Annotated in this window: 52 protein-coding genes, 7 pseudogenes and 1 other annotated feature (1 of these 60 running past the window's edge); of the genes and pseudogenes, 15 read left to right on the forward strand and 44 right to left on the reverse strand. The window is 31.8% G+C overall.

Going from position 1 to position 57,671, the window contains the following annotated elements; all coding sequences use genetic code 11:
• Positions 1–234 precede the first annotated feature (234 nt).
• Positions 235–828, reverse strand: a complete 594-nt coding sequence (locus ACUXEY_RS22805; RefSeq protein ID WP_461301660.1) for a GNAT family N-acetyltransferase — start codon at positions 826–828, stop codon at positions 235–237.
• Between the two features lie 19 nt (positions 829–847).
• On the reverse strand, positions 848–2,476 hold the full coding sequence (gene abc-f, locus ACUXEY_RS22810; RefSeq protein ID WP_461301661.1) for a ribosomal protection-like ABC-F family protein: 1,629 nt from the start codon (positions 2,474–2,476) through the stop codon (positions 848–850).
• Positions 2,477–2,994: 518 nt separating this feature from the next.
• Between abc-f and ACUXEY_RS22815 the strand changes: the two genes are divergently transcribed.
• Positions 2,995–3,984: an aldo/keto reductase family protein gene (locus ACUXEY_RS22815; RefSeq protein ID WP_461301662.1), complete on the forward strand. Its 990-nt coding sequence runs from the start codon at positions 2,995–2,997 to the stop codon at positions 3,982–3,984.
• A 70-nt stretch (positions 3,985–4,054) separates the two neighbouring features.
• Here the strand turns inward: ACUXEY_RS22815 and ACUXEY_RS22820 are convergent, their stop codons facing one another.
• The gene (locus ACUXEY_RS22820) at positions 4,055–4,954 is read right to left on the reverse strand and encodes a LysR family transcriptional regulator (protein ID WP_461301663.1); all 900 of its coding nucleotides are present in this window, start codon (positions 4,952–4,954) and stop codon (positions 4,055–4,057) included.
• Positions 4,955–5,320: 366 nt separating this feature from the next.
• On the opposite strand from ACUXEY_RS22820, the pseudogene ACUXEY_RS22825 reads away from it, so the two are divergent.
• Positions 5,321–5,946, forward strand: a pseudogene (locus tag ACUXEY_RS22825) (DUF6518 family protein).
• 307 nt (positions 5,947–6,253) lie between these two features.
• Here the strand turns inward: ACUXEY_RS22825 and ACUXEY_RS22830 are convergent.
• The 3 genes from ACUXEY_RS22830 to ACUXEY_RS22840 all read right to left on the reverse strand — a co-directional run bounded on the left by ACUXEY_RS22830 (position 6,254) and on the right by ACUXEY_RS22840 (position 8,981).
• Positions 6,254–7,237 (reverse strand): sensor histidine kinase, encoded by a 984-nt coding sequence (locus ACUXEY_RS22830; protein ID WP_166704949.1) that lies wholly within the window; start codon positions 7,235–7,237, stop codon positions 6,254–6,256.
• Positions 7,234–7,941, reverse strand: a complete 708-nt coding sequence (locus ACUXEY_RS22835) for a response regulator transcription factor (RefSeq protein WP_166704948.1) — start codon at positions 7,939–7,941, stop codon at positions 7,234–7,236. Before ACUXEY_RS22835 ends, ACUXEY_RS22830 begins: the two co-directional genes overlap by 4 nt.
• 125 nt (positions 7,942–8,066) lie before the next feature.
• A complete protein-coding gene (locus ACUXEY_RS22840) occupies positions 8,067–8,981 on the reverse strand; it encodes an acetamidase/formamidase family protein (RefSeq protein ID WP_461301664.1) in 915 nt (304 codons plus the stop codon).
• Between the two features lie 156 nt (positions 8,982–9,137).
• Between ACUXEY_RS22840 and ACUXEY_RS22845 the strand changes: the two genes are divergently transcribed.
• The gene (locus ACUXEY_RS22845) at positions 9,138–9,566 is read left to right on the forward strand and encodes a cell wall hydrolase (RefSeq protein ID WP_429601272.1); all 429 of its coding nucleotides are present in this window, start codon (positions 9,138–9,140) and stop codon (positions 9,564–9,566) included.
• A 56-nt stretch (positions 9,567–9,622) separates the two neighbouring features.
• On the opposite strand, the gene lysS is transcribed toward ACUXEY_RS22845, so the two are convergent.
• Both lysS and ACUXEY_RS22855 read right to left on the reverse strand, forming a co-directional pair.
• Entirely contained in the window at positions 9,623–11,176 is a 1,554-nt protein-coding gene (gene lysS, locus ACUXEY_RS22850) for a lysine--tRNA ligase (RefSeq protein WP_461301665.1), read from the reverse strand.
• An 80-nt stretch (positions 11,177–11,256) separates the two neighbouring features.
• Positions 11,257–11,514: a binding site (T-box leader), on the reverse strand.
• A gap of 66 nt (positions 11,515–11,580) precedes the next feature.
• Positions 11,581–11,751, reverse strand: coding sequence for a DUF2197 domain-containing protein (locus tag ACUXEY_RS22855; protein WP_128974826.1), 171 nt, complete (start codon positions 11,749–11,751; stop codon positions 11,581–11,583).
• Between the two features lie 140 nt (positions 11,752–11,891).
• On the opposite strand from ACUXEY_RS22855, the gene ACUXEY_RS22860 reads away from it, so the two are divergent.
• Positions 11,892–12,794, forward strand: coding sequence for an SMP-30/gluconolactonase/LRE family protein (locus ACUXEY_RS22860; RefSeq protein ID WP_166704944.1), 903 nt, complete (start codon positions 11,892–11,894; stop codon positions 12,792–12,794).
• The gene (locus ACUXEY_RS22865; protein WP_461301666.1) at positions 12,791–13,492 is read left to right on the forward strand and encodes a class I SAM-dependent methyltransferase; all 702 of its coding nucleotides are present in this window, start codon (positions 12,791–12,793) and stop codon (positions 13,490–13,492) included. The genes ACUXEY_RS22860 and ACUXEY_RS22865 overlap by 4 nt, the downstream gene beginning before the upstream one ends.
• 146 nt (positions 13,493–13,638) lie before the next feature.
• Here ACUXEY_RS22865 and ACUXEY_RS22870 read toward each other — a convergent pair.
• The 5 genes and pseudogenes from ACUXEY_RS22870 to ACUXEY_RS22890 all read right to left on the reverse strand — a co-directional run bounded on the left by ACUXEY_RS22870 (position 13,639) and on the right by ACUXEY_RS22890 (position 18,030).
• A pseudogene (locus ACUXEY_RS22870) lies at positions 13,639–13,976 on the reverse strand (hypothetical protein).
• A 49-nt stretch (positions 13,977–14,025) separates the two neighbouring features.
• Complete coding sequence (locus ACUXEY_RS22875) at positions 14,026–15,507, reverse strand: UDP-N-acetylmuramoyl-L-alanyl-D-glutamate--2,6-diaminopimelate ligase (protein WP_461301667.1); 1,482 nt, start codon at positions 15,505–15,507, stop codon at positions 14,026–14,028.
• A 251-nt stretch (positions 15,508–15,758) separates the two neighbouring features.
• Positions 15,759–16,388, reverse strand: coding sequence for a class I SAM-dependent methyltransferase (locus tag ACUXEY_RS22880; RefSeq protein ID WP_461301668.1), 630 nt, complete (start codon positions 16,386–16,388; stop codon positions 15,759–15,761).
• Positions 16,389–16,694: 306 nt separating this feature from the next.
• Positions 16,695–16,862, reverse strand: a complete 168-nt coding sequence (locus ACUXEY_RS22885) for a hypothetical protein (RefSeq protein WP_166704940.1) — start codon at positions 16,860–16,862, stop codon at positions 16,695–16,697.
• A gap of 241 nt (positions 16,863–17,103) precedes the next feature.
• On the reverse strand, positions 17,104–18,030 hold the full coding sequence (locus ACUXEY_RS22890) for a zinc-binding dehydrogenase (protein WP_166704939.1): 927 nt from the start codon (positions 18,028–18,030) through the stop codon (positions 17,104–17,106).
• Between the two features lie 183 nt (positions 18,031–18,213).
• Between ACUXEY_RS22890 and ACUXEY_RS22895 the strand changes: the two genes are divergently transcribed.
• Positions 18,214–18,456, forward strand: a complete 243-nt coding sequence (locus ACUXEY_RS22895) for a hypothetical protein (RefSeq protein WP_166704938.1) — start codon at positions 18,214–18,216, stop codon at positions 18,454–18,456.
• 27 nt (positions 18,457–18,483) lie between these two features.
• Here ACUXEY_RS22895 and ACUXEY_RS22900 read toward each other — a convergent pair whose 3' ends face one another.
• Entirely contained in the window at positions 18,484–18,687 is a 204-nt protein-coding gene (locus ACUXEY_RS22900; RefSeq protein ID WP_166704937.1) for a hypothetical protein, read from the reverse strand.
• Positions 18,688–19,302: 615 nt separating this feature from the next.
• Here ACUXEY_RS22900 and ACUXEY_RS22905 point away from each other — a divergent pair.
• Positions 19,303–20,982 (forward strand): DUF6044 family protein, encoded by a 1,680-nt coding sequence (locus ACUXEY_RS22905; protein ID WP_461301669.1) that lies wholly within the window; start codon positions 19,303–19,305, stop codon positions 20,980–20,982.
• Between the two features lie 240 nt (positions 20,983–21,222).
• Here ACUXEY_RS22905 and ACUXEY_RS22910 read toward each other — a convergent pair.
• From ACUXEY_RS22910 to ACUXEY_RS22920, 3 genes and pseudogenes are all read right to left on the reverse strand, one after another.
• Positions 21,223–21,355 (reverse strand): annotated as a pseudogene (locus tag ACUXEY_RS22910) (short-chain dehydrogenase); the annotation flags it as partial.
• 22 nt (positions 21,356–21,377) lie between these two features.
• Positions 21,378–21,734, reverse strand: coding sequence for a carboxypeptidase regulatory-like domain-containing protein (locus ACUXEY_RS22915; RefSeq protein ID WP_166704935.1), 357 nt, complete (start codon positions 21,732–21,734; stop codon positions 21,378–21,380).
• 11 nt (positions 21,735–21,745) lie between these two features.
• Positions 21,746–23,125 (reverse strand): aminotransferase-like domain-containing protein, encoded by a 1,380-nt coding sequence (locus ACUXEY_RS22920; protein ID WP_461301670.1) that lies wholly within the window; start codon positions 23,123–23,125, stop codon positions 21,746–21,748.
• Between the two features lie 127 nt (positions 23,126–23,252).
• Here ACUXEY_RS22920 and ACUXEY_RS22925 point away from each other — a divergent pair, with 127 nt between their 5' ends.
• Positions 23,253–24,191 (forward strand): DMT family transporter, encoded by a 939-nt coding sequence (locus tag ACUXEY_RS22925; protein ID WP_270672592.1) that lies wholly within the window; start codon positions 23,253–23,255, stop codon positions 24,189–24,191.
• A gap of 17 nt (positions 24,192–24,208) precedes the next feature.
• Positions 24,209–25,900, forward strand: coding sequence for a M3 family oligoendopeptidase (locus tag ACUXEY_RS22930; RefSeq protein WP_461301671.1), 1,692 nt, complete (start codon positions 24,209–24,211; stop codon positions 25,898–25,900).
• A gap of 14 nt (positions 25,901–25,914) precedes the next feature.
• Here ACUXEY_RS22930 and ACUXEY_RS22935 read toward each other — a convergent pair whose 3' ends face one another.
• Positions 25,915–27,009, reverse strand: coding sequence for a helix-turn-helix domain-containing protein (locus ACUXEY_RS22935; protein WP_461301672.1), 1,095 nt, complete (start codon positions 27,007–27,009; stop codon positions 25,915–25,917).
• Between the two features lie 192 nt (positions 27,010–27,201).
• Between ACUXEY_RS22935 and ACUXEY_RS22940 the strand changes: the two are divergent.
• Positions 27,202–28,149, forward strand: a pseudogene (locus ACUXEY_RS22940) (phosphotransferase enzyme family protein).
• A gap of 84 nt (positions 28,150–28,233) precedes the next feature.
• On the opposite strand, the pseudogene ACUXEY_RS22945 reads toward ACUXEY_RS22940, so the two are convergent.
• From ACUXEY_RS22945 to mtnN, 3 genes and pseudogenes are all read right to left on the reverse strand, one after another.
• Positions 28,234–28,973, reverse strand: a pseudogene (locus ACUXEY_RS22945) (aminoglycoside phosphotransferase family protein).
• Positions 28,974–29,178: 205 nt separating this feature from the next.
• Positions 29,179–30,615, reverse strand: a pseudogene (locus ACUXEY_RS22950) (IS4 family transposase).
• Positions 30,616–30,861: 246 nt separating this feature from the next.
• Positions 30,862–31,554, reverse strand: a complete 693-nt coding sequence (mtnN, locus tag ACUXEY_RS22955; protein ID WP_461301673.1) for a 5'-methylthioadenosine/S-adenosylhomocysteine nucleosidase — start codon at positions 31,552–31,554, stop codon at positions 30,862–30,864.
• 118 nt (positions 31,555–31,672) lie between these two features.
• Here mtnN and ACUXEY_RS22960 point away from each other — a divergent pair, with 118 nt between their 5' ends.
• Entirely contained in the window at positions 31,673–32,137 is a 465-nt protein-coding gene (locus ACUXEY_RS22960) for a GNAT family N-acetyltransferase (RefSeq protein ID WP_461301674.1), read from the forward strand.
• 117 nt (positions 32,138–32,254) lie between these two features.
• Here ACUXEY_RS22960 and ACUXEY_RS22965 read toward each other — a convergent pair whose 3' ends face one another.
• From ACUXEY_RS22965 to ACUXEY_RS22985, 5 genes are all read right to left on the reverse strand, one after another.
• Positions 32,255–33,049, reverse strand: a complete 795-nt coding sequence (locus tag ACUXEY_RS22965) for a VOC family protein (RefSeq protein ID WP_461301675.1) — start codon at positions 33,047–33,049, stop codon at positions 32,255–32,257.
• Between the two features lie 206 nt (positions 33,050–33,255).
• On the reverse strand, positions 33,256–34,008 hold the full coding sequence (locus tag ACUXEY_RS22970; protein WP_461301676.1) for a class I SAM-dependent methyltransferase: 753 nt from the start codon (positions 34,006–34,008) through the stop codon (positions 33,256–33,258).
• A gap of 53 nt (positions 34,009–34,061) precedes the next feature.
• On the reverse strand, positions 34,062–34,925 hold the full coding sequence (locus ACUXEY_RS22975; protein WP_461301677.1) for a protein kinase family protein: 864 nt from the start codon (positions 34,923–34,925) through the stop codon (positions 34,062–34,064).
• 377 nt (positions 34,926–35,302) lie between these two features.
• Complete coding sequence (locus tag ACUXEY_RS22980; protein ID WP_461301678.1) at positions 35,303–35,878, reverse strand: NUDIX hydrolase; 576 nt, start codon at positions 35,876–35,878, stop codon at positions 35,303–35,305.
• 50 nt (positions 35,879–35,928) lie between these two features.
• Positions 35,929–36,072: a hypothetical protein gene (locus ACUXEY_RS22985; protein ID WP_461301679.1), complete on the reverse strand. Its 144-nt coding sequence runs from the start codon at positions 36,070–36,072 to the stop codon at positions 35,929–35,931.
• Between the two features lie 145 nt (positions 36,073–36,217).
• Between ACUXEY_RS22985 and ACUXEY_RS22990 the strand changes: the two genes are divergently transcribed.
• On the forward strand, positions 36,218–37,444 hold the full coding sequence (locus tag ACUXEY_RS22990; protein ID WP_461301680.1) for an MFS transporter: 1,227 nt from the start codon (positions 36,218–36,220) through the stop codon (positions 37,442–37,444).
• 153 nt (positions 37,445–37,597) lie between these two features.
• The gene (locus tag ACUXEY_RS22995) at positions 37,598–38,071 is read left to right on the forward strand and encodes a hypothetical protein (protein WP_461301681.1); all 474 of its coding nucleotides are present in this window, start codon (positions 37,598–37,600) and stop codon (positions 38,069–38,071) included.
• Between the two features lie 119 nt (positions 38,072–38,190).
• On the opposite strand, the gene ACUXEY_RS23000 is transcribed toward ACUXEY_RS22995, so the two are convergent.
• The 18 genes and pseudogenes from ACUXEY_RS23000 to yqeK form a co-directional block, all read right to left on the reverse strand.
• Entirely contained in the window at positions 38,191–38,823 is a 633-nt protein-coding gene (locus ACUXEY_RS23000; RefSeq protein WP_461301682.1) for a type 1 glutamine amidotransferase family protein, read from the reverse strand.
• Between the two features lie 74 nt (positions 38,824–38,897).
• A complete protein-coding gene (locus ACUXEY_RS23005) occupies positions 38,898–39,860 on the reverse strand; it encodes a helix-turn-helix transcriptional regulator (RefSeq protein ID WP_461301683.1) in 963 nt (320 codons plus the stop codon).
• A 63-nt stretch (positions 39,861–39,923) separates the two neighbouring features.
• Positions 39,924–40,175, reverse strand: a pseudogene (locus ACUXEY_RS23010) (helix-turn-helix domain-containing protein); the annotation flags it as partial.
• Between the two features lie 228 nt (positions 40,176–40,403).
• Positions 40,404–41,216 carry a MerR family transcriptional regulator gene (locus ACUXEY_RS23015; protein ID WP_461301684.1) on the reverse strand — a complete coding sequence of 271 codons (813 nt, stop codon included), beginning with the start codon at positions 41,214–41,216 and terminating at the stop codon, positions 40,404–40,406.
• A gap of 115 nt (positions 41,217–41,331) precedes the next feature.
• Complete coding sequence (locus tag ACUXEY_RS23020) at positions 41,332–42,783, reverse strand: serine hydrolase domain-containing protein (RefSeq protein ID WP_461301685.1); 1,452 nt, start codon at positions 42,781–42,783, stop codon at positions 41,332–41,334.
• A complete protein-coding gene (locus ACUXEY_RS23025) occupies positions 42,783–43,295 on the reverse strand; it encodes a DUF1129 domain-containing protein (protein WP_461301686.1) in 513 nt (170 codons plus the stop codon). The genes ACUXEY_RS23020 and ACUXEY_RS23025 overlap by 1 nt, the downstream gene beginning before the upstream one ends.
• Positions 43,292–43,597, reverse strand: a complete 306-nt coding sequence (locus ACUXEY_RS23030; protein ID WP_306638939.1) for a PadR family transcriptional regulator — start codon at positions 43,595–43,597, stop codon at positions 43,292–43,294. The genes ACUXEY_RS23025 and ACUXEY_RS23030 overlap by 4 nt, the downstream gene beginning before the upstream one ends.
• A 422-nt stretch (positions 43,598–44,019) precedes the next feature.
• Positions 44,020–47,190: an ATP-binding cassette domain-containing protein gene (locus tag ACUXEY_RS23035; RefSeq protein ID WP_461301687.1), complete on the reverse strand. Its 3,171-nt coding sequence runs from the start codon at positions 47,188–47,190 to the stop codon at positions 44,020–44,022.
• A gap of 79 nt (positions 47,191–47,269) precedes the next feature.
• Positions 47,270–47,749 carry an SRPBCC family protein gene (locus ACUXEY_RS23040; protein WP_166704919.1) on the reverse strand — a complete coding sequence of 160 codons (480 nt, stop codon included), beginning with the start codon at positions 47,747–47,749 and terminating at the stop codon, positions 47,270–47,272.
• Between the two features lie 102 nt (positions 47,750–47,851).
• Positions 47,852–48,583, reverse strand: a complete 732-nt coding sequence (locus ACUXEY_RS23045) for a hypothetical protein (RefSeq protein WP_166704918.1) — start codon at positions 48,581–48,583, stop codon at positions 47,852–47,854.
• Between the two features lie 221 nt (positions 48,584–48,804).
• Complete coding sequence (locus ACUXEY_RS23050; RefSeq protein WP_166704917.1) at positions 48,805–49,365, reverse strand: class I SAM-dependent methyltransferase; 561 nt, start codon at positions 49,363–49,365, stop codon at positions 48,805–48,807.
• Between the two features lie 193 nt (positions 49,366–49,558).
• Complete coding sequence (locus ACUXEY_RS23055; RefSeq protein ID WP_461301688.1) at positions 49,559–52,222, reverse strand: M4 family metallopeptidase; 2,664 nt, start codon at positions 52,220–52,222, stop codon at positions 49,559–49,561.
• Between the two features lie 206 nt (positions 52,223–52,428).
• Positions 52,429–52,803: a hypothetical protein gene (locus ACUXEY_RS23060; RefSeq protein WP_166704915.1), complete on the reverse strand. Its 375-nt coding sequence runs from the start codon at positions 52,801–52,803 to the stop codon at positions 52,429–52,431.
• Between the two features lie 108 nt (positions 52,804–52,911).
• Positions 52,912–53,760 (reverse strand): GNAT family N-acetyltransferase, encoded by an 849-nt coding sequence (locus ACUXEY_RS23065; RefSeq protein WP_166704914.1) that lies wholly within the window; start codon positions 53,758–53,760, stop codon positions 52,912–52,914.
• Positions 53,761–53,858: 98 nt separating this feature from the next.
• Complete coding sequence (locus tag ACUXEY_RS23070) at positions 53,859–54,494, reverse strand: SDR family oxidoreductase (RefSeq protein WP_166704913.1); 636 nt, start codon at positions 54,492–54,494, stop codon at positions 53,859–53,861.
• A gap of 15 nt (positions 54,495–54,509) precedes the next feature.
• Positions 54,510–55,247: a phosphorylase family protein gene (locus ACUXEY_RS23075; RefSeq protein WP_429601617.1), complete on the reverse strand. Its 738-nt coding sequence runs from the start codon at positions 55,245–55,247 to the stop codon at positions 54,510–54,512.
• Entirely contained in the window at positions 55,247–55,921 is a 675-nt protein-coding gene (locus tag ACUXEY_RS23080; RefSeq protein WP_461301689.1) for a DUF3885 domain-containing protein, read from the reverse strand. The genes ACUXEY_RS23075 and ACUXEY_RS23080 overlap by 1 nt, the downstream gene beginning before the upstream one ends.
• A 13-nt stretch (positions 55,922–55,934) precedes the next feature.
• On the reverse strand, positions 55,935–56,543 hold the full coding sequence (yqeK, locus tag ACUXEY_RS23085; protein WP_461301690.1) for a bis(5'-nucleosyl)-tetraphosphatase (symmetrical) YqeK: 609 nt from the start codon (positions 56,541–56,543) through the stop codon (positions 55,935–55,937).
• Positions 56,544–56,734: 191 nt separating this feature from the next.
• Between yqeK and ACUXEY_RS23090 the strand changes: the two genes are divergently transcribed.
• Together ACUXEY_RS23090 and ACUXEY_RS23095 are read left to right on the forward strand one after the other, a co-directional pair.
• Positions 56,735–57,430, forward strand: a complete 696-nt coding sequence (locus ACUXEY_RS23090; protein ID WP_429601304.1) for a response regulator transcription factor — start codon at positions 56,735–56,737, stop codon at positions 57,428–57,430.
• Positions 57,420–57,671: the 5' end (the start) of a sensor histidine kinase gene (locus ACUXEY_RS23095; protein ID WP_461301691.1), read on the forward strand. 906 nt of this gene lie beyond the right edge of the window; only the first 252 of its 1,158 coding nucleotides appear in the window; its start codon is at positions 57,420–57,422; its stop codon lies off the right edge, out of view. The genes ACUXEY_RS23090 and ACUXEY_RS23095 overlap by 11 nt, the downstream gene beginning before the upstream one ends.

The raw sequence follows: 57,671 nt of genomic DNA on the forward strand, positions 1-57,671 counted from the left end.
TTTTTGGCCATGAAAAATCCCCTCCAAGTAATAGTGTAACATCCATGTGTATACATGGTCTTTTTCACACTGTCTACCTAAAGGGGATAATATCATTACTTTATCGGTCTTTTCCTTACCAAAGTTATATTTCAACTAACGCCTTTAATTGAAATCTTTTTGCGTCACCATTTTAATTCTTTTTCACTTTATAATACCCTCTACAAAAAATTGAGTGCTTCGGTTTCGCTCCTTTTAAAGAGCACTATTTTTTATCCATTCTGATTTACTCAATACATAATGATTATAAATTTGATTTTCTATCGTCTGTTGACTCAAATAAGCAAACCCGCATTTTTCAATAACTTTATTTGACGGTACGTTAATAATTAATGCAATTACGTTAAGGACATCCACATTTGTATTTTCAAACAAATAGCCGATCAAGCCTTTTGTCGCTTTCGTTGCATATCCATTATTATGATATTCACTTGAAACAGCATACATAATTTCTCTATTCGGTGCAGGAAGCTCATCTTTCATACTTGTGCAGCACCATCCAACAAATTCACTAGTCGTTTTCTTAAATATTCCTAGTCTTAATATGTGATCATCTATGTTAGTCTTAGTTTTGACTGCATTAAGAAATGCTTTGTTTTCTGGTATTTCATAATTTGTAACCCAATTAACTCGTTGTTCTTTCGTTGATTTCCAGTCCGGTAAAAACTTTTCTATCTCCGGTTGATTTGCTATTTTATAAATACTTTCTGCATCTTTAACCGTAAACTCTTGTAGATATATATCACCACAATCTATTCTAAATAACTTAGTCAAACTTTCTGCTCCCATGTTAATCCCCTTCCTTACGTTATAGCTCCTTAATCTGCTTCGTAAGTTCCATAAACCGTTCATCTAGTTCTTTATATTCTTTGTCCTTAGAAGTTAAAAAGCTTAATTTCCCTAATACTTCTTGTCTTTCTGTTTCTAACGTTAAACGTAGCTCTTCAATTTCATCTCTAGTTTTCGTAGGTTCTTCGAGCTGCTTTTGTATCGTATTGTTTAAAAATACGAGTTTTGCGGTAGTTGTTTTCTCCAGAAAATATCGATCGTGAGAAACGATAACGAGTGTTCCGTTATACTCAGCTAATGTGTCTTCAAGCTGTTCACGTGACGGCAGATCAAGGTGATTCGTCGGTTCATCTAAAATAAGTACATCTTTTTCATCTAAAATATAAGCCATGAGCTTACATTTTACTCGTTCCCCCATACTCATATACTCAATTGGCTCTTTCCATTGAGAAGCTTGGAAACCTAAATGTTTCATTAAATTTTGGACTTTTCCTCTTTCTTCAAATGTCTCTTTATAAAATAAATCTTCTGGTGTTTTATCGAGTGGTAAATCAAATACTTCTTGCGTTAAATAACCGATGTTTGCTGCTGGTGAAATCCATACTTCTCCTTCAACAGTTTCTGTTCCCATAATCATCTTCAGTAAAGTTGTTTTCCCGCTACCATTTGGTCCAATAATCGCAACCTTTTCACCATGCTGAATTGTAAAATTAACGTTTTCAAATAACGTTCGTTTATTAAATTCTTTCCGCAATTGTTTTACTTCTAAGAAACGTTTTCCTACTTTTTTACTCGCTTGAATAGAAAATTCAACTGAATAATCTTCTTTCACACGTTCTACTTTCGTTTTCTCTAGCTCTTTTTCAAGACGTTTTCGTTTCGATTTAACTTGCGCGTCCATTCGCTTCGCCTTTACACGATAAAATTCTTTCACTCCTTCTTGTTTTGTAGACTGCGCATGTGCCTTTTTTGACCATGAACTTAATTCTTTTATATGAGTTTCTACTTGTTCTATCTTCTTTTGTTGTTTTTCATATTCACGTTGCTGCGTCATTCTTTTATGCTCACGTGCTTTCATATAACTCGTATAATTCCCGCTATGGTCAATTAATTTCTTATCCTCAATTGACCATATTCTAGTTGAAACAACATCTAAAAAGTATCGATCATGTGATACGACGATTACTGTACCTTTTATATTTTTAATTTGTTTAATGAGAAATTCCGTACTCATCTCATCTAGATGATTTGTCGGTTCGTCTAATATTAAGACATTAGGATTTTCAGCAACCCCTTTTGCCAATCGAACTTTCAGCTTTTCACCACCACTTAAAGTAAGAAAATCGTTCGTTGGTACGCCCCATTTCGCAAGAAGTTCTGCTTCCTTTGCAATCATATCCTTGCTAACGAAAGATTCTTTTTCTTGTTCAACATATGCAGTTGTCATATTCATTTGCATCCATTCAACAGTACCTTTTGACGGTTCAATCTTCCCATTTATTAATTGAAGTAACGTTGATTTACCAGCCCCGTTTTTACCAATTAATCCAATAACATCCCCTTGTTTTACTGTCACATTCATTTTCTCTAACAAAGTATTTTCCTTTATTTCAACATAAACATCATTTAATTTTAATAGTTCTTTCATAATACCGATCCCTTTCATTAAGGGAGAATAAAAAAATCCTCCCAAATAAATTTGGCAGGATTAGTCATTAAAATATTTATACCCAAATAAGCTATTGCGCAACATAAATAGCAATACCGTTGTATGGAATTTGGGCAGACTAATCCTATTTTTTAGAAATTGAAATTTATTGAATTTCAACATTTAAAAATAAGATTAGTTAATCATCGTCCACCCATCATTCCTTTCCGTCGTTAGTAACCATATTGTACCATGATAGTACTGTATGAGTAAATGCAAATATATGTGCTATTATAAAGATTGCTTTCTTCTAGGTCTATTTATCATTTCTTAACTTCAAATCGAACAAGCATACTTTACATTTATTGTACTACTCTTCCTTAAGATTTCCCTAATAATAACTTTCTAAGTACTCCCTCTTATATAATTTTTATATAACTGTATGATCAATTGTATATTATACATACTACATTTCAGTTCTTATAATAAAGTTATCATTTTTAAGGAGGGATTCTACAATGGAATTTAGCAAACTTGGAAACAGTGGGTTAACAGTAAGTAAGATTGCATACAGGAACTGGATAAACCATGGCGGAAAAGTAAATGAAGATACTGCAAATGAATGTGTGAAAGCTGCATTAGATGTTGGAATTACAACGTTTGATACTGCAGATGTTTTTTCGGACACTATTGCCGAGGAAGTACTTGGTCGCTCTTTGAAAGGAATACGCCGAGAAAGTATAGAACTTTGTACAAAAGTATGCCATCCGACCGGACCTGGAAAAAATGATCGAGGTTTATCACGAAAACATATTATAGAAAATTGTAATGCATCGTTACAACGGCTACATACAGACTACATTGATGTCTATTATGCACATCGATTCGATACAAAAACACCTCTGGAAGAAACAATGTTAGCTTTTTCAGATCTTGTAAGACAAGGGAAAATCCTTTATTTAGGTGTAAGTGAATGGACATCGGAACAAATCACCCGCGGTGCAACACTTGCACGAGAATTGAAAATCCCTCTTATTGCAAGCCAACCTCAATATTCGATGTTGTGGCGAGTTATTGAAACAGATGTAATTCCAACATGTCAACGTGAAGGACTTGGTCAAATTGTTTGGTCTCCACTCGCACAAGGTATTCTCACTGGAAAATATCAACCAGGTAAACCATTGCCGACTCAATCACGTGCTAATTCAGATGCTGGAAAACCATTTTTCAATAAACTTGTGCAACGCTGGATGAGTGATGATGTACTTACTGCTATCCAGAAACTAAATCCTATTCCACGAGAAAATAATCTCACTCTATCTCAACTCGCAGTTGCATGGGTACTACAAAATCCAGCTGTTTCCTCTGCAATTATTGGCGCTTCCAATCCAGAGCAAATAAGAGAAAATGTAATTGCTTCTAGTGTTAAATTATCATCCGAAATTATGGATGAAATTGATAGCCTACTAAAAGATTTCATTGAGTATAATCCAAGTAAAACAGGTTAAATCGTTAGTGGTTTTTAAAAATATCGTAACTTTCCAAATTCTCTACTGCCCATCCAATCAAGGTGGGCCTTTACTTTTCAAATTCAAATTGTGAATTCGTATAAACCTCTCTAACAACTGCTAAGAAGTTCTCGAGCACGACAGACTTTTCATCTTGTCTCCATCCAGCGTATAAGTTTATCTCTGGTGTATGTTCCTGAATATCTTTATATATAACTCCCAATTTTTTATAACTTTCCACCGATGATGGAACGACAGAAATCCCCATTCCTGCTGCAACTAAATTAACAATCGTTTGCATTTGAATTGCTTCTTGAATAATATTTAAACTTACTCCATGTCCCCAAAAGTAACTAATAATTAAATCATAAAAGTTAGTACCAAAATGGCGAGGAAATAAAATGAATGGTTCATCCACTAGTTCTTTAATAGAAATATTAGGTAATGGAACTAAAGGGTGATCTTCATGTAATACTAATTTTAAGCGCTCCTCAGAACAAACTTCGGAAGATAATATTTCATTATTTTGCTCAGAGCGAATAAATCCAATATGAATTTGTTTTTCATAAAGCGCTTTTATTTGCTGGTCTGTTGTCATCTCACGTAATATGAGCTGTATTTTAGGAAAACGCTCTCGAAATTTTTTAAATATATCTATAACTGTTTCTGTAGAATCGACAAAACCAATGATTAAATGTCCTATCTTTCCTTCATCAGCAAGCTGTGTTTCTTTAATAGTTCTATCTACTTGAAGCAGCGTTTGTCGCGCACCTTCTAAAAATATTTTCCCGGCATCGGTAAGCTCAACCAATCGCTTTGTCCGGTAAAAAAGTTGAACCCCTAATTCATCTTCTAATTTACGAATCTCTTGGCTTAAAGGCGGTTGTGCCATCATAAGACGCTCTGCTGCACGACTAAAGTTTAATTCTTCTGCCACCGTTATGAAATATTTCATTTTTCGAATATCCATTACAATCCCCCTAACATTCACAACTAGTAAAAAAGCCCTCCTTCTAATAAATTGTAAATAAAAACAGGAGGAACTACATCAATCCCTTTTCGTTTCTTTTTTATCATAAATCATTTCATCAAAATACGAGAGATTTATACTAAGTTGAATTACATGTTTTGGGCAATTTCATTATTTGCATATATTATTTGTTTTACCATTTGGTTGAGTAACGAGTTCTTGATATTTTATTCACCTAATTATAAAAACAAAATGTCATTCGTTATCCTATAATCACTTATTGTTTTTCGATAAATTTTTATTGATTATTTCCATTTGATGAGCTATTATATGTTTGCAGAAAATATTAATGTAAGGATTTAATTTATGGACAGGACATTAAAAATCACAAAGTTAAATATGCTTTTACGGATTTTTCTCATCCCAATTATAGTAGGGATCATTGTTGGTATACTAACTAAATTGGGGCAAGGTATACTTCCAGGACATTGGAATTCATTAGCTAATCTAGGAAGCGTTTGGTTAGTTCCAACCTTTTTGTGGCTAGCTTTAGTTATTCTAAGCGTACAGCTATACTTTCCGGTATCCTTGCACTACTCGGTATGATATTAGGCTACTATGGTTATGCAATAGTTATTAAAAATGTAGCTCACTCTATTTATTTTATATCGGTATGGATTGTATGCGCATGTATAGGAGGAACTATCTTTGGAATTGCAGGTTTTCTATGGAAAGATACTACAAATCCACTTCATAAATTCGGAAGCGCACTTATTAGTGGAGTTTTTGTAACCGATGGACTTCACATTCTTTTAAATTTTGAAGACTATAGTCACATGTTACCTGTTGGATATACCGAAGTGATAGTCGGGATTATCTTAATTCTTGTGTTAGAACGCTCTAATGCTAATCGAATTTCTTCTTTCTTAATGATGGTTCCTATCACTATTTTAGGATTAATTGGATATAAATTATTAAGTTTGTTTGCTTAATATCATGAAAAAACAAAAGACTAATTCTATTATAATTCACAATACATATCACGAATTCGAACATTATCCTTATTAATGTTGATACACTTATTCATAGGACGGATTCATGAAGCTATCTCTTTCAAAGGGGTGGCTTTTTTCTTACAAAAACTATTTATCAGCTTTTTATTAAATACTTCTAATTTGACAATCGTATTTATTAGCGTGTCATTATACATACTAAGATGACCTGTTATCATTTCATATAATCGCTATAAAATAAGGCTAAAAAACTTATTTCCAAAGTTCTTTAGCCTAGATTACTTAGTTACACATTATAAAATTTAATTCGCACAACAGTGCCTTTACCAACTTCTGAGTCGATTTCTACACTATGTCCTAATTGTTTCGTAATTTCATATACAAGATATAGCCCCATTCCAGTTGATTCTTTAAAATCTCTACCGTTTTCTCCTGTAAAGAAAGGTTTAAACACTCTTGGTAAATCTTGCTTCGGTATCCCTACGCCATTATCGGTAATTTCAAGTATAACGTTATTATCTTCCTTACAAGCTTTCACTTTAATCTTCTCTCGACTACCAGCTGAATATTTAATCGCGTTAGATAGTATTTGTCCAATTAAAAATTGTAACCATTTCGCATCACTTTCTACAGTAATGTCCTTTTCAATTTTGAGCTCTGGATATACAAAATTCCGAATAAAGAAGCGTTTATGTTCATGTACAGAATCATTCACTATTTTATGTAGCTGTACTTTTTCCACATAAAAATCTTGTGTAAATGCTTCTAAACGTGCGACATACAGAGCCATATCTAGCCCCTTTTTCAGCCTATCTGTTTCCTCATTTATACTTTCAAAACGCGAATCTACTTCATCCTGTGTAATTAACTCTATTACAGATAAAGGTGTTTTCATTTGATGTATCCATTGATTCATAAAAGTTAGATGATCATTATTTTTTCTCTCTTGTATTTGGAGCTGATTTTGATAATGGCGATATTGTTCCTCAAGCAAGTTTTGAAGCGCAGTAGATAAAACTGCAAAATCTGATTTTTGAACAGACTCATCTAAAGAGTTCAACGGATTTGCTAACCGTTCATAGAAAGTACGATGGGTAAAGTAACGAAATACTAAATAACCTACCATAAAAAAGACACCTAAAAACATTGCATATAATGCCGTTGCAATATGATTATGCCCATCAAACCAATATACAAGAAATATGGCTAGTAGCTGGATTATTGTAAAACAAATGAGCGGTATATGATCACGAATAAACAACCTTATCATTTCTCCATACCAGTATCCCAAGTAATATGTAATCTATAACCGACACTACGGATCGTTTCAATTGCATCTTCAATCTGCAATGTTTTTAACTTTTTACGCACACGAGTTGTATTTACGCTTAAAGTATTATCATCAACATAAGATTCGCTATCCCATAATTTATTCAACAACACTTCTCTACCCACAACTCGCGGATAATTTTTCATTAACATCTCTAATAAAATAGCTTCGTTTCTCGTTATATCAATCTCTTGATTCTTAAGCTTCAATACAAGCCTTTCTGGATATAAACAAAGGCCTTGTTGCTCAATCATCCGTTCTTCTACTTTCGGTGCATAATCCCCGTAAGCACGTCTTAAATGACTACGAATTTTCGCCATTACAACTTCGTAATGGAAGGGCTTTGAAATAAAATCATCGCCTCCGTTTTCTAACGCCATAACTTGATCCATCGTGCCTTCACGAGCCGAAATAAATAATATCGGACATGTAGAAACTCCGCGAATTTGACGACACCAATAGTACCCATCAAAACTTGGTAAATTAATATCTAATAAAACTAACTCTGGTTGTTCTTCTAAAAAAATGTTTAATACATTTTGAAAATCCGATACAATAATTCCTTCATACCCGTATTTCGCAACATGTGTTGATAATAGTTCTGCAATTTTCATATCGTCTTCTACAATCATAATTTTAACCATGTATTTACTCCTTTTTCGATCCACAATCTTATATTCAATTATATAAAATAAATACTACCTTTTTTTATATAATCCGTAAATCAAAAAGGATACTTTTATACAAAAGCATCCTTCTTACATTATTCTTATTTAATATGAAATTTACTAAAGTCAAAACCTAACTTATCCACATAGTCCATACGTAGTTCCATTCGTGCTGTTTTAAGCGGGTCCACAACCTGACAAACTCTTAAATCGCCGGCAGCTGATAATAAAAGCGTTGCATCAGCTTTAGTCATTTCTAATTCTTCATGTAAAAATGTCACCATATTACGTACAGCGCGATTCGCTGCATCATCTAACAATTTCTCTGAAGCAATCGTTATTACTTTTTCTTTTTGGATAGCCATTGGTAGTGGCCATTTCTTTCCTTTTATAATTTGAACTGTTACCGTTACCTCACCAGCAACCTCTACTCCACTAACCCCAATTTCACCATCACCCATCGCTGCGTGTAAATCGCCTAATGCTAATAGGGCACCTGGAACATTTACAGGTAATAATAATGTTGTCCCTTCTTTTATTTCTTTACAGTCCATATTCCCGCCGTGATCATGCGGTGTACCACATGAAATGCTCTCTTCTTTTGGCGCAGTACCAATTACACCGATCATTGGATTAATCGGGATTTGGAGTTCATTCGAAAACAAAACATGCTCATTATGTATCGGGACGATTTTCACTGTATTTTCGGTTAGCTCTTCACCCATTACGCCAAGATTCGCACCTGTAGTTAAAACGCCTTGCTCTGCAATTTTAATCTTTTCAATCATTACAACTAATATATCACCAGGTTCTGCACCTTTAATATAAACAGGTCCAGTCGCCGGATTAATTCGATTCCAATCTAATTCTTGAAACGCAACATCTTCAGAATCAATTTGGTTTTCAAAGCAATCATATGTTTCAAATACAACACAACTTCCTGCTTCTACTTCCGTACACGGCTGATTATTTGGTGACATTGCGTAAATGATATGTTCTTTATGAATTCGATACATGTTATCTCTCCCCTTTTATATTGGTCTACAATTACTAATTAGCCTTTTTCGTAAAAGCTCCTGTTAAAAATTAATAAATTTACATATAGAAAAGCACCTAGCTTATTTTCATACATACACTCTTTACTATAACAGGTAAAGAAAGGTGATAGCACTATGCCCCTTATTCCATATAACGAAAGCGATGTTGATTTGCTAGCTCGCTTAATTCGTGCTGAAGCTGAAGGTGAAGGACGGCAAGGTGAACAACTTGTTGGTTGCGTAGTAGTAAATCGTGTATTTTGTGATTGTTTAGATTTTAAACAACTTCGATCTGTACGTGATGCAATATATCAAAGCCCTGGTGGATTTGAAGCGGTTCAATTCGGATATTTTTATCAACGCGCTCGTGATTCTGAAAAAGAAATTGCAAGAAAAGTTTTACAAGGTGAATGGCGCTGGCCAGCACGATGGGCTCTTTGGTATTTCCGTCCTGTTGGAGCTTGTCCACCTGAATGGTATAACCAGCCGTTTGTAGGGCAATTTAAAAGCCATTGCTTTTATGAGCCACGTGGTGATGAATGTCCGAAAATGTATTCACGATAGCAAAATTTGAAACGCAAGTACTTAGATCTCTTAGTACTTGCGTTTCTTTTAGTTTTTTAGAAATCTAATAATGTGATGAACTTTTCAACTCCTACAACATGTATTAATAACGGGATACGCGGGCCGCTAGACTGATTCATAATGAGCCTATACATTATAATAAATAATTGTTTTTGATTTTCTTTCATTATTTTTTTATTTTCATGATGACAAATCGAATACAATTGTTCCATTAAGTGAGAGTAATCTTTATTAGAACGAAGTATGGTGCAAGCTTCTACTAGCCACTCTTTCTGCTTTTCATCTAATGTGTTGTAAAACTCTGTATTTCTCTCTTGATTTACAGCAATTAATTTTTCAGTTTGAAAGTTTCTAACCCAATACTCTGCACGTTTGCTTATCGCTATCATATCGTCTAGTGCATAATTCCTATCTGTTTTTTCTAATATACCTTTTAAAATAGATGAATCAAAATTTAATAGCGGTAACGTTCCTGCTACTTGATTAAATTTCGGATATTCTTTAAATCCACTATCAACTTTAGAGAGTTTAATTGCATCAAATAAATCTTCATTTTTGAGCGTTTTATTCTCATAACTATCTTTCAATCGTTCATATTCTGTATAATTACGAATCACATCTTCATCAAAACCGATATGAAAAGCTGCGTTTGGTCTATATTTAGCAAACATGAAAAGAATCACTTCTGGTAAATACACTTTTAACAACTCACTAGGTGTAATACTATTCCCTGAAGAACTTGACATTTTTTCGTGATGCCCTTTTATTCCAATGAAATCATACGCAACGTAATGAGGCGCTTCACGATTGAATATGTCCCTTGCGATTTCCTTGGATACATTATAACTACCCGTTTCTGATGAATGATCTCTTCCACCCGGTTCAAAAATAACATCCTCTATCATCCACCTCATCGGCCAATCGATTTTCCAATTCAGTTTCATTATATTTGTATTTAATACCGATAATTCATTTTGATTTCCACATATACATTCATACCGTACTGTTTTTAATACTTCATCAAAATGTGTAATCGTTGTTGAATCTTTCTCGCATTTCTCACAATATAACGTAATAGGATAAAAATCCTCTCGCTCTTCTTCACTACACTCTCCAGTTTTAAAACTCATTAAAATATCGTATATTTCTTTTCTTCTATATAAAGCCTCTAATATATTTTTGTTATACCTTCCGCTTCTATATTCAGCATGTTGATATATGAATTCCGCTTCAATCCCAAATACTTGAAGTGATTTCTCAAACTCTTTTTCAAAATGCTCTGCATACGAATTATGACAGTCATATGGATCTGGAATATCACAGTATGGCATACCAATATATTTCGCAAAAGATGGATCAATATTTTTAGGGACTTTTCTAAACCTATCATAATCATCCCATGAAAATATAAAACGAGTCTTTTTCCCTAAATCTTGAAGGGCTCTTACAACGAAATAAGTCGTTATTATTTCACGAAAATTCCCGATATGAACAGAACCAGATGGACTGATTCCAGATGCGCAAACAAAAGTTTCTTTGTTTGGATGTTTTCTTATTAATTCATGTGCTACTTCATACGCCCAATGCATATATTACTCACCTCAATTTTTTTGTTTTCACACTTTCAGTTTTATGCAATAAAAAAACTCCCACCCCCAAGATTATTCATCTTGAGGACGAGAGTTGTTAGCTTCGCGGTACCACCTCAGTTTGTTAATATGTCGCCATATTAACCTCTTCAGGTACGGCTAAATTTGCGTATACCCTATCTCTATAACGGGAGAACCCGTCGCACCATCCCTAAACAAATTAGTTCCTTGCGCAGCTCCAAGTCTTTTTTCGTCAAGATGTATACCGCTCTTTCTCAGCTACCAGAGCTCTCTGTACGTATCCTTTTCTTAACTACTCTTCTCTTCCATGCCATTTTATATATTAGTTTTTTCATATGATAATTTATAATACCTTTATTGTCAAACTTTTCCGAACGAAAAAGCTATCTAAATAAATGCTTTATCGCTTCTAATTGAATTTTGTGGCTACATTCATCACAACAATATGTCCCTTTTGGTTTTTCTTTAAATCTCTTATATTTTTCGCTTCCTTCGTATACACGGAATTTATTTTTACAAGAAAAACAAACAATTTCATAAAACATCATATGCATTTCCCTCTCCATGTTTATAAATTTTTTATCCCTTAAGAAAATCAATTTTCTATAGTACAAATCTTAATACCCTCTGACTAAAAGGTTTATCTTTATTCTCATCGAATTATAAAGATATCTTATAAAGCGAGGTGAAAATCTTGATCAGTAATGTAGAATTGGTTTTAGATGCTAAAGCTAGTTTAGCTGAAGGGCCTTGTTGGAATGAAAAAAAGCAACTTTTATACTGGGTTGATATTATGGAGAAACAATTATGCATATTTAATCCTACTACTAATACAAACCGAGTAATTGCTCTCAATCAACAAATCGGCTGTGTTGTTCCATATTTAGATGACGTACTACTCCTAGCTATGGAAAACGGCTTTTATTCTATTAATGTAAAAACAGAAAAACTAACACATATTTTTGATCCTGAACCACATTTATTTGAAAATCGTTTTAACGATGGAAAATGTGATCCAGCAGGACGTTTTTGGGCAGGTACTACAGATACATACGGTATAAATGCTGCTGGTTCCTTGTATTGTTTAAATAATAATTTAAAGGTAGAGAAAAAAGTTTCACATGTAAATACATCAAATGGCATAGCTTGGTCACCTGACCATACATACCTTTACTATATTGATACACCTACTAAAAAAGTAGTTCGTTTTCATTATGATATATGCTCTGGAGTAATTCGTAATCCAAGTGATGTAATCATTTTTCCTGAAAATGAAGGTCTACCTGATGGTATGACAATTGACGAGGAAGGGTGTTTATGGATTGCTCATTGGGGAGGTTCAAAGATTACTAGATGGGACCCTTCAACTGGAGAACAAATATTAAGTATTCCAATTCCAGCGCTATATGTAACGTCTTGTACATTTGGAGGTACTAATTTAACAGACCTATATGTTACAACAGCCAGAACAAGAATGACGGATGACGAATTAAAAATATATCCACAAGCCGGTGGTATTTTTCGAATTCAAACAAATATAAAAGGTTGTCCTACCCATTCATTTCGCAATAATAATATTGGAGCTGAAACTATATGAACCGTATCGATCACATAAGACACGAAGAAAAGAAATATCATGATCTTTGTTATGAACAATACAAACTATTTGAAACTGGCTCTTGGCTTTACAAACCGGTTAAAACAGTTATGGACTTAATGGCTTACTTTGAAGGACAAAACAACTTGCAAGTACTTGATCTCGGCTCTGGCGTTGGAAGAAATAGCATTCCAATTGCACAAAAAATAAAAAATGCTAGTGGTACTGTTACTTGTGTGGACTTACTAGATTCCGCTTTAACAAAATTACAAACTTATAGCAAAGAATATGATGTATTTGAAGTTATAAAAACAGAACAAGCAGCAATTGAAAACTACTATATTGCCCCTAACACTTATGATTATATCGTTGCAGTATCAAGTTTAGAGCATGTCAAATCAGAAAAAGATTTAACAAACGTGCTCCATTCTATGAAAAAAGGTACAAAGACTGGTGGTATCAATTGTTTAATTATTAACTCTAACATACAAGAAATTGACTTACATACGAATGAAGAATTAGATGCTTTAATTGAAATTAATCTTCCTACTGTAGATATGATACATCTATTAAAAAACATTTATAAAGACTGGCAAAAAATAAAAATTGAAATACGAGAATTAGCTTATGATATAGTTCGAAACGATAGACACATTCAATTAAAAACAAATGCTATTACTTTTGTCGTTCAGAAATAATCATATAATAAAAATAAGACTTTTCCCCTCAGATTCATTTTTATTGTACGAGATTATTATCTTTAAATATTTATTGAACAAAGCACAAAAACCATGCTTCGGTATCATTAGAAACATGGTTTTTATTATTGATTATACTAAACTACTTAACTATTTAATGAATTCATTAACTGGAAGAAATGTTCCGGTTCATGTGTCTTATTTAATTCATATCATGAATGGAGTGTATCTGGCGCAAAGACATCTAATGTTTTCAGAACTTCCACTGCAAATTCCAAAGGTGCTACTCCAGATGCAGTAATAAGATTTTCACCAGACGCTACAGGTTCCATTTCATATGAATTTTCCCCTTTATATGTAGGACAAATATAGGTGCTAAACCTTTTTTGAAATATCTCCCTGTATTTAGTTCCGCAATTAAATGTCCGTATTCCAAATCTGACATCGTATGAAATACATATAAATAAGCTTTTCTTGTTTGCATTCATTAACACTTCATTCACAACTTAATCTCATCTTTTCTAAAAGATAATCTATCTATTATTTTTAATTGCTTGTCGAGCAATTTCTTTATCATCAAAATGAATAGTCGAATCTTTTAATATTTGATACGTTTCATGCCCTTTTCCCGCAATCAAAACAATATCATTAGAAGATGCCATTTGTATCGCATGATTTATAGCTAGTTCGCGATCAACTTCTACTTTATAATTCAAATTATTATTTTGTGAAAATCCTTTTTCAATATCTTTCATTATTGCCTGTGGATCTTCCGAACGTGGATTGTCAGAAGTAATAAAAACAAAATCGCTATAACTTCCAGCAATTTCACCCATTATAGGTCGTTTTTTCGCATCTCTATCTCCACCACAACCGAAAACAGTAATGATTTTCCCATTTGAAAACTCGCTAATTGTTGAAAGGACATTTTCTAACGCGTCAGGTGTGTGTGCATAGTCCACTATTACAAGGAAATCTTGGTTTTCATCTATGATTTCCATTCTACCTTCAATGCTCTTTAAGTTAGATAAGCTGTCACTAATGTTTGTAAGTGGAATACCTTCAACCATTGCAGCTGTTATTGCTGCTAAGGCATTATATATATTAAAACGGCCTACTAGATTTAGATTAATTTCTATTTCTCCATTAAAGGAAGAAACTAAAAACTGAATTCCTTTTGAACTTAAAGTTATGTTCTTCGCTTGAACATCTGCACCATTATTTATCCCATATGTAATCACTTCAGCAGAAGTAATTTTTTTAAAGTATTCTACCGATGGATCGTCTGCATTCAAAATAGCAATTTTTTTATTTGGAGTAGAAAAATCATTTCCTAATCTTGAAAAAAGAAGACCTTTTACTTGTTTATATTCCTCAAATGTTCCGTGATAATCCAAATGATCTTGCGTTAAATTTGTGAAAACAGCAGTTTTAAAGTTACATCCTTTAACCCTCTCCATATGCAACCCTTGTGACGTAACTTCCATAACACAATAATCTGCATTTTGATTTTTCATCATTTGCAAATTCCGTTGAAGTATCGGAGGTTCTTGCGTATTAATATCAGTAGAATACCATTTCGAACCAACTTTCACTCCGTTATTCCCCATTAGCCCTGTTTGAAATCCATAATCAGTTAAAATTTTTTCAATTAAATAGGAAGTCGTTGTTTTACCATTCGTTCCTGTAATTCCAATTAGCTTCATTTTATTGGATGGATAACCATAGAAATGTGATGCAATAACTGCCATAGCATACCTAGCATCTTTAACAATTATTTTAGGTATTTCAATGTTTACATCTCTTTCTACAATTAACGCCACAGCTCCATTTTTTAATGCATCTTCAACAAATTGATGTCGATCTTCAAGAAAACCATCAATACCTGATACACATATAAAAAGATTTCCGCTAGTGATCTTTCTCGAATCCATTTCTAATCCCGTAATTTCTACATTCATATCGCCAATGGTTTCTTTAATCGATAACAAATTCGCCAACTCTTTTAGTTTCAAATCCCCCGCCTCCTTACACATTTCCCTATTCATTTTACCACTTTATACAAAATAATGGTTTGAAATACCATATGAATCATCTTAAATAAAAAATAAAAGAGCACTTGTTTCCGCAAGTGCTCTTTTTGGGGATTTTGAGATATCCTATTAACGAAAGTTAAGGTTACTTAAAGTTAAAAGGTATTTATATTATATGCTTGTCCTTTTTATTTGTGCATTATTAATATATAAACATTTATAATAACTTCAAATTATAGTTCTTTCTTACATTTTATCATTAAGAAATTAATTGCAGGCTTATTTTCCATGATCTTATTTGGTTCGTCAATTTCTGAAACTTGTACTAATCCATATTTTTTAAAATCATTTTTTACAGATTCAGAATCATAGAAGAACATTTTTACGCCTTCCATTACCTCATAATAGTCTTTATCCAACTGTTTTCCTTTTCCGTACATGGGAGCTTTTTTAGAAACTGTTGTAAAAACCAAATACCCTCCTGGTTTTAACTGATTATAACAATCTTTAATAAAATTCTCTCGCTCCTCCCCATTCAATAAATGGAGAAGTGCATGACTAAATATCCCATCATAAAGTTTATTATCAAAAGGCATTTCGTTTACCGAACCGTGATACATACGAACATCTTCTAGTCCGTTTTGTTTTGCTAAGTCAATGGCTGTTTTTGAAATTTCAATACCTGTTACATTTATACCATTTTCGATAAACACCTTTGCGTTTCTTCCGTATCCAATACCCGGTACTAATATGTCTTTAACGTTCTTTTCCAGAAAAAATTTTTTTGTCAAAATTGCAGATTCTGTAGGTTCAAATCCCCACATCGTTTGTTTCTCAATAAAGCTTGATTCCCAAAATTCCATTATATTTCTATCTCCTTATTCTTATCTCATTTTTAGTACCATATAAAAGACAAATAAATTTAAACGGTGCGGCTCCTTGTGCCAAATTAAATTTCTATGATTCTAATACAAGAAGGTATATGTATTATTAATACCTATGTTATTTCTTCTATTCAAAATAATTAACGTGGTCAATGAGCCCCATTGAATATAGCATAATAATAAGTCTATATCTATTATAAAGATTGGTTTAAAGTCCACCCTACTTTATGAATTCGTACGTTTGTAGAAAAATAAAAAGCACCCGAATGGATGCATAGAGTAAACTTATTCATTATTACTTTCTTCACTTTCATCATCAACTGGTTTCGAGTCTAACATGTTGCCTATATCAGGCGGCAAAGCTAACTCTATACCAGCTACTGGTTGATTATCTTCATTAAACCATTGTTTCTTAAATTTAATCAATTCTTCATTTTTCTTATTTTCATCCATATTATCCCGCCTTTTATGTATGATATTAAAGACTTTATTTAATATGTACATTTAGAAAGATAATATACTACTTATCAACTATTACACTATTTATACTGTTCGCGCATAAAAAAAGAGCAAAAACCTTCTCTGTTTACACAACCCGTTGTACCTATAAAAATTCCCTTATATGTTACTCCTCGTTTTGTTATCATATTTGTGACGAAATATATGTGAGCTACGTGATAAGTACTTGGTCATTTTATTCATATGAGACAAATACTTTTAAAGGAGTAATTATCTCTTCACTCAATTTCTCAAAACATTTTTCAAGTGCAGTATAATGAATTTCATATTGAAAAATCTCTTCTATCCATGGCGTCTGTTCTATTTGACTAAAAAACCAATCTGCATGTTTTTGATAATCATATCCATCACTTGAACCAATGATTTGCAATTCTTTTCGATAAAAGTCGGCGGTTAATGTTAAGTCTTCTATATTACCATCAGAAAGAATACATATCGCCCCATTACTATTAATAGCCTTTTGCAATGTGTGAAACCCTCTATTTGTAGCAGAACATTCGAAACCGTAATTATACGTATCTATAATTTTCTCTTCCGAATCATAGAGGTTTTTCGCACCAAATTTCTTTGCAAATTCTCTTCTATTTCTATTAGGCTCAACAACATCCACATGCTTAACACCTACATAGCATTTTAAAAAATAACAAGCTAGTAAACCGATAACTCCCATTCCAGTTATAAGTACTTTTTCATCCTGTCGCGGGTTTAGTTTCAATACTCCTTTAGCAGCATCACACGAAAGGATAGTTAATAAAGCAACTTTAGGTTTTATATAACTAGGCACCCGAATTACTTTATTCTCCTTAACTATTCCTATCTTTTCATGTCCATAAAAAGAAATTACTTTATCGCCTACGTTTAAATTTGTTACTTTATTCCCAACTTGAATAACTTCACCATAACTTTCATATCCAGTTTTTCTTGGATAAAAAGGATTGATATCTGTAACATCAGACCCATTATACTGTGGTAACTCTGCGCCAATACTTATTGCACCTGCAATTGTTTTAACGATAATTTCATCATCCTGTATAGACTTAATTTCGCACGTTTGCCACTTAAGCTGTTTTGGTCCTTCTAAAACTAATTTATATTGTTCCATTCATATATCCTCTCTTTTATCCGGCTATTTGCGGGGATTTGGCCGATAATCACTGGGAGATGAACCCCCCCAATGATTTAAAAAATATATTCAAAGTAGCCCTTAAATTATTTATAATAATTAATGTGAATGTTTCATCCGAAATTTAAGCTATACAGTTGGCTAGCAACCAACAGTGATAATATGATAATTGAATTTGATGGATATGGAATAAATGAGTATGTTATTGGCCTTAATTGTTCTCTAAACGAATTTATAATAATGTATTTAAATGTAAAAAACGAAGAGATGTCTAATGAAGATCTTCTAAGCTTATTTTGTGCACAGTACCATTATGAAAAAATCCCAAAATTACTACAAGAAGACGTAATGAGCGATGTTGTCATTGATTTAGATACGGACTATATTTATATCCCTAATAGATAACAGTAAATTAGATTAAATAAATAGAAATTACGATTTAGCTAAGTGTTTAATAAAATAAGTAAATGCCCAAATTAATGTCGCAAATTGAGTAACAAAATACATGGTCCATTCAAAACCAGTCAATTTTCTCTCTCGTTTAACTTGCTTTAAGTATCTGTAAAATATAAATGTACTTAAAAACATAAGTAACAACGATAATTGTTGTAAATCATCGACTATACGTACCGCCATAAACTTTATCATCCTCCTAATTTAAAATATAAAATGAAAATATAATTAAAAGAGGCCATCCCACCTGATTATTAGTTGAACCAATCCGGCTTTTACGAGCTGTTAATGAGGAGTACTCTACAAAATAATGGTATCACCAAAAGGTAATAAATGGTATTTTTTCATTGAACTCACAAAATACTAAGAGATATACACTCAAATATCATGTAGTTTTCAAGAGCTAGATTAAATAATGACTGCAATCTAATCTTTGAGCCACTTAATTGTTAACTTCCTTTTTAATTTTTATAGATTGTTGCATAGTATCACTATTCCCAGTCATTATATTTTTTTCTCCACGAAAAAAATGCTACTAAAAAAGTAGGAGTTATGCAAACTGATAGTTAGTATTCAGTTATACAGAAAAATCTTCACCGTAATATATATCCTTACTTTAACAATTTGGATATACTTTTTTTAAACTAATCAAGATTATAAAACAATACCATTTTCATCTGCCGTTTTCCTCTTCAATCCAACACTTACATTTATAGCACCTTGATCAACCAGGGATAATTTCTTTCATTTTGGAAATTTTATAAGTAAACTTTTTGAGAATTTCTTGAGGTGCGATCAATGTTTTTAAACCAGAATAAAAACGAAAGAAAGTTACTTGTTTTTGCAACAATTATACTCATTCTTTATTTGTCTCCTTTATTTATTCTTGGAGAAAATGCGCATATTCGCATTCATGATAATCTTGATTCCAATTTGTCATGGTACAAGGTTTTGACATCGAGTGGAGAGATAAGAGGTTCGATTAATGGTACAATTCCACAGGTGATAAATAATCAATTATCAAGAAACGCGTTTAGTACGGAATTTAGTTGCATTGTTTGGTTGTATGCTTTTTTTCCAAATATGGTTGCTTATGTATTAAGTCAGACGATTACAAGAGTGGTTGCTTTTATAGGCATGTATGTACTTTTAAAACATCATTTTTTACCGAGAGAGGAATGGATGGTCATTTCAATGGGAGTTTCATTAGCTTTTGCTCTTACCCCTTTTTGGCCATCAGGAATGCTTAGTACTCTGGGAATGCCTCTTGCACTTTGGGCATTTTTAAATATTCGAAAAGGGGAAAAATTGTGGAAGAACTATTTCGTACTTACTCTAATTCCTCTATATTCGAGTTTTGTTTTAGGCTTTTTCTTTTTTTTAAGTAGTATAGGGGTGCTCTGGTTAGTGGACTTAGTAGTAAAAAAAGAATGGAACTTTCGTTTTCTTTTTTCAATTATTTATATGACGCTCATATACATGGTTGTAGAATATCGCTTAGTATCTTCCTTTTTTTTATCAACTGCACCTAACAGTAGAGATGAATATTTTCATGCGAGATTATCGTTATGGCGTTCCCTCCGACTTACAGTAAAAAACTTTCTTTTAGGACATACCCATGTCATGACAGTCCATACATTTATTATTTTACCTGCCATACTTATTGCGTTGTATTTCATCATTACTACAAAACGATGGAAGCGAGAAAAAGTCTTTATTTTTTTGTTCTATTTTAACATAGTTTTGTCCATTTGGTATGCTTTTTGGTTTTATAAAGGTTGGCTTCCATTAACAAAACGGTTTCACATTTTAGATACATTTAATTTTGCACGTTATCATTTTTTGCGCCCGTTAGTTATTTATGTTTTATTCGCTCTTGGATTAAAAATATTATGGTTACAAGGGAAAGTATGGAGATACGTTGCAACAAGTTTTATGATTGCTCAAATTATTTTGTTATGCTTTTATAATGAAGAAATTATTTATCAAAATAAGCCTTCAGTAAAGGAATTTTTTGCAGAAAAACAATTTCAGGAGATAAAAGAGTATATCGGTTTACCTTTGGAACAGTACCGTATCGCTAATATTGGTTTACATCCAGCTATCGCTCAGTACAATGGTTTCTATACACTTGACACATACAACAATTTTTATCCTCTATCTTACAAATATGAATTCCGAAAAATAATTGAGAAGGAATTAGCGAAAAATAAAACAATTCGTACGTATTTTGACGAATGGGGTGGCCGCTGTTATATTTTCACCGATGAACTTGGAAAACACTATATGTTTAAGAAAGGTTCGAAAAAACACTTGAAAAATGTAGAGCTAAATATAGAACATTTTAAAAAAATGGGTGGTCGGTACATTTTTTCTGCTGTCCCTATTGAAAATGCAGTGAAAAACAATTTATACCTTGAGAAAACATTTGTATCAAAGACATCCGCTTGGGAAATTTATTTATATAAAGCAATATAAGTATGTAATTAGATTGGCTCTCTCAATATAAATTCATAAAAACCCAAACTAATATTTAGCTGCAATATTAGTTTGGGTTTTACTATTTTGTATCAAATTACACACCACATTCCAAGCTACACTTAAACTCTTTTTAACATTTTTAATCACTATATCCTCTGTGCCCCTGGCCTTTATGGACAACACTCGTTGAGATTACTGTTGGTTTTATCCCTGTTCGCAAGAATCTCCCACTTCCAAAATACGAACTGCAATTTCGATACCATCTTGCTTTGTAACAACCTCTGTAGTTTCTTCAATCGTCTCGGTTCTCCCCATACAAGACAATAATTCTTCCCGTTACATATACAGAAGCTCCGGCCACAACTACTATTTTTCCTTATAATAATTTCATTTTATTTATCTTCATTTTTATAATTCAATTTTATAACTTCCGGTATATGCTTACTATCATATTTCCTCGTATAGATTTCTCCATCTGGAGTAACTAATTTTAATACAATCTCACCACAAACACCATGTGGTATTTCAAATTCACCTTGTGCATTTGAAATACTGCGTTCCTTACTTTCAATAGAATCTTCATAAATTTTCACATTAGATATAGGTTCGTTATTTTGATCTACGATAATACCTCTTGAATACTTACCAATCGCAATGCATTGATCATCTTTTTTATAATAATTAATTAGAACGATAGCTCCAATTATTATAGCGATACATACAAACAAGAGAATTATTTTGCGTTTCACAACAAACCTCCTTATTCATCTTTTTCTTTTTTAAATTGAAAATTTATACGTTCCGCTTGTTTGATTTCCTCAATTACTCTACGAATTCCTTCTTCAATCCGATCTTCCTTCACATTCGATACGTTTAACTTTAATAGCATTTCTTTCGGAAAACCTCTCACATAATTTTTATCAATCGTATCAATACTTATTTGCATTTCACCTAGTCTTTGTAAAAGCCTTTCTGAAATACTTGTTTTATGTAATTCTAAACAAGTATGGATTCCAATTGTATTTTGCTTTTTATATATGAATAAAAGCGGGTTTTCACTATGCATTCTTTCTAATGTTTCTGCTAGTTTTTTAGATCTATTATTATAGGAAGATTTAATTTTACTTTTATGGCGTTCAAACATACCACTCTTTATATATATTTCTAAAGCAGCTTGGGATATCATCGGGCTATCGATATCTAAAATCTTTTTATATGTATGGAAAACATTCGCAATAACCGATGGAATAACTGCTACACCAACTCGTAAACCTGGAAAAATAATCTTTGAATAACTTTTCAAATATATGACATGATTATCATGATCCAAGCTATATAACGGATCTGCTTTTGAATCTGTTTCTAGATCTGCTAAATAATCATCTTCCACTATAAATACATTATATTTCTTAGCCAATAACACGATTTTTTCTTTCTCATCTTTAGAATAAGAAGTTCCAAGCGGATGATGATATCTTGGTATTGTATAAAAGAATTTTATTTTACCTGTTCGAAAAATGCGTTCCAATTCATTTAAGTCAATACCTTCATTCGTACGTTTAATACCGATTACAGGGATTTTGTTTATTTCTAGATATTCAATATATAGATGATATGTTGGTTGTTCAATTAATATCGTTTCATTTTCATTTGGAAATGGTATAGCGGTTAATATTGCTAGCGCCTGCTGCACACCTGACGTTATAAAAATATTTTCTTCATTAGTGAAAACTTGATAGTTTGCCAGTTGTTTTTGAATAACCGGAATTAAAGACGGTAAGCCTTTTGGCGTCCCATATACAAATAAGTCATTTTTATATGTATCAATAGCCTTATTAATACAATGTTGAAAATCTAAATACGGAAAAACATCTGGATCTGGTGCTGAGGAAGCAAAATCAATTATGTCGTCATTTTCTACAAAACTCCCTGATTTTCGAACAACATAGTATCCACTTTGAGGGATGGAATAAATAATATGACGTTTTTCTAATTCATATAGTGCCCGTATAACTGTCGCCTTATTGCATTCATATTGCGTAACAAGTGATCGTATAGACGGTAATTTCTTTCCTTCTTTTATCACTCCATGTTGAATCATGTTTTCTATATCATTAAAAATATGTAAATACTTGTACATCATTACTACCTCAACTTTTAATTTGTACCGGTACAGTTTGTATTTGTTTACATTGTAGCACTAGATCATAAAGATTACTATATACGTATACTGGCCAGTAAGAAATCAATTACTATGAGGTGAAATTATGAAACTTACAACAAAGGCATATTTATCAGCTATGCTCTATTCATTTATTATTGGATTCTCCTTTATGTTTGTGAAATTAGCATTAACAGTTACGAGCCCCCTTGATACACTTGCTCATCGTTTTACAGTTGCTTTCGTAGCTGCAAGCATTCCCATTGTTTTCGGTTTCGTAAAGTTAAATATGTCATTCAAAAATATACTTGCCCTATTACCACTTGCAATATTTTATCCAGCACTATTTTTTGCTTTCCAAGCATTTGGCTTAGTGTATACAAGTTCATCCGAGGCCGGAATTATACAAGCGGCGATTCCTATATTTACGATGATGTTAGCTTCCTATTTTTTAAAAGAGTATACAAATACATGGCAAAAAATATCTGTACTCATTTCTGTCATCGGTGTCATTTATATATTTATCATGAATGGTATAGGGACTCATGAAACTAGTTTCATAGGTGTTATTCTTATTTTGCTATCGGCATTATCATCTGCTTTCTATAACGTGTTAGCTAGAAAAATGACGAAGAAATTCAAACTAATGGATTTAACTTACACAATGACAGTAATCGGCTTTATTAGCTTTAATTTAATCGCGATCGCCAGCCATATAAATAAAGGTACAATAACGGTATACTTTAAACCGTATACGAATGGAACATTTCTTATCTCCATTTTATATTTAGGGTTACTATCTTCCTTGCTGACGGCATTGCTATTAAACTATTCCTTATCTTATATTGAAGCTGCTAAAATAAGTGTTTTTAGTAATTTATCTACACTTATTACAATTATCGCTGGCGTTATTTTTTTACACGAGCAAATTTCTTATTTTCATATCATTGGTACAATAATGATTATTCTTGGTATAATAGGCACAAATTTTTTGGGTAAAAAAGGAATTGCAATGCAAAAGAAGAATATCTCCATGAATAAATAAAAAGTGAGGGATATGTCATGCAGCGCTTAAATACAATTGATATTAGTAACGTTCTAGAATTAGAAAAGACTCTTTCTACTTTATTAAATGAAGAGATTTCTTCAAAGCTAGAACTTGAAAACTGGTTAAAAAAACAATCTACATTCATTTGGGAAATTGAAGAACAATTACGATCGCACTATATCGCCTTTCAATGTAATACGGATAATAAAAAAATTAAAGATACTTTTAAATATGATCAACAATATGTACGACCTCTTTTGAAACGTTATCAAAATTCATTTGATAATAAATATTTAGAGTCCCCTTTTCGAATGGAACTTGATCCAAAAACGTATAGCTTACTAGATAAAAAAATAAAGAATGCGCAAACATTATTTTGTGAAAAGAACATTGATTTAGAAATAAGCGAAGACAAATTAGTAACCGAACACTTCGAAATTACAGGTGGTTTAACTGCGCTATGGAACGGTGAAGAAAAGACAATTACTGAACTACAGTCTTACTTACAAGATCCGGATCGTCACATACGAAAAAAAGCAAAAACGCTCATTTCTGAAACATTTTTATCTGTTGAAGATACACTACAAAATATATTAAATGAATTAATCGTAATCCGTCATCAAAAGGCGCAAAATATTCAATTAGATAATTATCGTGATTATATGTTTAAAAAACATGAACGTTTTGATTATACACCTGATGATTGCTATAAGCTTGCTGAATCTATTCGTAAATACGTAGTACCACTTATCGATAAAATATTTAATGAGAAAAAATCTGAACTTCAAGTAGATAGCCTTCGTCCATGGGATCTAAAAGCAACCGCACCAAATCAAAAAGCATTAAAACCTATTGAAGACGCGAGTGATTTAATCGAAAAAAGTTCTCAAATTTTACACAAACTAGACCCTGAATTTTCAACATTACTGGACCGTATGCATAAAAATAGTTGCTTAGATTTAGAAAGTCGTAAAGGAAAAGGACCAGGAGGATTTTGCGAATATTTACCTGCTTCTCAATTATCTTTCATTTTCATGAATCTCAATCATACACATTATGATGTTACTACTTTCCTCCATGAAATGGGTCATAGTATTCATAATGAATGTATGAAGCAGTTAGAACTTCAAAAATTTGTAGAAATCCCTTCAGAATCAGCAGAACTCGCTAGCATGACAATGGAATTATTTTCGATGGAGTATTGGGATACATTTTATGAGAATACAGAAGAATTTATAAAAGCAAAATTAGATTTCTTTATAGATATTGTTAAGTATTTACCACAAATGCTTATCGTTGATCAGTTCCAACATTGGATGTATGAAAACCCTAATCATACCGCTAAAGAAAGAAATGACAAGTATTTAGAATTACATAATACTTACCAATCGAGCGTCGTAAATATTGAAGGGTATGAAAATTGGATTGCAACTAGCTGGTTACCTGTATTACACATATTCGAAATACCATTCTATTACATCGAATATGCAATTGCACAACTTGGGGCGTTGCAAATGTATAAACAATATAAAGAAAATCCTAAACAAGCAATAGAAAATTATAAAAAAGCTTTATCATTAGGTAGCTCTAGATCTTTAACGGAAGTATATGAAGCAGCTGGAATTCGTTTTGATCTTTCTGGCGAAACAATTAAAGAACTAATGTTATTTGTTGAGGGTGAATTAGCGTCACTTGAACAATTGTAAAAAAGAAGCTGTTCCTATATTTTAGGTTCAGCTTTCTTCTTTATATTATTTATTAGTTTTATGTACTGAGTATCACCATATCCGATTGTTGGAAAAAGATGAAACAATTTTGTTAATAATTCTTGAGTTGATAAATCTTTATTTTTGGAGATGAATTTCACTACGATATTATCTTCTTTTAACATACTTAAATATAAGTCTATAGCTTGATACATTACAGGTGGTACCTTTTGAGTCATTTTTTTGTGATTTACTAACACTTCATTATATACAAAAGAATAATTTCCTAATTCAAGTTCAAGTTGACTTACTTTAAATTCATCTTCTCTAAAACTATTTAAGTATACTTTCCCTTCATAACAAGACTGTTCAAGGTATGAAAGTAAAGTAAGTAGATTCATTTGGCAAAACATATCTTCACCGAACCATAAAACGATGCATTTATACTTTTTCGTAAAAAGATTTTTTAACGGGTCTATAACCTTTTTTGTATAAATATCTACAGAACTGTTATGACCTTCTGCTCTGGTTTTAATAAACTCTTCATTAAAAACATGTGTAGTAGCGGGATTCACACACATCGCTTCGTTAAATGGAGCATAATCAGACTCACCCATTAGCTTTTTGGTTTTAAATTCTTCATACATCATTTGACCATTCAATATGTTTAATACATCATTCTCAAACAGCTCACTCTTTGCACTACGCAACTGCTCAACCTCTATTTTTCTAGAAAAATTCATTTTAAACTCCCCTCCTTTATTTATATTGAGTTTAACAAATGATTGAATAGGCATGTTGTTAAGCTTAAATTCTCTTGGATTCATTCCAAAAACAGTTTTGAAAGCTCTACTATAGGCCTCTTGCGAAGAATAATTGTAATCCAATGCAATATCTATTATCTTTCTATCATTCTTCAAATCCTCTGTGGATAAATACAGTCTTCTTAAAAGAATATAGCGCCTAATACTAATGCCTGTTACTTGGTGAAATCTAAAAGAACAGTAATACGGAGAATAACTCATATAACGCGATAATTCATTTAATGAAAATTCTTCTTTTAAATTGCTCTCAATCCAATCAATCATCTTCTGTATATGTTCATTCATTTCCTTCACTCCTTATTTATAAGTATAAAACAGGTTCGTTTCTTTCTTTTGATATTTCTTGTGTTTTATAACATAAACCATTCATTACTTCATGCTTCATTTTAAAGGAAATCAAAAATAAAACACGAATTTTGTAAATTAAGAACCTTTTACTTCTTAAGTAAAAAATTAAAGTTTGGAAAGGACGTTACAATGAACGAGCTAGAAAAAGAAATACTCCAATTAATAAATGAACGATATCCATTAAATTTTATTAACATTAAGTCTATAACGAATGAAATGTATCAATGTCACGCACAACAAGGTACTTACTTCATTAGAATTACAAACTACAAAACATATGAAGAACAGTTAGAAGAAGTTACATATACGAACTTTTTATATGAAAATGGTTTAGCAGTTCCTCCAATATTACCTTCCCTTAATGGGGATTTAGTAGAGAAATTAACATTAGACGAGGAGATTTTTACTGTATTATATAAAGCTGCTCCTGGTATACATTTACCAAGGTGCGAATGGAATTCTAATATATTTAAAAAGCTTGGTAAACAAATTGGAAAATTACATCGTATTTCTAAAAGCTTCGAACAGATTAAGCCGGTTAAACATATAAACAATTGGTATGAAAATGAAGAATATAATTTTCTTAAATATATCCCTAAAGAAGAAACTACTATAAGAGAAATTGCATCTGACGTTTTAATTTCTACAAAGGAACTACAAAAATCCACTTCCAATTACGGCTTAATTCATGGAGATTTATGACTAGAAAATATTTTAGTTGAAAACAACTCAAACTTAACAATGATTGATTTTCAAGACTGCGAAAAACATTTTTACCTATTCGATTTAGCAGTTCCTATTTATAGTGCGATAGAGTATTCATTTGCTGGAAATGGGAATATCGTTGACTATGAGCATTCTATTACAAAAGCACTATTTGAAGGATATCAAGAAGAAAATGAACTACCTAAAGAGATGATAGAAAATTTTCCATTATTTATTAAATTAAAGGAGATTTTTGAATATAGCTTAATGCATATGTATTGGAATAAAGAAGAATTAACTGAGGAACAAGTACGGATAATAAATCTTTATAGGATGAAGATCGAAACTAAATATACCTATATTAATGTTTAAAAATGCTGTTGTTTAACTACAAGGAAACTTTAGTTAGACAACAGCATTTATTTATTGGCTACTAAACAACCTTTGTTTTATTACTTATAAATACTGAGTCAATAATCTATTTAAATACACTTCATTTTGCGAAGATACTTTCTCAGAAAATCTAGCTGCAATCATAATAGGAGCCCATTGAAAGATCTCATCTCTTGTTAGATCGGTATTGCGGCAATATATTTGCAAATACATTTCTGCTAATTCTATATGAGACTGCGCATACAATAAATATGTACGAAACACATCTGCACGAATATCACCTGAGCAAGCATCTACCCAGTCTATAATACTTACATTCTTTTCACTCAAAATTAGACTAAACGGATGGAAATCGCCATGGCATAATCTAGAATCAAATTTGATTGAATGTAGCTTATTCAATATACTTTCCTTTTGTTTTTCATCCAATTTATATACAGATTTAATTTGACGCTCTAACCTTTCCCCCATTGCTTCCATTTCACACGTATAGCATGAATCTTTTTTTGTTCATTCACACAAATATTTATGTAATACTCTGCCTCATTTAGATTATTAAGCAGGAGATCACCTATACTGTCCCCTTTTACGTATTCCATAATAATTGCCTGTCTATTTTATATATTAGTCACTTCAAATACGTTTGGAACTGATAGTCCGCATGAATAAGTATATTTTTGTTTTTTTGCTTCATTCATAGACTCTGTATTTGGGAGGTAATCTTTAAATAATTTCATAATCTTATTATCATATAGATAAATTTCCGCTGTGTTCCCTTTTGCTATCGGATTTCCTAAATTCAATTCATTCCTCTCCTTACTATAAAATAAGCTAATACATTATACTCCTCTATAAATTCAGTGGAATTATGCTGAAACCCCATGCCCATCAACTTAAGAGTGAAAAAAACGGATCTTTCATTCAGCCGGATTAAAACATTCTCAAAATAGAAGTATATTCTTAAAAATGCACATACCAAATAAGCCCTAATGGGTTTCACTTTTTTGATTATGCAATTTTCTTTTGTTTTCCAAGTTCACTATACTCATAGACAACACCCATAATATCAAAGACTGTCTTTTTCTCATATCTATGAGATTTCCGTCCATTCTTCTCTAAGAGGTGGAATAGGCGGATTAGAATCTTTGTCATTTCTATGGTGCTTTGTCGTATAGCTTGATACAACAGGTGTAAGTGATCTTGAATTATTCCAATCGCTTTATATTCACTTAATTCTCTTTTCTTCTTTTTCAAAAGAAGTTGACGCATTTTGAACATAGTAGAGGAGCACAGGAAGATAGCGATTAGCTTTCCATATAATTGGCACTCTAATCGTTCCTGTTTTACATGACGATAATGGTCTATTTTGAAAAGTGATTTCCACGTTTTAAAGATAATCTCTATTTGCCAACGTAAAGTATATAATTCATGTACCTATTCCATCGGAACCCATTCCCAAGCTATATTCGTCACGTACACGTTTAATCCAGCTACAATTTTACTTTTCTCTGAGTACATTCTATTTTTGGATTTTTCTTTTTCTGCGATCCTTGCTCGTCGTTTTTGAAGTTGTTTTTCTGTTAATCGATTAAAAATAACGCACGCAAACAGTTGTTTCCTATCACCAATATAAGCATGTTTTAATTCAAATGTTTATCCTGGTTGTAGTTGTTTCAAAATCTGTTTCACATCGATGTGTATGTATTCCGATTGTTTCTTAATTGCACCATTTTTAAAGTATTCTGGGTTTGAATTTTTCATATATACATTTGTATTTAGTTTTAAACGAGAAATATAGTATGTACCTCGTTGATCCATTTGATCTATGTCTTCCAATGAAAAATAACCCAAATCACGAATACATAAATCCCCTAGTCGTAAGGTATCTAAGCACTTCGTACCAAATGTTTTATCATTATTTTTCCCTGGCCCAACTTGAAAGTTAAGAAATTCCCCGCTATGCAGATCCTATTCTAATTGAATTTTGATTCCAGCTGTTTGGGCACATCCTCCAGATCCTGGATATACATTCTCTAAAGCATTCGGCACTTGAAATACGGTGGCATCTAGAATACGAATTCGCTTGAAATAAGAGAAGAAATGGTTAGAAATTTTCGTTTGTTCACATACTTTTTTTTGTAATAGTAAAGAAAAAATATGCTGTAACAACAAAACTGCTTTAGCATTTAAACGTTTATTTAAACCCTCAGGGCTAAGTAAAGTACCGGTAGCTGCATGAAGCCTACTACATAATCGGACTAATGGATCACTTGCCACCCGTTGACTAATCCAGATACAAATAGCAGCTAAGTCTGATCCAGAAAACTTACGTTTTCGCTTTATAAATCCGAGTTCTCTAGCAAGTTCTTCTAAAAATAAAGGAGTAACATATCGTTGTAATTCTTCCGCAAATGGTTGTAGTTCATCTTGAATTGATAGATTCATAAAAAAACGCCATCCCTTCTGTATATTTCTACAAAAATGATAGCGTATTTTTCCACTTTGGGATATTTTTTGTTAGCTTGATAGCGAAGTGGCAGTCTCTCTATAAAAGATTTCTTGGACAACTTAGACTTTTTATAAAAGTAATCCCTCAGTTCCAAGAGAAGCTCACCATTCTCAATTTTAGTTAGAAACATTTCTCACAAATAACGCACTAGTTAGATGAACAAACAATCATCTTATCAAATTCTATCTCAATAGAAATTCAATTAATAATTTACATGAATTTTCACATGCCAAAAGCTTAAACCTTTTTTGGTCCTCAATAGTTTTATTATCTGCTTGGTCGGATACAGACTTCACACATAGGAATGGTATTTTATTAACATAAGAAACGTATGAAAAAGATGCTATCTCTTGGTCAACAGCAATAGCATTATGAGTACTACTTAATGATGATCTCAAAACATCTTCTCTAATACGCTGATCTCCCGATATAACCATCCCGTTGTTGATTTTATGTTCACTGGTATTGATAGCAAAATTAAGAAAATCACTAAATATAGAATTATCGCCATCAATAATCGATGTTCTACCAGTATACAGGTCCCACACATCATCGCCTTTTCCAGCATTCGTAACGTCATGTTGGAGCATTTGTTTTGCAATGACAATTTCGCCACCCTTTATGCTATCTGACAAACTTCCACAAATTCCTGTCATATATATTTCATCAGGACGAAACTCTGATATAAGTAATTGTGTACAACTAGAACAGTTTGTTTTTCCAACACCACTTATAACAGATATAATCTCTAAATTGTTAATACTATGATAATGGAATTCCCATGCGGCAATTTTACGAACTTTTCTACTCGGGTATTCTTCGTGTAAATAATTCAGTTCAGGTTGCCAAGCTGCAATTATTCCAATTCTTGTCATTTTTATCCTCTCCTCACCTGAATTATACCAAAAAAGTATTGTTTTAATATTCGATTTAATCGGAATGTTAAAATAATTTAAGTCATCGATATATTAAAAGCAAAAGGTAGGTAATTATATGATTCGTGAAGCTGAACCAAAGGACAGTAATGTAATTGAAAATCTATATAAAAAATTAGCACCACATAGCAAAAATATTAAGGTTTTACCAGAAAGAATTGAGCAGATAAGGGATGATTCTAATAATTTTTTGTTTGTCTATGAGGAAAGTGGTAACGTCAAAGGAAGTATATTTATGACGTTTTGCCTTGATTCTGGATATCAATTTAGACCGTATACTGTTTTAGAGTATGTGATTGTAAATGAAGATTTTCGAGGTAATGGGATAGGGGAAAAGTTATTGAAACATGTAGAAGAGATATCAATTGCAAGGGGATCCACAAGAATTATCTTATTAAGTAGTGCAACTAGAATAAAAGCACATAAATTCTTCACTAAAAATGGATATAATGGAACCATAAGTAAGGGTTTCAAGAAGTATATACCAATTAATTTAATTTTATTTATAGGTGTTTTTTCTTAGAGTATTTAGAAAGAATAACATTTTTTTGTACTTAGGGGTAGTGAAAATTCTTAAGTTGATGGGCACGTGCTAAAACCCTTCTCCACGAAAATATAAAAAACTTACCACTTTCTATCCTTAAATAGAAAGCGGTAAGTTTAATTTACTAGGAATATTAGAATGAAACTCTGGTGTATGCACAATTGAAAATGCATATCCCTGCTCAATAAATGACACTTCATTATGCTTACATTCAAATGGTACACTATTTTTCTTAAAGTTAATTTGGATTTGCTGTAAAAATGCAGGGTCCGGTGTTCCGAAAGATACTTGTACTTTCGGTGGTAAAGCCTTCATCGCAATTGGGATCCAAGGTCGCTGCCACCAAGTTGCAACAATGTATGCTGTGCCCCCTATAACAAAGTTGAAAATATCCCCATCTTCCATCGTTTTCATATTTAGATTTGATTTCAACCATTCTGTAAATACAGGTACACTTTTAACGGGAAGTCCGATTTCCCTTACATATAAAATGTTTAAAGGGGATTGTGGTACTAATACATCTTCTTTAACATAACTATGTGCGATAATTTCGAGTAGATTTCCATCACCGTCTTTAAAGTATACATTGAATAGACCATTCTCTTCACCAATTACATTTCCATTTTGCCATTTCACAATGAGTAATCCAGAGTCCCTTAGCCATCTTGCTGTTTCGTGAAATTTTGAATACGGGATCTCAAAAGCGAAATGTGCAGGTGCGATTGGTTCGTATACTTCTTGAAAACTAATTGTAGTGTATGGTGTTACTTCAAATTGAATAAAAGATGCCGTTTCTTTTTTTATTGGAAAAGATAGTATGTCCTTATATACTTGTTTTACCCCTTCTATGGAAACCGTTTGTAGTTTAATATCTGATATATGTGTAATCACGTTGCATACCCCCTTGTTTCTTATTATCTATTTGTATTGTATTACATTTATAAACAGATAGAATCAAACGGAAGGATGGATTTTTCAAATGAAAACTACAACTTTAGTATGAATATGTTAACTTCTTTCATTGTTGATATAGTATTGTTTCCATACAAAAAAGCTGCCTTTCCTTAAACGAAAAGCAGCTTTTACAATACAAAACATTATGATTTTACAGCAATAATCATAAACCTTTTTGAATTTGTACGAATCCCTTTTTCAAAACTATTTGCATCAATGAACTTTTGTAAAATAGCAAAATCCTCTTCCTCTTCTCCAAATCTAGGAATAATAGGTGTATGTTTTAACAAGAAAATAAGATCTTCAGGCGAACTGTAATAATCAGTAATATTATATTCGCGTACTTGTACGAGTTCAAATCCTGCACTACTAAGTTCACCCATATACTTTTCTTTTAAAGTTCCATCTCTTTCACCAAAGCATTGTCCTCTTCCAAATGCCTCTTTCAAGTTCAATTTATCATGTTCACTAACTTGTTGTGTTAAAAACAAAGCACCTTTTTTCATTACTTTTGCTAATTCAGTCGCTGCAAATGGTGCATGACAACTTGAAACAATATCAAAATAAGCATGTGGAAACGTTAAAACTTCAGAATCCATTTGTAGAAACTCAACATTTTGTACACCTGATTTTCTCAAATTGGAATGTGCTTTTTCAATCATTCCGTTAGAATTATCTATTCCAATTAAAGATTTAGCTGAAGATGCTATATTAAGTACATTTTCTCCTCCACCTGTACCAACATCTAGTAAAATACGTGATGACTTGCACCTTTCTTTTACCTCACCATAAAAGTCCCATGAATCTCCTACAGTTTCACCTTTTACTTTACTAAAATCCCATCCATTTAATCTTCCTACTTTATCATAAAAGTTTTTGTACTCTAATTCGTTCATCTTATGTGTTCCCCTTTGTTGATACATATAAATTAAAATGAATTATTGATTATTTATTCTATATTTGTAATCCAAGCTTCATAAAACGCTTGAACAGTGCGATATCTTTTACTTTTTTCTTTATGCAACGCTTTTGTACATATATTATATAATTCTTGTGTGCTCTCCCATTTTTCATAGCTTTTATCACTTTTTCCGCCAATAAAGGCAAAAGCAATTCCGGCTAATACGTACACATTCGTTTCGCTTGTAATTTGTGCATGCAGTTCATATTCCTCCGGTGCTTTGAAGCGAGCTGTCCCCCAAAAATCTTTCACAATTTCATTGAATACAGGTGTTTTTTGAAAGAAATCAATATCACAAATCGTCAGCTTTGATTGCTCAAAATTATATAAGATACTACCGTCATAAAAATCAACCATGACATATCCTAATGACTCCACATAGGTTGCAAACTCTAAAATTTGTGTTAATATGTTAAGTCTCTCCGTCACTGCTAATTGTCTTAACTTAACAAAAGGTGAGTTTGGTGCATGGTGCTTTTCAAACGGTGTAAAGTCCCAATGATTGTGCATGCACTCCCCACCAATCCAATGAAACCTTAAACAAAATCCATTTTGCATTGGAATGGAATTAATATATGGAACTAGTAAAGGATGTTGAATTTGTTCATATACTTCCTTTGCTTTCATTAATCGTTGGATTGCGTCCTCTATATTACCTTTATACTCTAAATTGCGCGCACCAGCATACTTCAAAAAGTAGCGTTGTCCATTTTCAATAATACCAAAGCTAATATTTCCTGAATCTTGCTGATCAAAAACAGTAAACACTTCTACATCCTTTAGCCAATCAAAATTATGATCCTCAGCCAATGTTATAGGGTATTGATTTTTTCCAATTTTAATATTTATCATGCATTGCTCCTAGCTTTGAGCAAACGTAGTTTATAGAGGTATGATACGCATACTCAAATTATTTTTACCTCATATTTTGTTTTCTTCTGTTTGTTCATAAAACATCACTCCTTTCAAATAAAGGTTTTTATTACATTAAATAACTACCAAAATATTCTTACTTTCTATTATACATAATAACAATAATAGAAGGTGCCACATTATTTAATTACATATCATAAAATAAAGATTATAAGAAATATATTCTATACCGTATTTAGTTAACATAATAATTTTATAGTTTATTTTTGTCTATATATTCTAGATGTCTTCTTCCCCAACCAAACATACGATAAAATTTTTAAAATAAAAGCCCTTATTACGGTAACTTTTTGTTGCTAATTTAGAAACTGCTGAAGCAATACAGGATCGTCTTTTAAAAGTTCTGCTAAAAACATAAGTTGCGGAAAAGGTTGTAAGATTAACTCTTTATTCATTTTTTCTTTCAATATGGCTATTCCACCTTGCTTAATATAATCATTTAGTTTTATTTCCTTACTACAAATTAGCTTAATATCACTTACTGAAAGTAATAATAATCCATTCGTTTCAGAAGAGGGATTGGGTTCATTTTTTGAATGCGCCATGTACATAATAGATAAAGTTTCATGTGGACTATCAATAATTAATATTGGATTGATTTCATTTTCTACTTTTATTTTCTTTGATTGTGCACTCCAATTCTCTTTGTAATATATACTTGGCGAACTCAAAATGGTAATATCGATAGCAGCTTCTTCTTTCACCTCTCTTTTAGCAGTTTCTACTGCTGTTTCATCGGCTTCTTTATGTCCCCCCAGCCTTACTACACCTAATGTATCCCCTTTACTCGTTGGACCAACTTGAAAAACAAATAAATTTTTATATATTACATACGCACCAGATGTTCTTACACTTTTATCTATATGTATCAATATTCTCCCTCCTAAAAAATCTTTGAATAAAATAGTTTACTATAATTTTATTATGTATTTAAATTATCTTCAATCCACCACACAGCATCAAGTAGGTTTTGCGCTATATAATCAGGTACCGCTTCTTCCCACAAATTTCTATACTTTGTTAATGAACTTTCTCCCCATCCTGTTCGTACTAAAATCTTTTTCATAATACTGCTTTCATTTTTTCCTCCTTTAAGTTTTAAAATACCTCTAAAAAGTAGGATTCATCTAAAAATTACAGAATTCTATACATAACAAATATTGGACGGATGATTTTCAAATTCCTCTATAATAAAGGTGGTTCAAACAGTTGTGAAATTTATACTAGAACGCAAGCTTACCGTAAAGACAACTTTTTCTAAAGAATACAAGATTTTTATTTTTGGTTTACTCATTTCACGAATCGGGGATTCACTGTATACTTTTGCACTTCCTTGGATTGCCTATCAATTAACCGGTTCAGCTGTAATTATGAGTTCTTTATTTGCTATTAATGTATTGCCTATTGTTTTATTTGGCCCTTTAGTTGGTGTAATAATTGATCGATACGATCGAAAAAAGTTACTTTGGATAGCGGATATTGCCAATATTATTTTAGTAAGTCTTGTACCAATTCTATACGCATTACATCTATTAGAAATCTGGCATTTATACGTAATTACTTTTATCTTAGCAGTTATGTCTATGCTTTTTGATGTAACAACTGTTACAGTCATTCCACATATTGCAGGTGCATCATTGACGAAGGCTAATTCTTTCTATCAAATGGTCAATCAATCGGCTAGTTTGTTTGGTCCAATGATAGCTGGGATTTTCATATCTTTTATTGGAGGCTTTCAAGTGCTTTGGATCAATGTTCTTTCATTTATTGCAACATTAGTTGCTGTGATATTATTACCGTCTATGAAAACCGTAAACAAGAAATGCGAAGATAAAAATGCACTTCAAAATGTACTAGCTGATTTGGTTAATGGATTTAAATGGCTCCAAAATGACCGCTTAAATTTAGCTTTATCTTTTCAAGCTATGATTGGAAACTTTGGAGCAAGTGCGGTTTTAGGTGTGTTCATGTATTATTTACTATCCACATTGCAACTTACGCCGGAACAAAGTGGCTTTAATTATTCACTAATTGGAATAGGAGGGCTTTTAGGAAGCTTGATTGCAGTTCCTTTAGAAAAAAGATTGCAGCGCGGCATTCTAATTCCTCTACTCCTATTTGTTGGAGCAATTGGCTTAACTTTTGCGCTTTGGAGTACATATTGGCTTGCTCCCGGTATTGCTTTCGGTATTGCAATGACTTGCAATATTGCATGGAATACAATTGTAGCCACAATTCGCCAGGAAACCGTTCCATCACATATGCAAGGAAGAGTTTTAGGATTTTCGCGAGTACTTACACGATTAGCTATGCCACTCGGGGCATTAGTAGGAGGTATTATTTCAGCCTATAATCCAGTACTTGTATTTGCTTTAGCTGCTTTCACGAAGCTACTTGAAGTTGTTATTGCGTTTTATAGTCCGATAAGAAAACTATGATGAAAGGAAGTTATATGAATGTATGATTAGTTAATTGAAATCGAAGAACAAAAATATCCATTACCTCCTATAAATGAAGATTTTTATATAGAAAAGGCACCTCTTGTATCTTCAAATACTTCTCTCAGGCCAATTTGCCAACTTTTCAGTGGCATGGATGTCATACTTGAAGAGGACGTTTATACGTCCTTTCCCATTCCAAATGACGTTACTTTAAATATAGTTAAAAATGAATTACATGAAATTTTCATGATAGGTTTAAAGGAAGAATCAAAACAAACTTTAAAAGAACTTCTAACAAACGGTATATATCCTGTAGTGCCTGATTTATACCGAAGCCATTCTTTTAATAGAATTGTCGGTAGAAGAACATTAAAATATTATTCTGTAGCATTTGATTGTATTGATCCGATGTTCTTAATAGAAACGCAAGAAATAGCATATTTCCTCAAACATTCATTCTTTGAAAAAGAGGATTGTATTTCTTTAGTACCAACAGGTTGGTTTTTAGAAGATTCATTAAAGGAACCCATTAAAATCCGATCATATTGTAATTTTGCAAATAAAATTGTGCTAGTAGTTGATGAATCGAATCAAGAAGTATTTTCTCTTCATATTTACGGATAAGTTGATAAAGGGGTCGCGTCAGGAAAATACAAATTTACAACGATAAGGAAATTTCAAATTAAAAAGCTCAACTTCTCTACAAATCAAAATAGAGAAATTGAGCTTTTCAGTTACTTCATTCATTTATTTATTGAATTCATTAACTGGAAGAAGTATTCAGGTTTATGAGTCTTATTTAGGTTATACCATGAATGTAATGCATCTGGTGTAAATACATCTATTTTTTTCAGTACCTCCACTGCAAATTCCAGAGGAGCTATCCCTGATGCAGTAACTAAATTTGCATCAGATACCACAGATCCCAACTCATAGAACTTTTCTCCTCTATAGTTAGGACATACCATTTTAGTATATTCTAAGTTATTACTTGTATGCTTTCTAGTATCTAAGTATCCCATATTTGCTAGGCCCTCAGTTGCACCACAAATTGCAGCAACAATAGTACCAAGTTTTAAAGCTTGGCCAATTCTTTCCAAGATGGGTTGATGAATTTCTTCACTCCAAGTAGTCCCTCCTGGTAAAATTAAAAGATCTTTACTCTCAAGAGTACATTCATCAAGGGAAATATCTGGTTTTATGCTCAGTCCTCCCATAGTAGTAATCATCTCTTCATTAACTCCTACTGTAATTACTTTTAAAGGTGCTAAATCTTTTTTGAAATATCTTCCTGAGTTTAATTCAGCAATTAAATATCCATATTCCCAGTCCGACATTGTATTAAATACATATAGAAAAGCTTTTTTTGTTTGCATCCAATAACACTCCAATCACAATTTATATAGCTATTATAATATAACTTCCCTGACAGTTAACGTCAGGGAAGTTATCATACTTGATGAAATTTTATTAATTCCGACAGAACTTCAATAAGTCTTTGCTTAAGACTTATTGGCTCAATAACTTTAATAGATTTATTGTACGGTAAAAGTAAATAAGGTACATAAGTATGTATCATATCTTTTTCAAGAAGAAAAACTGCTTGATTTGAAGTCCGTTCTTGTAAATAATGTCCTAAAAACCAATGTTGGCAAATATCAGCCAATACACTTTTATCCCCATTAATAACCAAAAAAATAATCTCTTCCTTATCTTCTATAGTTGGAAGAAGACCTTTTATAAAAAAGTCACGTGCTGAAAAATTTTCTGGTCGTTTAAACTTATTTTCTGATAGCATTAGACTTTCAATTCGATCTACTCTAAAATTACGGATATCATTCCTAAGATGACAAAATCCAATCACATACCACTTATTATTCCAATAGATAATTTTGTACGGATCAACCATTCTATGATTTAATTGTTTTTCTCCACTTTTATGGTAAATAATTTTTACTGAGTACCCGTCAGCTACAGCCTGCTCCAACTCCTTCAAAAAAGGTTCCATAGATAGTGAACTTAATCGACTTATTACTTCAAGACTAGCTAAATGTTGGTTTATCTTTGTTTCCTGCTCTTGATTTGAGTATTTACTTAGTTTTGAAATGGCCCTATTTAGTGCTTCACCTCCATAATATCCCGCTTCTTCTGCAAAAACAGCGGCGTGAAATAGTGCAGTTTGCTCCTCAAAATCAAAAAAAAGAGGAGCCTCAATAAAATTGTTCAATAAAGTGTATCCACCGTTATGCCCTGGTTCTGAAATGATAGGTACGCCACTTGTTGAAATTGTATCAATATAACGATACACAGTCCTTATATTCATCTCTAACTTTTCTGAAATTTGTTTTGCAGTAATTTTTTCACCCGAACGAAGCATCCATAGAATTGCTAACATATTGTCAATTTTAGGCATATTACTCCACCTCTATATGAAATTTATTTTCTATTATATATTTCCTATTTTTAGTATAACTCATCAACTGTCCCTTTCCGATAGCTTTCTATATAATGAGAACCTAGACACATTTGTAATTTCGCAAATTTGATTTACAGTCATATCTCCCTCTTTATAAAGCTTTACTGCATAATTCATTCCTGCATGATTTTTATGGTACTTCTTAAACCGACCTTTACACTTTCCTTCTTTCTTAGCCAATTCAATTCCTTCACACTGTCGCATATGGATAAGATCACGTTCTAATTGGTTTACACCCGCCATAACCGTAATATTGCACCATATTTCACCTTTAGCTGGGAACATATTAATTTGCTAGGAGAATATCATTTTAATTCGGAGAAAGTGATCTCATTAGATTCTTTAAGACCACTGAAACTTTCTTAACGTTATTAATAACGGGAGAATCGTCAGGAAAATAGGCTAAGTATTGTAAATCCGCATTTCCGTGACGGTACACCATAAAGAAAAAAGGCATATAATTAATGCCTTTTTTCTTTATCAACATTTAACTGGATAACAAACTTCTGTAACCCACTTATTAGGATCCGATTCCATCGCTGGGCTCACATGATAAATATTAAACATCGGGCCTGCTAATTCGTAACCTTCTGTCTCAATCCATTTTGCCGCAGCTTCATTGACAGCTGTCATTTGTTCATAACTTCCATTAACCGTTATGGAAGCTACATTAGTTGATTCAATATTTTTAAATGTAACGTCTTTTGTATTTTCGTGCTTCCCTAAAATACTTAGCTGTATTTCTACATCTACATCATTTTCTTTGTATTCACGATCATGGAAAACCGCAATACTATAACTCGGATGGGCAATACTAATATTTTTCATTTGTATTTCTTGCATTAATATACCCCATAAATCCCCTTCACGATTATAAGATGGAATAATCTTTCTAACACTAGCTACATTTCTTTCTGGAATTTCTTTTATTGAAACATGGTAGTTCATCTCAACTGCATCCTCTCTCATCGATTTCATTGAGGCTTCAAGAAGACGTAATTGTTTTTGGAGGCCATCCATATCATCCTTTATTTGAGCACTACGATTTTCAAATTGTGATTTTATTACTTCCATATTTTCACTTGCAACTATTTCTTTAATAGTAGCAATATTAAACCCCATATCTTTTAATGTTTGAATTTGATTTACTTTCTTTAATTGGGCTGCTGAATAATATCGATATCCACTTTGTTCATCAACTTTTACTGGCTGTAACAATTCCACTTTATCGTAGTGTCTCAACATACGAATACTAATGGAAGATAGTTTTGAAAAATCACCTATTTTAAACATATTTTCCTCCCATAAATTACATCTACTTCCAAGCTCAACTTTATCTTAAACAATGACATCGTGTGAGAGTCAACTGTTTATAACACTTAAATTATATATCTTTAATTATTTCCCCTTATACTCTCTTCCGTCTTAAGGCTATAAAGATTAATATTAATCCGTTCACAGCTAATAAAATTACTATAATACTAGTAAGTAAAGCTATATCTGCCGCAAATATTTTAATCGTATGCCATGGTGAGCTTGTACTATAAGTAAGAAGCGGGATGAAAATAATAGATAATAGTAGGAATAGATTCCCTATAAATAACCAAGTTAGACTTTTAACAGTTTTCTTATGTTTATATTTTTTAATTAACATAATTGATATACTGAAAAGCGCGAATATAACTATAGACATAACAATTTGTATAAATGGTATGTTTTTAGGGATATCAACCGGTTCTTCCGCATTCAAAATACTAATAACCCCATTTTTCAATACCGATAGTGCTGGTTCTTCTAATACATGATTTTTATTCGTTAAAATCACACCACTCCAGCCACTATTATTTAAAGTAAACATTTCTGCACGAGCATCGGGAGTTGATCCTGAATGCCAAATCATCTTTTCACCATCATTTATATTTGTTGTTCTTAACCCAAAACCATAACTTTTTTCTGAATTAATTTTATAAAGTGATGATAGATAAAGATCAATGTTTTCTTTCTTTAAAAATTGAGTGTGCTCTTTACGATTCAAAAACATAAGAAATTGAATCATATCTTCTAAACTTGCAGTAATATAACCATACGGTGCCCCAGCATTGTCATAGGACACTATACTTTTTCTTGGTATGCCAAACCAAGACTGATAACCTGTTAAATAACCCTTTTCATATGCAGTTTCTTTACTTGCTGCCGCGCCATTCATATTTAATGGCTGAAAAATATGTTTTTCCATATATGATGAATATGTTTCATTTGTGACTCCTTCAATAAGTGCACCTAATACAATATAATTCGCATTACTATATTGATATTTTTCACCTGGTGGAGCAGTTAATTTTACATTTGAAAGTTTCATTACATTTTCTTTTAATGCTGTAGAATTTTTGGATTGCTTATCTGATAATGCTAAGCCCTCATATGTACTGATTCCGCTTGTATGAGTTAGTAGATGTTGAATTGTTATATTTGAGGATATTTGTGAATCTTTTAGTTTAAACCAGGGAAGGTATCGTTGAACTGGATCCTCTAATTTTAATTTTTTATCTTGTATTAATTTTACTATAGCTAAAGCTGTTAAAGATTTACTTATTGAGCCGATTGCAAATGGGGTTTTACTAGTTATCTTTTTTTCAGATTCTCCAGTAATTCCAATCGTTTTTGTGAAAAATACATCTTTTTTATGTACAATTGCAACAGAAGCTCCTGGAATGTTCTGCTCTTTTATAAATTTTTCAATATACTTATCCAATGCAATTTTAATATTTTGCTGAGCGTAAACTTTTGGATCTGTAATACATAACATTAATACATTACAAAGTATATAAATTAGAGACATTTTATAGATTGTATTCTTCATTATGCTTTTGAGAGCTTTCTTTTTTTATAACTTACTAAACTAATAAAGACTACTACAGAGAGCATAAAACTAATCATTATTAATAATGAATTCCACCATTGATTTTCTGAAATACGATATAAAAGATTATACTGAAATGTAGTTTTACTATTTGTTGGATTTAATAATCTAGTTAAAAATATTGTAAATGTAGTTTGCGAGATGAGGTAAGTAATAACTGCGATGAATATGCCGCGTAAGATAGATTTGTTTAATTTCCCCTTTTCATTTTTCAATTGCTTCCTTTTAACTTGTAAATCAATCTCATTTATTTCTAAATAGTCTTGAACAAATAATTGAGGTGTACCTAAATCACCTATACTATCTTCACCATGTTCACGACATTCTTGAATATGTTCTAATATTTGTTGCTTAATATTTTCCCTTTCTTCTAAACTAATATCGTATTGCTTTAATTCCTTAAGTACGTCTGTTAAAAATTGTTTTTCTTTACCTAGTAATCTATTCCTCATTTCAGAAGGTCTCCTTTCAAACCGCTTTTTAGTAATGTTTGAATATCCGATTGCAATTCTAACCACTCATTTATTTTATTCTCAAGACGTATTTTCCCGTTTTCATTAATTTCATAATAAATCCTAACTTTACCACTGTCTGTTACTACTTGATAAGTATTAACCCACTCTTGATTTTTCAACTTAGTTAAAATAGGGTAAATACTTCCTACTCCTTTCAATTTTAAATTGTTTACTTCAAGTTCTTTCATAATCTCATAACCATAACTTTTCTTTTTCGACAAAATAGATAATACACACATTTCTAAATGACCTTTAATTAAACTTGTTCTATCCATAGGATAAATTTAACAGAAATATATACTTCATTCAAGTATATATTTCTGTTAAATCTAAAAAAACAGACAAAACAACAAAGTTATTAAATAAGCAAGAACATCACTAATGAACTGTTTTCACCCTTAATAATCACTTTTATAATATAATAATTACATAATATATCAACTGTTCATACCTTTTATTTCTTATATCTCCTCCTATCATCTTAGTTAAAATATAGTATACAGGACATAAAAATACTAAAAGATCCAATTTCTTAATTTTCACATTAAGAAATTGGATCTTCTTTCATTACTTTGTAATACTCATACTGCGTTATTATGAACATTATAAAGAATATACGTTTTATATTAGTTATGTTAATAACACATAAATTAATAAAACTTTACTGATTACTCTCAAGACATTCATAAACCGCCATCATATGTCGTTTATCCAATTCGCGAATACGATTAAAAATTGGTATTTGCGCAACAGCTTCTGTTAATAAGCTTTCATCCACAACATCATTAACTTTTCCAGTTAACCATGTTTGTACATCCACATCCTCAACTACTTCTTTTAGTCCTTCGTCATTAATACCAGTTGCATTACAAGTTACACATGGGATTGTTAGTTTAAACACACCATCATGTAGATTATCTTCCGTTATAACTTTCTTTCCTTTACAAAATGGACATGGGTTAGCTTTTTTAATTTTATTAATTTGGGTAACTAACTTTTTGTATCCAAACGCTTCGTATACATACGTAAGTTTTTTATATTTACCATTTGTGAAATACTTATCTATAATGTTTTCTCTCGTTTCATATACATTAGGGAAATCACAAACAGTTACTTGATTATTAACACTAATGGATTCAATATTTCCTTTTATTTCATCCCAGAATGGTAAGACATTTTGTAACACCATTTCATAGTTTGAAAAGCTCGCCTGTTCTAATTCAAACATTTTCAGTGCAACTTGTGTTTTTCTTGGCAATGACGAAACATCTTCTGTCAATTTCATATCGCCACCAACAATAGATTTCAATTTATGAAGTGCAGGTAAATCACCGACTATTTTCAACACTTCATCAATTGGTTGATTGATAATTTCACGAATATCGAAGTTAGCAAATTTAAGCAGTTTTTGATGATTTAATACCGTTCCCTCACAAATTGGACATGTCATCATTTCTTTAGAAGTCTTAATTTCCTCTTTAATAGCCGCTTTTGAAATAACAATATATCCACCAATAATTGTATTAAATCCTACCCATGTTCTGCGTGTCTTTCCTTTTTTATCATAAAATGATTTTTCAAAATATCCGTACCAAAACGTATGCTTTTCTTCTTCTGACATATCATTATAGCTCTTTGATAAATCGTGACCAAGCTCATTTTTAATTTCTTCAAATAAAAATTCTATTTTTTCATATTGATAAAATTTTAATACTTTCATGATTTCCGGATCAAATAAACCATCCCAAAATGGAACGTTTTTATCTTGAATTGTAATCTCTTTATCGAAAACTTCAATTTGAAGACGTCCAGAACAAGATGGACAGTGATTGTCCTGTGAATAGAAATCAAAACTTCTCGTATCTTTATTAGTTGGATGAGCAGCTACCATATGATTAATTAGTCCACCAATTTCATATAAGAAACTATATTGACTATATAAATGTCTTTCAAGATCAATGGCAACAACAGGCGCAATTGTATCAGATTCATATTCACCATAAATTAAACGGGCCATTGATGATAAACTTTTTAAAATACCACCCTTATAAATGTTTTCGGCATTTTTAAAATAGTTAATATGATTTTCTTCTACATAGTGAACGCCTTCTTTATGCTTAAGTGCTGAAGAAATATGTATTTGCTCAGCATTATTCACACTACTTTTTTGACGATAATAATCTTCATGACTTACTACATCAAGATGATTTATAGCTTCAAGCTTTCTTTTCCCGAAATCTACAATATAATCAGAGCTTTCTAACATGTAACTATTATGTTCAATCATAATGATAGAGACTGATTCATCTTGCAATATTCCTCTAACACTATCTATAAATTGATTTAAAATATTTTGTGATAAACCTTTTGAAGGCTCATCAAAAATAAATAATGTATGTGGATTTCTTGTGTTTGCAAATAACTCCGAAACTAAATGAACACATTGAAACTCACCTGTTGATAATGTTTGTGTTTTTCGTTCTAACGTTAAATAACCAAGTCCTAATTTAATTAGTAGACTCAAGCGTTTATACGCAATATCTTCATTCGGAAGTTCATCTATTATATCCTCAATCGAACGCTCAAAAATATCATCAATTTCTTCGCTATACTTTGTTAGTTTCTTTTTAATATCTAAAAAAGTGGCTACAGTTGATCGACTTGTAATGGATTGATTTCGATCTTGTCCTACCATAACTAATTTATCTTTTGGATATCGTTTCATGAAATCTGTAGCTAAACATTCATTGACAAGTGTAGATTTCCCGCATCCAGATTCTCCTGTAACCGTTACAAGCCTATTTTTAGGGATTTGAAACTCCGCCATTTGGATATTACGGCAATATAATTCTTGGAATGTATAATATTCTGTTGGTACTTCTTTCTTTAGATCCGACAGTATTGGTTTTGGTCTTGGTGATTCTTTCACAATTTGTCCACCATATTTTCCACTACCAGGTCCAAAGAACAATTGCTCATCTGTTGTATCCAGTACTGTATCTGAATGATCGATGAGCCAAATTTGATTTTTACACCCTAACTGCTTAATCTCTTCTAATATTTGTAATAATGTTTCATGATCAAGTCCAACTGAAATCTCATCAATAATAATTACAGCATTTTCACTTACTGCCATGAATTCAGCCAAATATAGTCTTGTTAACTCTCCACCTGACAACGTACCCATAATTCGATTTAAAGTTAAATAACCAATGTTCATATTAATTATATTTTGCAATATATGTTGCTTCGCTTCACTAATATTTAACTCTTCCGCTAACGAAAGAATAGACTCAACACTTAAATCATTTATATTTGAAATTGTATGTGGTTTAGCAAATAAATCTATAGTATGTTGTTCGATTTCTTCACTATAACGTTTTCCTTTACATTTTTTACACTCAATATTTTTAGTAGTACCTCGACCTTTACAGCCAGTACACCAGCCTAACTGGTTATTGAATGAAAAAACCTCAGGTGAAAGATGAAATACATCAGCAAGTTTTTCACGTACCTCTGTGAAAACACCAGTATGTGTACCAATTGTTGAACGTGGATTTGAAGAAATCGATGATTTTCCTAGAAAAAGAACTAAAGGCATATCTTCCATCTTAATAGCACTAAAATTCGTTTCCATAATGTTAGGAAATAAATATTGATATTCAGCCTTTGGCAATAAAGAAACTAATCGTTTTTTTGATTCTTCGCCAATCGTTTGACAAAAAGTTGTTTTACCTGATCCTGATAAACCAGCGATTCCAAACGACTTATTAAATGGAATCGCTGTATCTAATTTATTTATGTTATTAGCAATTAATTGATTTACTTTCATATTAACCTCTATTCTTATTTTTCATTAAAATCATTTTTACAGTGTAATAATTACATAATTAATATAACCTTTTATAAAATTACCCTCTCACTTCAAGGGTTTTATCCTTATATGTTTCAAACCATTGTTGCCATTCATCTTTAGAAAATTCTTTTTCTTTTCCTTCTAGTACGGAGGAAAAAAGATTTAAGCAAATATGCCAACCAGCTATATCTTTCGGAGTATGATCAGTTAATTCATGAATGTACTCTTTAAGAAGGAAAAGAGTACCATTTTTTTCTTTATGTATTTCAAATCGGACACGATCTTTATCCCAGGTAAATTCAAGTACTGAGTTTACTTGACACTCTAAAATATCAATATTTATAAATGAACCGTCCATCATATCGAACTTTATAATCCCACCCGTTTTAAGGCTTTCAATTTGTAAATTAGACATCCATTTTTTTAGCTTACTGTTTTCTGTTAAAACAGACCAAACTTCTTCTATCGAATATGAAAAATAGCGCTCAAATTGTACTACATATTCATTACCTAGTTTATCTATTACTGCTAACATTATTAATTAACCTCCTTTTCGCCCAAAAGAACGAATGTACGTTCTATATTTTATTTTACATGATTTCAATTAAAAAATAAATCACTATTACATCCCATTAATTTAAGAGGTTTTTGTTAGCTCCAAAATGGATTGACTTATTATATATGAGAGCTCTAATCTAGTTGACCATGCTTTTATCGGATCAACAATATTATCTTGGTTAAGCTTGTTCACGTATTTTAAACCTTCTACTGTAATATAACTAATATTAAAATCTGTAAAAGTATTTATAATCATTGGCCATTCTCCATCAGTCATTCTGCATTTAGAATATTTTATTATGTAATCAATTGCTCGTTTTGATAACGCACATGAACCAGCTGTAATATCTACTTGTTTCTCTAATTGTAATGACATAATTTTATTTGATACTGATTCTGTAACTTGCCATTCTTCAGGATGTGTCTGAAAAGCTTTCTCCGTTCTGCCAATGATTAAGTAATCTACATCCACTATATTATGAATGAACGAATTAAGCTCAGCTGGATATTCTTTAATCCAAGTTAGCAAACGATCAAAGTCACAATAGTGATAGTAATCATAGTTACTAACAAACTTCAGAGAATCCCTACGTGCATTCCCTACCCCTAATTTTTCTACTATATTTATATGGAAGTTACATTCCTCTAATTCTTTTACAATCTCTTTTGGTGTTACATTACTAATTGTTATATATTTTTTATCATAATTTAAATTTAACAATTCCTCTTTTAGTTCTTTTATTGTAGATAATAAGCTCCCTGTTGGATCATGAGTAATGCATGTTAATGCCACTTGTTTTATAGGTTGCATAGTATATTTATCCCCTTTGCAAAATAAAAAGCAGAAAGAATACTTTCTGCCCATTTTATAATAAGTACTATATTTCTTACGCTCAATTTAACTCATATCATGTAGCTTTAAGAAATTCTACTTATATTGTGTCCTCACCTTCATCGAACATAGAATTACAGCATATAAAAAAGCGCAGTGACTCATGAAATTATTGAACTAAATCTACTTCCTTGAAAAACTTATCGTTTAATCGCATCAACAATTAAAGATGGGAAGCCAATCTTATCTCCTTTATTTCTAGAATCATACCTTTTCGAACGGAAAATAACACCGTCGTTAGCATCCCATTCGTTGTAATAAAACTCACCATTTTCATCACAATATTCAAGTAGAACTACCTCAAATCCAGCAGTTTCAAACATTTTCGTTAATGTTTTATAATTATGAACGATTTTATGACTTGCTGCTGGATGATCTTTCGGACCAGGTCCGCCTATTTGAACTATATTTTGGTATGCTTCGTCTCGGAAAAATGCATCAGGAACACCGCACCGAATGTGCCCTGCTGGCTTTAAAAATTCATAACAAATTTCTGCTGCCCTTACACCCTCTTCAAATGTAAGGTGTTCCCATACATGCTCAGCTAAAATAGCTGAAATAGAGTTGTATTCAAATCTTTCTTCCCACGTAGTTTCATCTAGTAAATTAAGTTCATCTTCTTGCGTTTCTATCCAACCTGGATTATTGTTAAACATTCCAGCTCCGACTACTACTTTAATTGCTTCTTGTTTCATTGCCATCACTTTTACCCCGTAAACATTTTAATTATTAATATATTCTATGTTTACTATTATTCTACCTTCTACAATAAGTTAAGAATAAATAGTGATTGTTTTAACAAAAAATGAGTTCCGGACAATATCAAACTCACTCTCTAAAAATCCTTTCATGCAATGATCTAACTAACTTAATGGAATCATTTCATGATACATACTATTTTTGTATCTTTCTAAATTTGCGAGCTAAAGTGAGTACGGTACCTGCAATAACCATCCATATGCCCATTGTTGCACTGTTAGTTGTACTGGCACCCGTGTTTGGAAGCTCTTTATATGTAGACTCTTTTTTATCGGAATTACTGTTGTTCGGGATATTACCGTTATTATTGTTATTAGTAAGGCCTTTAGCTTTGCTAGTGTCTTTATCCTTCACTAATACTTTTTGTATTGTATGTACCTCATTACCTACAGAATCTGCGACACTATATATTATTTCAAAAGTACCAGCTTTAGTGGTATCTCCAATACCTTCATATGTTACTTTAGAAGTAAGATCACCGTCTTCTTTATCAGTAGCTGATACACCTACCATTGGATTGAATTGATCTCCTTCAGTAATTGTAGTTGTAGCAGGTACTTTTAGTATTGGTAATTCATTTTCAACTTCTTCTCTAACTTTGACCGTTACAGTTTGTTTCGCAGTTACTTCATGACCTTTAGAATCTGTAGCTGTATACGTTAAAACGTAAGTACCGGATTTAGTTGTATCTACTTTACCATCAACTTTTACTTTAGAAGTAAGATCGCCGTCTTCTTTATCAATAGCTTTTACTTTCGCAATTGGATCAAATGAATCCCCTACATGAATTGTCGTTGCAGCAGGCACTATTAAGGTAGGATTTAAATCTGGTGTTTCTCCATTTCCATCTACAATTACCGTCTGCGTAGCCGTTGCATTCCCCCCTTGAGAGTCAACGACCGAGTAGTCCACAATGTATGTACCTGGTTTAGAAGTATTTACATCGCCTTTATGTTTTACTTTATTTGTTAAATCACCATCTTCTTTATCAACAGCTTTTACATTACTCATCGGGTCAAATGTATCACCTACACGCAGTGTAATTGTAAACGGTACAGTTAACTCTGGTACTTCGTTTTCTTTCACTGTCCCTTTAATTTTCGCTGCATCAAAAGCTTTTTGGACCGCTTGAACCTCAATTGAGTTCGCCCCATATTTATTTGTTGCAACTTTAAGACACGCTAATCTTAATTCAGAGAAATCAGATGTCATGTTTAATTCATCAGTATTTGTATAATAGAAAATATCAAACATTTTATCTTCACCAATGCCATTTACAGCTACACCGTTATGAGTTCCACCTTGTGCAATTAAATACGCGACTTTATTAATAATACTTGAGTTGAAATGGACGCCCTCATTATCTTCTCCGTCTAAATCACTGTATTTGCTATAATCATCTGGATACGGTACTCCATCAAAAAATTTGACTGAAGGTGGATTTTTCATATTACGGAGAACTGATCCGCTTTGTTCTCCTATTGTCCAGTTAAATTCCCCATTATTTATATATTTCTCAATAGCCGTTCCCATAATATCAGATAATGCCTCATTAATTGCCCCAGATTCCCCGAAAAATTCAAGATTAGATTCGCTAGTTGTAACCGCATGTGTAAATTCATGACCCGCTATGTCAAACGCTCTAACCATTGGATCACCATATATAAGCATACTAACATTGTTAATATTAGCACTAAATGCATTTGCCCAATTTTTAGGATCATTTGTTTCTCCAGAATCCCATGCATGCACAACTGAAACTACTTTTTTCCCCTTATTATCAAAACTATTACGCTTATATTTTTCTTTATAAAAATCATATACGTTTGTTGCTAAGAAATGAGCACTTACCGCTTTTGGATCATTAAATGTTGTTGATGTGCTAGTTGCTAATATACCAGGATAATATTTATCTTCAAAAGTAATATCTCTATAATTCACATCGTACGTCTCAATTCCTTGCCCCCTTGTATAATCAGCAAGCGCATATTTCCCGTTACTTTGTTCGGAAATACCGAATGTACGAGTTATACTTAAATCATCTTTTCCAGTTCCGGTTAATGATTTAAAATTGCTTTTTTTACTCTCCTGAATAGCTTCAACATGCTCTTCACTTACTTTTAAATCTGACTCTTGCACCATATTTTTCAACATATCACCATTATGAGCATTTACTAAATAAGTTCCAGATACATATTTTGGTGTTGCAGCAGCAAATGTAACTTGATATGCATTGCTAGCCTGCCCATTATTTTCATTAACAAAAATAATTTCCTTAACTTCTGGCTCAGAAATAAAGCTAATATCATTTCCGTACTTCGTATAAATATATTGCTTCGCTTCTTCTTTTGATAATTTTTTTACATTCTTTAAATTTTCTTGAGTTAAATTTTGCGCACTTTCTCCTGAAACACTTTTAATAATACCTTTTTTATCCACATGAGCAGTCAATTGGTGTCCATATACTTCTTTACCTTCATATATTTGTTGCATCCGCACGAGTGTAGTCCCATCATAAGAACCACGTTTTTGAACAACTTCGTAATCTACCCCTTCGTCTCCACTCACTTGTTTTGGAGACAAAGAATGCTCCGTCTTTTCCATAAGTGCATCTTTCACTACGTTCTCAGGCGACTTTTGTGATGGGTGTGTAAGTTCACCTGTACGGAACGATTCCTCTTGAATTTCAATTTGCATTTGATTCTTTTCCTCTGCATAACCTACTCCACATGGTTTTACAGTTGTTAAGGCTAACCCTGTCGTTATGGCAACTATAGCTATTTCTTTTTTATTTTTCATATTATTTTCCTCATATAATTTCTTAAACTATGAAACTGCTTAAATGTATTCCTATCAAAAATAGAAAAACAAAAATTACAGCACATTACGCAAAAGCGTATTATAAAAAGATGACTTCTGTAAACAACAAAAGTCATCCCTTCAACATGTAAAATCCCTAATATATTATTAATGCATAATTTCTATATAAAAAGAAAAAACATTCTTTAACGAGCATTTTGCATTACTTTTATTAGGTCATTTATATTTTCGACTTTCTGCTGAAACTGATCAAATCTACTATGTAGCAATGAAGGATTTTTATTTTCAGTTGAAATAACTAATTTTAATTCCTGTTCTAATTTATCATATGTATGAAAGAAATTATCAAATTCTACACTTACGAGTTCTTCATTTTCACGATAATATCTTTTTGCTTCTAAATAAGTCATATAGGATTTATTTAGAAATCCTAATGAAATTAAATATTTTGCAGTGTTTTCTTGATAAATAGCGATATCACATGCTATTTTAATATCAGAATACGTCTTTTGAACGAAAAAATGTAATTCAAAAATCTTAAACTTTAATCCAATATTCATTTCATCCCCTCCCATCCTATCTATTCTACATAAAAAAAGAATATTGTACAAAGTAAAATATCAATATAGTACAAAAATAAAAAGCGAAAGAATAACTCCTTCCGCTTTTTATAGCAATACATACATTTCATATTGTGCTAATGAATTCTTTTCAAATCCAGTTTTCTTTAAAAAACCTGCCATTAAATTGTTGTTTGGAAACCCAATTGATAAACTTGATACATTTAAGTTTTCTCTTGCTATTTGTAATAATTTTGATCCAATACCACGATTTCTATAGTCTTTGTCTACGAAAAGAAAACTAATTTTACCTTGTTCATTTAAACATATAGAACCCTTTAAATCATTATCGACATATACGCCGTAAAATGTATTATTTGTTTTTTTGATATAATCCATATCATTTTGCCAATTTATATGGAAGTGCAACCATTTCTGAATTTCAAGTTTAAACGATGAAAAATCTAATTGTTTTACTTCAATTCCCTTACACTCTTTATTTATTATTTTAGTCATATCTTTTAAATTATAATAAGATAGATCGTACACTTTTTCATAGCCTAATTTCGTATAAAAATGAATCGCTCGGTTATTGCCTACAATGACTTCAAGAAAAAGTTGCTTACACTCATTTTGAACCGCCTCTTCTTTATGTAGTTCAAATAACTTTTGACTCACACCAATACCACGGTAATTAGGATGAACTGCTAATGTTCCACAGCGCATTGTTTTTATGTTTTCGTAATCCTTTATCCCGCCAAGTATTACACCAACAGATTTGTTACCGTCTACGGCAAGAAAGGAATGTTTAAGTGAATTCCCTTCTGGTCCAAAAAACCTTTTTATAAAATCTTCTTTTGAAACTTCCATTTTAATAATGTAATCTGAAAATCCATCTTTAAATGCTTCATATACTAAATCTATACTTACTTCACTGCACCTTTTGTATTGAATCATATAAAATTATCCCCCACTTACTCGTGTTAAACTTAACATTCAAATACATAAAATATACTAGTTCCATCCTACTCAACATTCTTTAATTTTTATACCACTTAATTTGAAATGAACGGACACCTCCCCACATATCTATCACTATTAATTTGTTTTATAACAAATGGTGCAATATCCCCATTTTGTATTTTGATTCCTGGCATATCAACTAAACTCTCTTTTATATTTCCAATACCATTTCCCTCTATAACAAACGGTAATCTAACAATTGTCCAATCTACTTCACTACTTTGGATAATTTGTAATTCTTTATATTTATCTTGCATCATCTTTGATAAAAATACTTTAAACAAGTTAGCTCCTATTTTATTTACAATTCTCTTTTGATCTCCTGTAACATTTAAAGAACCTCCAGAAATTAGTATATATCTTTTTATTTCAAATTCTTTCATTGCTTCTAAAATATGCTTCGTTACTGTGCTAAAAATATAAGATTCATTTTTTGGTTGACCTACCGCATTAATTACAGCTCGACACCCTTTAAGTAATTTGCGTATTGAAGCAAAATCACGTGCATCTCCATTAATAATCTCTAAATTTTCATTTGTTATTTTGATATTATTAGAATTTCTTGTTAATATTTTTACTTGATATCCATTTTCTAACGCTTCGTTTACAAGGAATTTCCCGGCTTTTCCGTTTGCACCCAGAATAGCTATTTTATTTGTACTTTCCAATATTAACCCCTCTTACTATCTATTATTTACTACATTAATCTCATACACACGTAAAAAAGCAATTAAATGCTCACACGCTCGCTCACATGCTAACATTTTATAGATTTTTTGTTCCTCTTTCGTTTTATCATTTGCTTGATCTGAAGCAGCCTTTAAACATAGAAAAGGTTTTTTATTAATTTGGCATACATAAGCGAATGCTGCGACTTCTTGATCAACCGCCAATGCTCCATAAACAGTATGGAGTAAATATCTCATTTCCGAACTACGGATTCGTTGATCTCCAGATAAGAATGTACCGAAATGAATCGGATCATAAGATCGTATCTTTTTTATTCTTCTTACAAGTGACTTTGTTGTTTCAATAGGTGCTGTTCTACCATTATATAAATTAAAAACATCTTCCCCTGAACCAGCAGCAGTAACGTCGTGTTGTATTGCATTAAGGGCTACTACAATATGTCCATTTTTCACCTTATTTGATAGACTTCCGCATATTCCTGTCATAAATAACTCATCTGGCTGGAACTCACTAATTAATAATTGTACACAACTTGCACAACTTACTTTGCCAACTCCAGTTATAACGGAGATAACTTCCAAATTATTCATATAATGAAAATGAAATTCCCAAGCTGCTCTTTTTTCAATGCGTTCACTTGGATAATATTGATGCAAATACGTAAGTTCTGGTTCCCATGCGGCTACGATTGCAATACGTTTCATTACACGTTTCACTTCCCCTATTGTTATCATGTAAATACTTTATCAATACTCTCTCGTTCATAATCTGGAATCCACTCTTTATATTTCTCATATAAATTTCGTATTGTTTCTTTATTCTTCGCAATTACTTCACATCCTCTATCATCGTAAATAAACATGATAATATCTTTCGATACATTTATAAGAAATACATCTGGATAATAGATTTCTTTTTTGCGTCCAAAACGAGGATAAAGCCCCGGAAAATCTTCATGATTTGCAGCTTGAATAAGCGGTTGGTATTTAATATCTTCTGCAAGGCATTTTAACGAAAATTGATATGTACAATATAAATCAGTTTCTTCATCTTCAAATAGAAACGCTAACGTTTCTTGTTTTATTTGGAAATTTAAATCCCTCTTTTTAATAAATTTATTGTATACATTTATTTTCTGCGAATTTTTCATATTTTCCTTTTTAAATCGATAAACACTTGTTACAAAAAAGACTTTATCTTCTTTTGAAAATATATCTTCAAATAAGTGTTTATTATATATATAAAGTTGAAAGAAGTACTCCATATTTAAATCATCGGTTCTTTCGACATTTGGACATTTCCCTTTCCCAAAGTGAAAATGCAAATAATTTTCCCACTGAAAGTATATATGTGGTACTAATGTAACCCCAGGAAATGTTTGATTCATATATTCTTTTAATTCCATTCTTATACCCTTTCTACTTTATAATTTCTTTTAACTGCCAATATGCATCTTCTAGCCAAGGATGCAAAACTTTCAACTTATCTTTTCTATCCCACAAATATGAAATATATGCAAAAGCAGCATGTTCTAAAGATTTTTCTAATCCTTTTTTTACTTCTGCTAAATATGGTAGCGCTCCATTTTGATCCCATTCTATTTTATCAGCAACAAATAACACTAAATCCATTTTCGTTGCATGTTTACGTAGTGTAGTATGGCAACAAATTGCATTTAAAATTTCTTCATCATCCACTTTAAATATCTCTTTTGCAATTACTTTCGATAACTTTTGATGAATAATCATTGGGAATTCTCGTTCTTCTTGTAATATCTCTATTCCAAATTGCTCAGCAACTACAATCCGATCTTCATTCGGAAAAATTGCACTTATATCATGTAAATACCCTGCAATCGCTGCCTTTTCCCCATTTACATGATACATAACCGCAATTTTACGAGACTCATTTGCCACTCGAATTGAATGTTTATATGTAACTTCTTTATTGTATTTTAATAGAAAAGCATTTATATCATTTTCAATTTTTCCAGTTGGAGTAAATGAATATATATCCTTATATAACATCGTATGTCCCCTTCTTCCTAATTTTCAGTATAACGTTGTATTTAAATATCCTTTTTATTTGTATTCGTTAAGAATGTTTTAATCCCTTTTTTATACGTTACATGAAATTTTATATGGAATCATTGCTACAAAATACATAAATGTTTGATATTATAGTAATGTTAATGATTTGTAAGGAAAGGAACTACATAATGAATAAAAACATATTAATTATTGATGATGATAAAGAAATTGTAGAGTTGCTTGCTGTTTATTTACGAAATGAAGGCTATAACATTTATAAAGCATACGATGGCGATGAGGCATTGCAAATGATTTCTACATATGAAGTTGACCTTATGATTTTGGATATTATGATGCCAAAACGAAATGGATTAGAAGTTTGCCAAGAAGTTCGTGAGAATAATACTGTACCTATTCTTATGCTGAGTGCAAAAGCCGAAGATATGGATAAAATATTAGGTCTAATGACAGGTGCCGATGATTATATGATTAAACCATTCAATCCATTAGAATTAGTAGCTAGAGTGAAAGCTTTACTGCGAAGATCATCTTTCCAAAATGCAACGTCTCAAAAGAATGAAGATGGTATCATTCATATTCGTTCCGCTGAAATACACAAACATAATCATACAGTTAAAGTCAATGGAGAATATATTAAACTTACATCTATTGAATTTGATATTTTATATTTACTTGCGAGTAATACCGGAAGAGTATTTAGTTCCGAAGAAATTTTTGAACGTGTTTGGAATGAAGATGGTTATGGCTCAAATAAAACTGTAATGGTCCACATTAGTAATTTACGGGATAAACTTGAAACAGGAATGAATGGAGAGAAGTTTATTCATACTGTTTGGGGAGTAGGCTATAAAATTGAGAAATGAAGCATTTGATATATTAAAAGATATCCCAAAATGGAAGTTGATTTTTTGGTTCATGTTAGCCATCACCCTTACCCCTATTACTGAATTAATTATATATCGCCTCGTTACAAGTGTAATTGAAAGTTCACTTACATTAAGCGAACTTGGCAAAGAATTCATTAGAATTTTTGGTTATGAAAAATATAAAGGAATAAAGGAATCTCTTTGGATGATGATCGTCTCTTATTTATTTTTATTTTCG

It is taken from the genome of Bacillus sp. F9_6S_D1_P_5, assembly GCF_054823925.1.

Excerpts from the sequence above, each read along its gene's own strand:
- ACUXEY_RS22805 (WP_461301660.1), bottom strand. The coding sequence starts at position 828 with ATGGGAGCAGAAAGTTTGACTAAGTTATTTAGAATAGATTGTGGTGAT.
- abc-f (WP_461301661.1), bottom strand. The coding sequence starts at position 2,476 with ATGAAAGAACTATTAAAATTAAATGATGTTTATGTTGAAATAAAGGAA.
- ACUXEY_RS22815 (WP_461301662.1), top strand. The coding sequence starts at position 2,995 with ATGGAATTTAGCAAACTTGGAAACAGTGGGTTAACAGTAAGTAAGATT.
- ACUXEY_RS22820 (WP_461301663.1), bottom strand. The coding sequence starts at position 4,954 with ATGGATATTCGAAAAATGAAATATTTCATAACGGTGGCAGAAGAATTA.
- ACUXEY_RS22830 (WP_166704949.1), bottom strand. The coding sequence starts at position 7,237 with ATGATAAGGTTGTTTATTCGTGATCATATACCGCTCATTTGTTTTACA.
- ACUXEY_RS22835 (WP_166704948.1), bottom strand. The coding sequence starts at position 7,941 with ATGGTTAAAATTATGATTGTAGAAGACGATATGAAAATTGCAGAACTA.
- ACUXEY_RS22840 (WP_461301664.1), bottom strand. The coding sequence starts at position 8,981 with ATGTATCGAATTCATAAAGAACATATCATTTACGCAATGTCACCAAAT.
- ACUXEY_RS22845 (WP_429601272.1), top strand. The coding sequence starts at position 9,138 with ATGCCCCTTATTCCATATAACGAAAGCGATGTTGATTTGCTAGCTCGC.
- lysS (WP_461301665.1), bottom strand. The coding sequence starts at position 11,176 with ATGCATTGGGCGTATGAAGTAGCACATGAATTAATAAGAAAACATCCA.
- ACUXEY_RS22855 (WP_128974826.1), bottom strand. The coding sequence starts at position 11,751 with ATGCATATGATGTTTTATGAAATTGTTTGTTTTTCTTGTAAAAATAAA.
- ACUXEY_RS22865 (WP_461301666.1), top strand. The coding sequence starts at position 12,791 with ATGAACCGTATCGATCACATAAGACACGAAGAAAAGAAATATCATGAT.
- ACUXEY_RS22880 (WP_461301668.1), bottom strand. The coding sequence starts at position 16,388 with ATGGAATTTTGGGAATCAAGCTTTATTGAGAAACAAACGATGTGGGGA.
- ACUXEY_RS22885 (WP_166704940.1), bottom strand. The coding sequence starts at position 16,862 with ATGGATGAAAATAAGAAAAATGAAGAATTGATTAAATTTAAGAAACAA.
- ACUXEY_RS22890 (WP_166704939.1), bottom strand. The coding sequence starts at position 18,030 with ATGGAACAATATAAATTAGTTTTAGAAGGACCAAAACAGCTTAAGTGG.
- ACUXEY_RS22895 (WP_166704938.1), top strand. The coding sequence starts at position 18,214 with ATGATAATTGAATTTGATGGATATGGAATAAATGAGTATGTTATTGGC.
- ACUXEY_RS22900 (WP_166704937.1), bottom strand. The coding sequence starts at position 18,687 with ATGGCGGTACGTATAGTCGATGATTTACAACAATTATCGTTGTTACTT.
- ACUXEY_RS22905 (WP_461301669.1), top strand. The coding sequence starts at position 19,303 with ATGTTTTTAAACCAGAATAAAAACGAAAGAAAGTTACTTGTTTTTGCA.
- ACUXEY_RS22920 (WP_461301670.1), bottom strand. The coding sequence starts at position 23,125 with ATGTACAAGTATTTACATATTTTTAATGATATAGAAAACATGATTCAA.
- ACUXEY_RS22925 (WP_270672592.1), top strand. The coding sequence starts at position 23,253 with ATGAAACTTACAACAAAGGCATATTTATCAGCTATGCTCTATTCATTT.
- ACUXEY_RS22930 (WP_461301671.1), top strand. The coding sequence starts at position 24,209 with ATGCAGCGCTTAAATACAATTGATATTAGTAACGTTCTAGAATTAGAA.
- ACUXEY_RS22935 (WP_461301672.1), bottom strand. The coding sequence starts at position 27,009 with ATGAATGAACATATACAGAAGATGATTGATTGGATTGAGAGCAATTTA.
- mtnN (WP_461301673.1), bottom strand. The coding sequence starts at position 31,554 with ATGACAAGAATTGGAATAATTGCAGCTTGGCAACCTGAACTGAATTAT.
- ACUXEY_RS22960 (WP_461301674.1), top strand. The coding sequence starts at position 31,673 with ATGATTCGTGAAGCTGAACCAAAGGACAGTAATGTAATTGAAAATCTA.
- ACUXEY_RS22970 (WP_461301676.1), bottom strand. The coding sequence starts at position 34,008 with ATGAACGAATTAGAGTACAAAAACTTTTATGATAAAGTAGGAAGATTA.
- ACUXEY_RS22975 (WP_461301677.1), bottom strand. The coding sequence starts at position 34,925 with ATGATAAATATTAAAATTGGAAAAAATCAATACCCTATAACATTGGCT.
- ACUXEY_RS22985 (WP_461301679.1), bottom strand. The coding sequence starts at position 36,072 with ATGAAAAAGATTTTAGTACGAACAGGATGGGGAGAAAGTTCATTAACA.
- ACUXEY_RS22995 (WP_461301681.1), top strand. The coding sequence starts at position 37,598 with ATGGATGTCATACTTGAAGAGGACGTTTATACGTCCTTTCCCATTCCA.
- ACUXEY_RS23000 (WP_461301682.1), bottom strand. The coding sequence starts at position 38,823 with ATGCAAACAAAAAAAGCTTTTCTATATGTATTTAATACAATGTCGGAC.
- ACUXEY_RS23005 (WP_461301683.1), bottom strand. The coding sequence starts at position 39,860 with ATGCCTAAAATTGACAATATGTTAGCAATTCTATGGATGCTTCGTTCG.
- ACUXEY_RS23015 (WP_461301684.1), bottom strand. The coding sequence starts at position 41,216 with ATGTTTAAAATAGGTGATTTTTCAAAACTATCTTCCATTAGTATTCGT.
- ACUXEY_RS23020 (WP_461301685.1), bottom strand. The coding sequence starts at position 42,783 with ATGAAGAATACAATCTATAAAATGTCTCTAATTTATATACTTTGTAAT.
- ACUXEY_RS23025 (WP_461301686.1), bottom strand. The coding sequence starts at position 43,295 with ATGAGGAATAGATTACTAGGTAAAGAAAAACAATTTTTAACAGACGTA.
- ACUXEY_RS23030 (WP_306638939.1), bottom strand. The coding sequence starts at position 43,597 with ATGTGTGTATTATCTATTTTGTCGAAAAAGAAAAGTTATGGTTATGAG.
- ACUXEY_RS23035 (WP_461301687.1), bottom strand. The coding sequence starts at position 47,190 with ATGAAAGTAAATCAATTAATTGCTAATAACATAAATAAATTAGATACA.
- ACUXEY_RS23040 (WP_166704919.1), bottom strand. The coding sequence starts at position 47,749 with ATGTTAGCAGTAATAGATAAACTAGGTAATGAATATGTAGTACAATTT.
- ACUXEY_RS23045 (WP_166704918.1), bottom strand. The coding sequence starts at position 48,583 with ATGCAACCTATAAAACAAGTGGCATTAACATGCATTACTCATGATCCA.
- ACUXEY_RS23050 (WP_166704917.1), bottom strand. The coding sequence starts at position 49,365 with ATGGCAATGAAACAAGAAGCAATTAAAGTAGTAGTCGGAGCTGGAATG.
- ACUXEY_RS23055 (WP_461301688.1), bottom strand. The coding sequence starts at position 52,222 with ATGAAAAATAAAAAAGAAATAGCTATAGTTGCCATAACGACAGGGTTA.
- ACUXEY_RS23060 (WP_166704915.1), bottom strand. The coding sequence starts at position 52,803 with ATGAATATTGGATTAAAGTTTAAGATTTTTGAATTACATTTTTTCGTT.
- ACUXEY_RS23065 (WP_166704914.1), bottom strand. The coding sequence starts at position 53,760 with ATGATTCAATACAAAAGGTGCAGTGAAGTAAGTATAGATTTAGTATAT.
- ACUXEY_RS23080 (WP_461301689.1), bottom strand. The coding sequence starts at position 55,921 with ATGGAATTAAAAGAATATATGAATCAAACATTTCCTGGGGTTACATTA.
- yqeK (WP_461301690.1), bottom strand. The coding sequence starts at position 56,543 with ATGTTATATAAGGATATATATTCATTTACTCCAACTGGAAAAATTGAA.
- ACUXEY_RS23090 (WP_429601304.1), top strand. The coding sequence starts at position 56,735 with ATGAATAAAAACATATTAATTATTGATGATGATAAAGAAATTGTAGAG.